Source organism: Nocardiopsis sp. iso_186 (genome assembly GCF_056173365.1).
The window spans coordinates 3,960,233-4,017,656 of record NZ_CM149670.1; the positions used below are offsets into that span (position 1 = coordinate 3,960,233).

General features: G+C 68.3%; 52 protein-coding genes and 1 pseudogene (1 of these 53 only partly in view). 25 read left to right on the plus strand and 28 right to left on the minus strand.

The window, feature by feature from the left end; translation table 11 throughout:
• Positions 1-542 precede the first annotated feature (542 nt).
• The gene (locus tag AC0VYP_RS17390) at positions 543-1,061 is read left to right on the plus strand and encodes a CGNR zinc finger domain-containing protein (protein ID WP_475470731.1); all 519 of its coding nucleotides are present in this window, start codon (positions 543-545) and stop codon (positions 1,059-1,061) included.
• Between the two features lie 96 nt (positions 1,062-1,157).
• Here the strand turns inward: AC0VYP_RS17390 and AC0VYP_RS17395 are convergent, their stop codons facing one another.
• The 3 genes from AC0VYP_RS17395 to AC0VYP_RS17405 are packed head-to-tail and all read right to left on the minus strand — an operon-like array spanning position 1,158 to position 4,393.
• On the minus strand, positions 1,158-2,711 hold the full coding sequence (locus AC0VYP_RS17395; protein ID WP_475470732.1) for a tripartite tricarboxylate transporter permease: 1,554 nt from the start codon (positions 2,709-2,711) through the stop codon (positions 1,158-1,160).
• Positions 2,712-3,395 carry a tripartite tricarboxylate transporter TctB family protein gene (locus AC0VYP_RS17400; protein ID WP_285757080.1) on the minus strand — a complete coding sequence of 228 codons (684 nt, stop codon included), beginning with the start codon at positions 3,393-3,395 and terminating at the stop codon, positions 2,712-2,714. It abuts the gene before it with no gap.
• Positions 3,396-3,397: 2 nt separating this feature from the next.
• The gene (locus AC0VYP_RS17405; RefSeq protein WP_475470734.1) at positions 3,398-4,393 is read right to left on the minus strand and encodes a Bug family tripartite tricarboxylate transporter substrate binding protein; all 996 of its coding nucleotides are present in this window, start codon (positions 4,391-4,393) and stop codon (positions 3,398-3,400) included.
• Positions 4,394-4,647: 254 nt separating this feature from the next.
• Between AC0VYP_RS17405 and AC0VYP_RS17410 the strand changes: the two genes are divergently transcribed.
• From AC0VYP_RS17410 to AC0VYP_RS17420, 3 genes are read left to right on the plus strand one after another with little or no spacing between them, the layout of a single operon-like run.
• Positions 4,648-6,321 carry a sensor histidine kinase gene (locus AC0VYP_RS17410; RefSeq protein ID WP_475470736.1) on the plus strand — a complete coding sequence of 558 codons (1,674 nt, stop codon included), beginning with the start codon at positions 4,648-4,650 and terminating at the stop codon, positions 6,319-6,321.
• Complete coding sequence (locus AC0VYP_RS17415) at positions 6,318-7,004, plus strand: response regulator (protein WP_285757084.1); 687 nt, start codon at positions 6,318-6,320, stop codon at positions 7,002-7,004. Before AC0VYP_RS17410 ends, AC0VYP_RS17415 begins: the two co-directional genes overlap by 4 nt.
• A gap of 46 nt (positions 7,005-7,050) precedes the next feature.
• Entirely contained in the window at positions 7,051-7,350 is a 300-nt protein-coding gene (locus tag AC0VYP_RS17420) for a DUF4031 domain-containing protein (protein WP_285757085.1), read from the plus strand.
• Between the two features lie 22 nt (positions 7,351-7,372).
• Here the strand turns inward: AC0VYP_RS17420 and AC0VYP_RS17425 are convergent, their stop codons facing one another.
• From AC0VYP_RS17425 to AC0VYP_RS17460, 8 genes are all read right to left on the minus strand, one after another.
• Entirely contained in the window at positions 7,373-8,056 is a 684-nt protein-coding gene (locus AC0VYP_RS17425) for an HD domain-containing protein (protein WP_475470738.1), read from the minus strand.
• A gap of 241 nt (positions 8,057-8,297) precedes the next feature.
• Positions 8,298-10,796, minus strand: coding sequence for a glycoside hydrolase family 2 protein (locus AC0VYP_RS17430; RefSeq protein ID WP_475470740.1), 2,499 nt, complete (start codon positions 10,794-10,796; stop codon positions 8,298-8,300).
• 349 nt (positions 10,797-11,145) lie between these two features.
• The gene (locus AC0VYP_RS17435; RefSeq protein ID WP_285757089.1) at positions 11,146-12,084 is read right to left on the minus strand and encodes an ABC transporter ATP-binding protein; all 939 of its coding nucleotides are present in this window, start codon (positions 12,082-12,084) and stop codon (positions 11,146-11,148) included.
• 6 nt (positions 12,085-12,090) lie between these two features.
• Complete coding sequence (locus tag AC0VYP_RS17440) at positions 12,091-13,041, minus strand: ABC transporter ATP-binding protein (RefSeq protein WP_475470742.1); 951 nt, start codon at positions 13,039-13,041, stop codon at positions 12,091-12,093.
• 2 nt (positions 13,042-13,043) lie between these two features.
• The gene (locus tag AC0VYP_RS17445; protein ID WP_475470743.1) at positions 13,044-13,958 is read right to left on the minus strand and encodes an ABC transporter permease; all 915 of its coding nucleotides are present in this window, start codon (positions 13,956-13,958) and stop codon (positions 13,044-13,046) included.
• Positions 13,955-14,950 carry an ABC transporter permease gene (locus AC0VYP_RS17450; protein WP_285757091.1) on the minus strand — a complete coding sequence of 332 codons (996 nt, stop codon included), beginning with the start codon at positions 14,948-14,950 and terminating at the stop codon, positions 13,955-13,957. The genes AC0VYP_RS17445 and AC0VYP_RS17450 overlap by 4 nt, the downstream gene beginning before the upstream one ends.
• 105 nt (positions 14,951-15,055) lie before the next feature.
• Positions 15,056-16,783, minus strand: coding sequence for an ABC transporter substrate-binding protein (locus tag AC0VYP_RS17455; protein WP_475470744.1), 1,728 nt, complete (start codon positions 16,781-16,783; stop codon positions 15,056-15,058).
• Between the two features lie 320 nt (positions 16,784-17,103).
• Positions 17,104-18,120, minus strand: a complete 1,017-nt coding sequence (locus AC0VYP_RS17460) for a LacI family DNA-binding transcriptional regulator (protein WP_475470746.1) — start codon at positions 18,118-18,120, stop codon at positions 17,104-17,106.
• A 330-nt stretch (positions 18,121-18,450) separates the two neighbouring features.
• Between AC0VYP_RS17460 and AC0VYP_RS17465 the strand changes: the two genes are divergently transcribed.
• The 9 genes from AC0VYP_RS17465 to AC0VYP_RS17505 all read left to right on the plus strand — a co-directional run bounded on the left by AC0VYP_RS17465 (position 18,451) and on the right by AC0VYP_RS17505 (position 28,017).
• A complete protein-coding gene (locus tag AC0VYP_RS17465) occupies positions 18,451-19,689 on the plus strand; it encodes an MFS transporter (protein ID WP_475470747.1) in 1,239 nt (412 codons plus the stop codon).
• Positions 19,690-20,103: 414 nt separating this feature from the next.
• Positions 20,104-21,255 carry an ROK family transcriptional regulator gene (locus AC0VYP_RS17470; protein WP_285757095.1) on the plus strand — a complete coding sequence of 384 codons (1,152 nt, stop codon included), beginning with the start codon at positions 20,104-20,106 and terminating at the stop codon, positions 21,253-21,255.
• A 62-nt stretch (positions 21,256-21,317) separates the two neighbouring features.
• Complete coding sequence (locus AC0VYP_RS17475; RefSeq protein WP_285757096.1) at positions 21,318-22,400, plus strand: ABC transporter substrate-binding protein; 1,083 nt, start codon at positions 21,318-21,320, stop codon at positions 22,398-22,400.
• A gap of 96 nt (positions 22,401-22,496) precedes the next feature.
• Positions 22,497-23,543: an ATP-binding cassette domain-containing protein gene (locus tag AC0VYP_RS17480; protein ID WP_475470748.1), complete on the plus strand. Its 1,047-nt coding sequence runs from the start codon at positions 22,497-22,499 to the stop codon at positions 23,541-23,543.
• A 48-nt stretch (positions 23,544-23,591) separates the two neighbouring features.
• Positions 23,592-24,068: a hypothetical protein gene (locus tag AC0VYP_RS17485; RefSeq protein ID WP_475470749.1), complete on the plus strand. Its 477-nt coding sequence runs from the start codon at positions 23,592-23,594 to the stop codon at positions 24,066-24,068.
• Positions 24,065-25,072, plus strand: coding sequence for an ABC transporter permease (locus tag AC0VYP_RS17490; RefSeq protein WP_285757098.1), 1,008 nt, complete (start codon positions 24,065-24,067; stop codon positions 25,070-25,072). Before AC0VYP_RS17485 ends, AC0VYP_RS17490 begins: the two co-directional genes overlap by 4 nt.
• Positions 25,069-26,079: an ABC transporter permease gene (locus AC0VYP_RS17495; protein WP_285757099.1), complete on the plus strand. Its 1,011-nt coding sequence runs from the start codon at positions 25,069-25,071 to the stop codon at positions 26,077-26,079. Before AC0VYP_RS17490 ends, AC0VYP_RS17495 begins: the two co-directional genes overlap by 4 nt.
• Before the next feature lie 32 nt (positions 26,080-26,111).
• A complete protein-coding gene (locus AC0VYP_RS17500) occupies positions 26,112-27,359 on the plus strand; it encodes a Gfo/Idh/MocA family protein (protein WP_285757100.1) in 1,248 nt (415 codons plus the stop codon).
• Between the two features lie 193 nt (positions 27,360-27,552).
• Positions 27,553-28,017, plus strand: coding sequence for a VOC family protein (locus tag AC0VYP_RS17505; protein WP_475470752.1), 465 nt, complete (start codon positions 27,553-27,555; stop codon positions 28,015-28,017).
• A 36-nt stretch (positions 28,018-28,053) separates the two neighbouring features.
• Here the strand turns inward: AC0VYP_RS17505 and AC0VYP_RS17510 are convergent, their stop codons facing one another.
• The gene (locus AC0VYP_RS17510; RefSeq protein WP_285757101.1) at positions 28,054-28,824 is read right to left on the minus strand and encodes a DeoR/GlpR family DNA-binding transcription regulator; all 771 of its coding nucleotides are present in this window, start codon (positions 28,822-28,824) and stop codon (positions 28,054-28,056) included.
• Between the two features lie 243 nt (positions 28,825-29,067).
• Here AC0VYP_RS17510 and AC0VYP_RS17515 point away from each other — a divergent pair, with 243 nt between their 5' ends.
• The gene (locus AC0VYP_RS17515; RefSeq protein ID WP_285757102.1) at positions 29,068-29,772 is read left to right on the plus strand and encodes a glycerophosphodiester phosphodiesterase; all 705 of its coding nucleotides are present in this window, start codon (positions 29,068-29,070) and stop codon (positions 29,770-29,772) included.
• Between the two features lie 394 nt (positions 29,773-30,166).
• Positions 30,167-30,682, plus strand: a complete 516-nt coding sequence (locus AC0VYP_RS17520) for a TetR-type transcription factor C-terminal domain-containing protein (RefSeq protein ID WP_475470753.1) — start codon at positions 30,167-30,169, stop codon at positions 30,680-30,682.
• On the opposite strand, the gene AC0VYP_RS17525 is transcribed toward AC0VYP_RS17520, so the two are convergent.
• Genes AC0VYP_RS17525 through AC0VYP_RS17535 form a run of 3 tightly spaced genes read right to left on the minus strand, consistent with a single transcriptional unit; the run spans position 30,648 to position 34,050 of the window.
• Positions 30,648-31,802: a cytochrome P450 family protein gene (locus tag AC0VYP_RS17525; protein WP_285757104.1), complete on the minus strand. Its 1,155-nt coding sequence runs from the start codon at positions 31,800-31,802 to the stop codon at positions 30,648-30,650. The two genes, AC0VYP_RS17520 and AC0VYP_RS17525, sit on opposite strands and share 35 nt — an antisense overlap.
• Positions 31,799-33,229, minus strand: coding sequence for a cytochrome P450 (locus AC0VYP_RS17530; protein WP_285757106.1), 1,431 nt, complete (start codon positions 33,227-33,229; stop codon positions 31,799-31,801). The genes AC0VYP_RS17525 and AC0VYP_RS17530 overlap by 4 nt, the downstream gene beginning before the upstream one ends.
• 59 nt (positions 33,230-33,288) lie before the next feature.
• Positions 33,289-34,050: a PIG-L deacetylase family protein gene (locus AC0VYP_RS17535; RefSeq protein WP_475470755.1), complete on the minus strand. Its 762-nt coding sequence runs from the start codon at positions 34,048-34,050 to the stop codon at positions 33,289-33,291.
• Between the two features lie 110 nt (positions 34,051-34,160).
• Here AC0VYP_RS17535 and AC0VYP_RS17540 point away from each other — a divergent pair, with 110 nt between their 5' ends.
• Positions 34,161-34,778: a P-loop nucleotide/nucleoside kinase family protein gene (locus tag AC0VYP_RS17540; protein ID WP_475470756.1), complete on the plus strand. Its 618-nt coding sequence runs from the start codon at positions 34,161-34,163 to the stop codon at positions 34,776-34,778.
• 65 nt (positions 34,779-34,843) lie between these two features.
• Positions 34,844-35,029: a hypothetical protein gene (locus AC0VYP_RS17545; protein WP_475470757.1), complete on the plus strand. Its 186-nt coding sequence runs from the start codon at positions 34,844-34,846 to the stop codon at positions 35,027-35,029.
• An 8-nt stretch (positions 35,030-35,037) separates the two neighbouring features.
• Here AC0VYP_RS17545 and AC0VYP_RS17550 read toward each other — a convergent pair whose 3' ends face one another.
• Complete coding sequence (locus tag AC0VYP_RS17550) at positions 35,038-36,414, minus strand: serine/threonine-protein kinase (protein WP_475470758.1); 1,377 nt, start codon at positions 36,412-36,414, stop codon at positions 35,038-35,040.
• A 231-nt stretch (positions 36,415-36,645) separates the two neighbouring features.
• On the opposite strand from AC0VYP_RS17550, the gene AC0VYP_RS17555 reads away from it, so the two are divergent.
• On the plus strand, positions 36,646-37,173 hold the full coding sequence (locus tag AC0VYP_RS17555) for a GNAT family N-acetyltransferase (RefSeq protein WP_285757111.1): 528 nt from the start codon (positions 36,646-36,648) through the stop codon (positions 37,171-37,173).
• Between the two features lie 133 nt (positions 37,174-37,306).
• Here the strand turns inward: AC0VYP_RS17555 and AC0VYP_RS17560 are convergent, their stop codons facing one another.
• Positions 37,307-37,603: a GNAT family N-acetyltransferase gene (locus tag AC0VYP_RS17560; protein WP_285757112.1), complete on the minus strand. Its 297-nt coding sequence runs from the start codon at positions 37,601-37,603 to the stop codon at positions 37,307-37,309.
• 223 nt (positions 37,604-37,826) lie between these two features.
• On the opposite strand from AC0VYP_RS17560, the gene AC0VYP_RS17565 reads away from it, so the two are divergent.
• On the plus strand, positions 37,827-38,606 hold the full coding sequence (locus AC0VYP_RS17565) for a siderophore-interacting protein (protein ID WP_285757113.1): 780 nt from the start codon (positions 37,827-37,829) through the stop codon (positions 38,604-38,606).
• 47 nt (positions 38,607-38,653) lie between these two features.
• On the opposite strand, the gene AC0VYP_RS17570 is transcribed toward AC0VYP_RS17565, so the two are convergent.
• Positions 38,654-39,649, minus strand: coding sequence for an exonuclease domain-containing protein (locus tag AC0VYP_RS17570; protein ID WP_475470759.1), 996 nt, complete (start codon positions 39,647-39,649; stop codon positions 38,654-38,656).
• Positions 39,650-40,354: 705 nt separating this feature from the next.
• Here AC0VYP_RS17570 and AC0VYP_RS17575 point away from each other — a divergent pair.
• Positions 40,355-40,621 (plus strand): annotated as a pseudogene (locus AC0VYP_RS17575) (cellulose binding domain-containing protein); the annotation flags it as partial.
• On the plus strand, positions 40,595-41,665 hold the full coding sequence (locus AC0VYP_RS17580) for a glycoside hydrolase family 5 protein (protein WP_475474280.1): 1,071 nt from the start codon (positions 40,595-40,597) through the stop codon (positions 41,663-41,665). The pseudogene AC0VYP_RS17575 and the gene AC0VYP_RS17580, both read left to right, overlap by 27 nt.
• A gap of 86 nt (positions 41,666-41,751) precedes the next feature.
• On the opposite strand, the gene AC0VYP_RS17585 is transcribed toward AC0VYP_RS17580, so the two are convergent.
• Together AC0VYP_RS17585 and sthA are read right to left on the minus strand one after the other, a co-directional pair.
• Positions 41,752-43,089, minus strand: a complete 1,338-nt coding sequence (locus tag AC0VYP_RS17585; RefSeq protein WP_285757118.1) for a cellulase family glycosylhydrolase — start codon at positions 43,087-43,089, stop codon at positions 41,752-41,754.
• A 241-nt stretch (positions 43,090-43,330) separates the two neighbouring features.
• Entirely contained in the window at positions 43,331-44,743 is a 1,413-nt protein-coding gene (sthA, locus tag AC0VYP_RS17590) for a Si-specific NAD(P)(+) transhydrogenase (protein ID WP_475470760.1), read from the minus strand.
• A gap of 184 nt (positions 44,744-44,927) precedes the next feature.
• Here sthA and AC0VYP_RS17595 point away from each other — a divergent pair, with 184 nt between their 5' ends.
• The gene (locus AC0VYP_RS17595) at positions 44,928-46,370 is read left to right on the plus strand and encodes a WGR domain-containing protein (RefSeq protein WP_475470761.1); all 1,443 of its coding nucleotides are present in this window, start codon (positions 44,928-44,930) and stop codon (positions 46,368-46,370) included.
• A 50-nt stretch (positions 46,371-46,420) separates the two neighbouring features.
• On the opposite strand, the gene paaE is transcribed toward AC0VYP_RS17595, so the two are convergent.
• The 5 genes from paaE to paaA are packed head-to-tail and all read right to left on the minus strand — an operon-like array spanning position 46,421 to position 50,194.
• Positions 46,421-47,518, minus strand: coding sequence for a 1,2-phenylacetyl-CoA epoxidase subunit PaaE (paaE, locus tag AC0VYP_RS17600; protein WP_475470762.1), 1,098 nt, complete (start codon positions 47,516-47,518; stop codon positions 46,421-46,423).
• A 3-nt stretch (positions 47,519-47,521) separates the two neighbouring features.
• A complete protein-coding gene (paaD, locus tag AC0VYP_RS17605; RefSeq protein ID WP_475470763.1) occupies positions 47,522-48,031 on the minus strand; it encodes a 1,2-phenylacetyl-CoA epoxidase subunit PaaD in 510 nt (169 codons plus the stop codon).
• On the minus strand, positions 48,025-48,909 hold the full coding sequence (gene paaC, locus AC0VYP_RS17610) for a 1,2-phenylacetyl-CoA epoxidase subunit PaaC (RefSeq protein ID WP_475470764.1): 885 nt from the start codon (positions 48,907-48,909) through the stop codon (positions 48,025-48,027). Before paaC ends, paaD begins: the two co-directional genes overlap by 7 nt.
• A 14-nt stretch (positions 48,910-48,923) precedes the next feature.
• The gene (gene paaB, locus AC0VYP_RS17615; RefSeq protein WP_285757124.1) at positions 48,924-49,223 is read right to left on the minus strand and encodes a 1,2-phenylacetyl-CoA epoxidase subunit PaaB; all 300 of its coding nucleotides are present in this window, start codon (positions 49,221-49,223) and stop codon (positions 48,924-48,926) included.
• Positions 49,220-50,194, minus strand: coding sequence for a 1,2-phenylacetyl-CoA epoxidase subunit PaaA (gene paaA, locus AC0VYP_RS17620; RefSeq protein ID WP_475474282.1), 975 nt, complete (start codon positions 50,192-50,194; stop codon positions 49,220-49,222). The genes paaB and paaA overlap by 4 nt, the downstream gene beginning before the upstream one ends.
• Positions 50,195-50,763: 569 nt before the next feature.
• Here paaA and AC0VYP_RS17625 point away from each other — a divergent pair.
• The 3 genes from AC0VYP_RS17625 (at position 50,764) to AC0VYP_RS17635 (ending at position 53,360) form a co-directional block, all read left to right on the plus strand.
• Positions 50,764-51,540 carry a TetR/AcrR family transcriptional regulator gene (locus tag AC0VYP_RS17625; protein WP_285757125.1) on the plus strand — a complete coding sequence of 259 codons (777 nt, stop codon included), beginning with the start codon at positions 50,764-50,766 and terminating at the stop codon, positions 51,538-51,540.
• A 324-nt stretch (positions 51,541-51,864) separates the two neighbouring features.
• Positions 51,865-52,503, plus strand: coding sequence for a hypothetical protein (locus tag AC0VYP_RS17630; RefSeq protein ID WP_285757127.1), 639 nt, complete (start codon positions 51,865-51,867; stop codon positions 52,501-52,503).
• A gap of 182 nt (positions 52,504-52,685) precedes the next feature.
• Positions 52,686-53,360 carry a class I SAM-dependent DNA methyltransferase gene (locus AC0VYP_RS17635; protein ID WP_475470766.1) on the plus strand — a complete coding sequence of 225 codons (675 nt, stop codon included), beginning with the start codon at positions 52,686-52,688 and terminating at the stop codon, positions 53,358-53,360.
• A gap of 22 nt (positions 53,361-53,382) precedes the next feature.
• Here AC0VYP_RS17635 and AC0VYP_RS17640 read toward each other — a convergent pair whose 3' ends face one another.
• The 3 genes from AC0VYP_RS17640 to AC0VYP_RS17650 all read right to left on the minus strand — a co-directional run.
• A complete protein-coding gene (locus tag AC0VYP_RS17640; protein WP_475470768.1) occupies positions 53,383-55,266 on the minus strand; it encodes an ABC transporter ATP-binding protein in 1,884 nt (627 codons plus the stop codon).
• A 138-nt stretch (positions 55,267-55,404) separates the two neighbouring features.
• Positions 55,405-56,424, minus strand: coding sequence for a helix-turn-helix transcriptional regulator (locus AC0VYP_RS17645; protein ID WP_475470770.1), 1,020 nt, complete (start codon positions 56,422-56,424; stop codon positions 55,405-55,407).
• Between the two features lie 55 nt (positions 56,425-56,479).
• Positions 56,480-57,424 carry the 3' portion of an LLM class flavin-dependent oxidoreductase gene (locus AC0VYP_RS17650; RefSeq protein WP_285757131.1) on the minus strand. It continues 156 nt past the right edge of the window, so the window shows 945 of its 1,101 coding nt (coding positions 157-1,101); its start codon lies off the right edge, out of view; it ends in the stop codon at positions 56,480-56,482.

Consider the following 57,424-nt stretch of genomic DNA (forward strand, 5'->3'; position numbering starts at 1 on the left):
TGGAGTGCGGGGCCTTGAGGGGGCCGGTGGAGCAAAGAAATGCTCCGCACCGCGCGAGACAGGTTGGGTGTCCCTGGATCGGGAACCACCCGGGGCTCGACATCGGCCGGTCTGTTCGTGGCCACGAGGCAGATCACGAACCGATCACGAAGGACTCTAACTCACGAAAAAGCAAAAACGGATTATAAATCGCTAAAACCACCGAGAGCATCCTTTGCATTACTCTTTGCGATAAGCCCAGCTAGCCGCATATGGCGATGATTTCCGCGCACTGACAGCCATACTGCGCCCCACGCACTCCCCAAGAGCACGCCAAATGGTGATGCAGGTCTCAGTTTGCAGTGCTCCACGGAACCGCCCCGACCCCGGCGACCGTGTCGAAACGCGCCATGTCCACCCAGCGCCGCCCACATGGGCAGCAGCGATAGCGGACGATCCCCTCGGATGTGTAGTGCGAGGACTCCACCCGGGCCGCCACAGCGGCACGGCCACAGGCCGAACATGACTCGTTGCTCATGCCTCCAGCCTGATGTAATGGCCTTATGCAGTTCAACACTTACGGTGGGGTCGGGGCGTTCCTCTCCGCGCAACTGCTCAACTCCACCGATCGCCGTGCCTCTGCGCTGAGTGTGATCCTGGCCGCCCACGGGATCAGCAACCCGGTGATCGACGACGAACAGGCCGAACGGCTGGCCCTCTGGATCGAACGCCTGCGCCCGGTCTTCGGCGAGCAGGACCTCCAACACCAGATCACCGTGGTCAACGAACTACTCGCCGATACCGCGACCGGGGTACGGGTCTCCACCCACGACGGCGGCACCACCCCGCACCTGCACTACGTGAGCCAGGAACTGGAGACCGTGCAGAGGGTCAGCGCAACCATGGCGGGCGCACTCGCGGTCGCTGTCTGCGGAGCGGGAGGCAACCGGCTCGGCTGCTGTGTCCGGGAAGGCTGCGAGCTGGTGTTCGTGGACACCTCACGCAATGGCCGGCGCCGTTTCTGCTCGGTGTCGTGTGCCAACCGGGTCAACGTGGCGGCGCACCGCGCGCGGCTGCGGTGAGCACCGCCCCGCGGCACGGCGGGACGGTGCGCCGATGCTTCGGGCCCGCGTCCGCCGTGGCGGGCGCGGGCCCGAAGCCGACAGGAAAAACCCTTCCTAGCCGTTCACCTGCTCATCGGTGCGGATCGGTGCGGCCTGCACGGCACGCCTCCCCCGCCAGATCCTGATCCCCAGGGGAACCACGACCGACAGCACGACCAGGGTGTACAGGGCGATCGAGATGCCGCTGCCCACGAGGATCGAGGGGTCCCCGGAGGAGGCGGCAAGCGCCCGGCGCAGCTCGGTCTCCGCGATCGGCCCCAGCACGACACCGATCAGTGCCGGCGCGACCGGCACCCCGAACTTGCGCATCGCGAAGCCCAATGCGCTGACCAGCAAAAGCAGCACCAGATGGAACACCGAGGCGTTGATCGCGTAGACCGCGAGCACCGAGCACATCGTGATGCCCGCGTAGAGGTAGGGCTTGGGCAGGCGCAGGAGCTTCGCCCACAGCGGCGCGAAGGGCAGGTTGATGACGAGCAGCAGGACGGTGCCGATCATCAGGCTGGCCAGCAGCGTCCAGACCAGGTCGGCATTGCGCTCGAAGAGCACCGGCCCCGGCTGCATTCCGTACTGCTGGAACGCCGCGAGCATGATGGCCGCGGTCGCGGAGGTGGGCAGACCCAGTCCCAGAAGCGGGACCAGCGTTCCGGCCGCGCTGCTGTTGTTGGCGGATTCCGGACCGGCGACACCCTCGATCGCACCCGAGCCGAACTCGTTGACCCCCTTGCCCCGCGCTGCCCTGCGCTTGGCGAGGCGTCGCTCCAACCCCAGCGAAAGGAAGGTGGGGATCTCCGCGCCGCTTCCGGGGATCGGGCCGAAGGCCGATCCCATGGCGGTCCCGCGCAACCACGGTTTCCAGGACCGGGCGAAGTCGCGCCTGCCCAGCCAGGGCGTACCGGAGCGGATCGCCGAGAGGTCCGGGCCGGAGCTGCGGCGCGAGGCGACGTAGAGGACCTCGCCCAGTGCGAGCAGCCCGACGGTGATGACGACGATGTCGATGCCGTCGAGCATGTTGGGGATGCCGAAGTCGAAGCGCTGTGCCCCGCTCTGGGAGTCGATTCCCACCAGGCCGATGGCCAGACCGATCAGCAGCGAGGAGATCCCGCGCAGCACCGAGTTGGATACGACCGCTGCGACGGCCACGAAGGAGAACACGGTGAGCGCGAAGTATTCGCCGGGTCCGAACTGCAGGGCCAGGCGCACCATCGCGGGAGCGAACATCGCCACCAGGAAGGTAGCGATGATGCCGCCCACGAACGAGCCGATGGCCGCGGTTCCCAATGCCTGCGGACCGCGTCCGTTGAGAGCCATCTTGTGGCCCTCATAGGTGGTGGCGATGGAGGACGCCTGACCCGGCGTGTTGAGCAGGATGGAGGTGGTCGAGCCACCGAACATCCCGCCGTAGTAGACACCCGCGAACAGAATGAACGCGCTGGTGGGGTCCATCCGGAAGGTGACGGGCAGCAGCAGCGCGACAGCCATTGCCGAGCCCATTCCGGGCAGGACGCCCACGGCGGTACCCAGCAGGACGCCCAGCAGCGCCCACATGAGGTTCTCGAAGGTCAGCGCACCGGCGAACCCGTCGAGAAGCAGCGACAGGGATTCCATCTAGAAGATCAACTCCACGAGTCCACCGGGCAGGGTCAGCCCGAGCCCCATCGAGAAGCCCACCTGGATCGCGCTGGCCATGGCCAGGGCGACGATCGCGTCGCGCAGGTAGTGGCGAGCTCCGAAGGCGTAGGCGACACCCCAGAACAGCATGCTCCCGGCCAGGATCCAGCCGAGGAAGTCCAGCAGCGCGATGTGCGCGGCCAGGGTGAGGGCGATGATGAGCACCGGCGACCACTCGGTGGCCGGGATTTTGGCGGACACGCCGGGACGCCCCTCCGCCAGGGCCTGCTTCTCGCGCCGGGCCGTGCGCACGTTGACGACGCCCATACCGACGGCGACCGCCACCAGCAGTCCGCCGATCACTCCGGGGAAGAACCCGGGACCGGGCGGGGTGGGGTCGGGGGCGGTGATGGTGGCCGCACCCCACAGGGCCACCAGGCCGAAAGCCAGAACGACCGCGGGGAAGACCCACGCGCCCGGACCGGTCCAGGGTGTGGTTTCGGGATCCGGCGCGGCAGCGGGCAGGACTGCCTCTTCCACCGGGGCGTCGGCGACTGCTCCGGACGCATCCTGTCCGGGCGCGGTCCCGGTGGCGACGGTGCCCTGCGCCTGGGAGTCCGGCTCCCGTTCGGGAGCGTCGTCGCCCACGAGCCAGGTGTTCAGCGGTTCTCGGGTGCTCATCTTTAGAACCCCAGCTCCTTAACGATCTCGCGGGTCAGGACGATCTCCTCGTCGAGGAAACTCTCGAACTCCGCACGCGGCTGGTAGGTGTCGGTCCAGCGGTTGCGCTCCAGGGTGTCGGCCCAGGAGGGCGACTCCACGATCTCGGCGACCAGGGCGCTCAGCTCGTCGATCTCCTCCTCGGCGAGGCCGGGCGGGGCGATGACGCCGCGCCAGTTGGCGAGCTCCACGTCGTAGCCCTGCTCCGTGAGAGTGGGGATGTCCTCGAAGCCCTCGATGCGCTCGGGGGCAGAGACGCCGAGCGCACGGATGGGCCCGCCGTCGAGCTGGTCCCGGAAGTCGCCCAGGGTGCCGAAACCGGCCTGGGAGGTGTTGGAGAGCAGCGAGGTCAGGACCTCACCGCCGCCCGAGTAGGGGAGGTAGTTCATGGACCCCGGATCGACGCCCGCCTCGGCTGCGGTGAGGCCGGCGAAGATCTGGTTGACGCCGCCCATCGACCCCCCGGCGACCGGGAGGGTTTCCTCCTGCTCGCGCCACGCCTGGACGAAGTCGTCCACCGTCTCGTAGGGGGAATCGGCCGGCACGACCACGACTCCGTACTCGGAGGCGAGCTGGGCGATGGGGGTGACGTCGTCCATGGTGGCGGTGGAGTTGGTGGTCTCAACCGCGCCGACCATGCCCAGGCCGGTCATCGTGAGGACGTTGGCCTGGCCCTCGCGGTTGGCGGTCTGACGCAGCCCGATCGTGCCACCGGCGCCGGCGACGTTCGTGACCTGCACGTTGTAGCGCAGCTCCTCGTCACGGAGGCCGTTTTGCAGCTCGCGGGCGAGCATGTCCCAGCCCCCGCCGGGCGCGGCGGGCGCGACCAGGATGACCTTGGCACCGGCGCCGGTTCCCGACGCGGCGCTCTCGCGCACGTCCACCACTGCGGTCGCCAGGAGTACGACGGCGACCGCTCCGCCCACCGCACCCAGCAAGCGACCGTTCGGCCCTGCCATACGCGCTCTTCCCTTCATGCCGTCCTACGGCTGTACAGAGGAGGAATCAGGGCACGAGAAACCGGGAGGAAAAGAGATGTTCACCCCGTTTTTTCACGTGCGTCCTGGATCACATTGTGCGGGCGGTCACACGGTGGCCCGAGACTTGTGGGCACTGTCGCCATACTGGTCATATTGGTCGCAGCCGCAGACCGATCGGTATGCGACAGTGGACTCCGCTCAGCACGCCTCTCCAAAGCCGAAGGTCACCCGCCGTGTCCGCCCCACGCAACCGCAGCCGGTTGTCACTCACCGGCTACCTGTTCTTCTCGCACCTGCTCCTGCTCGCCCTCGCGCTGGGGGCGACCGGCCTTTTGTGGTTCACGTTCCTGGATCGTGAGATCGACGAGCTCTACACCGAGCGCGTGCTCGGGATCGCCCGGATGACGGCGACCCTGCCCGAGATCCGGACGGCCTTCGACTCCGAGGACCCGGCCCGGGTGATCGCGCCGATCGCCGCCGGCCTGACCAGATCGGCCGAGGCACAGTACATCGTGGTCGCCGACCTCGACGGCACCCGTTACTCCCACGTGGACCCCTCGCTGATCGGGCAGAAGGTGTCCACTCCGCCAGGCTCGGTATTGGACGGCCAGGAGTGGACCGGCACGGAGGTCGGCACCCAAGGGCGCACCACCCGGGCCAAGGTGCCGGTGCGCGACGCAGCGGGGCCGGTGGTGGGATATGTGTCGGTGGGCATTCTGGAGTCCGACATCGACGAGGTCAGCGCCGGCGTGGTCCCGGCCATCGCCTCGACGGTCGCGGCGGCGCTGGCCCTTGGGGCGGTCGGGGCGTTCCTCATCTCCCGGCGGGTCCGGGCCAAGACGCACGGACTGGAGCCCAGTGAGATCACCGCCTTGCTGGAAGGCCGCGAGGCACTCCTGTACGCGGTGCGCGAGGGCGTCCTGGGCCTGGACGCCGCCAACCGGTTGACCCTGGTCAACACACCGGCGCGCGCGATGCTGGGCCTGGACACCGACTGCGAGGGCCGCTCCCTGGCAGAACTCGGGCTCAGCGGCCGGATCCACGACGTCCTGTCCGGGGCCGACCCCGGTGCCGACGGCATCGTGCTCGCGGGTTCGCGGGTCCTGGTGTGCAACAGGATGCCTGTGCGCGTGGGCGGCCAGGACGGCGGCGCGGTGGTGACCCTGCGCGACCGCACCGAGCTGGAACGCCTGACCGGCGAACTGGACGGTGCCCGCACCCTCACCCGGGGGCTGCGTGCCCAGAGCCACGAGTTCGCCAACCGCATCCACACCGTCGCCGGCATGCTGGAGTTGGGCGCCAACGAGGAGGCACGCTCCTTCCTCGCCGAACTCTCGGCGGCCCACGCCGAGGTCAGCGCTGAGGTCACCGAACGGGTCGGTGACACCGCACTGGCCGCGCTGGTACTGGCCAAGTCCGCCCAGGCCACCGAACGCGGAGCACGGCTGCGGTTGTCACCCCTGACCGCGGTACCGGGGCCATTGGCGCACTCCCTGCGCGCCGACCTGCTGTTGGTGGTGGGCAACCTGGTGGACAACGCACTGGACTCGGTGACCGCCGACGATCCCGACGGCTGGGTCGAACTACTGGTCCTGGCCCACCGACGCTCAGCGGACGGGGCACCGCGCGACCTGGTGGAGGTCCGGGTGCTGGACTCGGGCCCTGGGGTGGATCCGGCCCTGGCCGAGGAGATCTTCTCCCTCGGGTTCACCACGAAGGTCGCCCAGGACGGCGGCGCACGCGGCCTGGGCCTGGCCCTGGTGCACCAGGCATGCGCCGGCCGCGGGGGCGAGGTCACCGTGGACGCCCCCGGGGATGCGGGCGGGTCCGCTTTCACCGCCTATCTGCCGTTGGCCGACGGCGAGGCCCTTGACCACAACGAGGACGCGGAGACGGGGCGACGGTGATCAAAGTACTGATCGTGGACGACGACGTGCGGGTGGCGCACAATCACCGCGACCTGGTGGATTCCCTGGAGGGGTTCACCGTGGTGGAGATTGCGCACTCGGCTGCCGCGGCACTGTCGGCGGTGCAGCGCAAGCGTCCCGACCTGGTCCTGCTGGACCTGTACCTGCCAGACGGGTCGGGGATGTCGGTGTTGCGCACGCTGCGCGCTCCCGCTGTCCCTGCCGATGCCCACCCGGTAGATGTGCTGGTGGTCACCGCGGTACGCGACATGGAGCAGGTGCGCGCGGCACTGCATGGCGGGGCGGTGCACTACCTGCTCAAGCCCTTCTCGATGGCGGCGCTGCGCGACCAGCTCGAACGCTACTCCACCGCCCGGCGCCGGCTGAGCCGCAGCGAGGAGGCCACCCAGAGCGAGGTTGACCGGCTGTTCGGGCTGCTTCGCCCGGCGCCCCCGCAGGCGCTACCCAAGGGGTTGACCCCGGCCACCGCCGAACTGGTGGGCGGCGCGTTGCGCGAGGCGGGCACCGACCTGTCGGCCGCCGAGGTCGCCGAGCGGACAGGCGTCGCCCGGGTGACGGCTCGTCGCTACCTGGAACACCTGTGTGCCGATGGCAGAGCCGAACTGCGGATGCGCTACGGCTCCACCGGGCGTCCGGAGCACCGTTACCGCTGGGTGCGCTGAGCAGGCAGCGGAACCGCTGCCGGAGAAGCCCACTATTGTCGCAACGGTGAGCGTTTTCATCGACCCGCCCGCGTGGCCCGGTCCACGCGGGCTGCTGTGGTCCCACCTGATCAGCGACGCCTCCTACGCAGAACTGCACGCCTTCGCCAGGGCGCTGGGGGTTTCCGAGCGGGCGTTCGAGCGGGACCACTACGACGTACCCGAGACCCTGTACTCCCGCGCCCTGCACCTGGGCGCAGCACCGGTGCCGGCCCGCACGATCGTGGCCCGGCTGCACGCGGCCGGGCTGCGTCGGCGCAAGAACGCCCAGCCCCGAGTCGCGATCCCCGGCCCGGACGGGAACTGATCCACCCCGCACGCCGGCCTGTTCAGTCGCGGGGCGAACCCGCTGCGGTGGGCTCTTGGGCGGTCGGGGCCGGCCCGTCCCCGATCAGCCAGGCGATTTCGGCGGAGACGTTGGCCTGGGCCCGCTCCTCCCAGCGGTCCAGCGCGAGGGGGGTGTGGTAGAGGCGGGGCGACGCCAGGAGTGCACCCAGGACCCTGGCCCGCCCGGCCCGGAAATCGCTGTCGGCCACGTGTGCGTACTCTTCCCGTACAGCAGCGGCATACTCGGCGTATTCGGCGGGCTCGGCCGCCAGGATCGCAAGATCGGCATCGCACAGGACCTCGGCGTCGAGGTCGCCGGGGTCGGGGGCGTGGCCGGCGGTGACGCGGACCAACCGGGCCACCTCTCCAGCGCGTTCGGCGGTGAGGCCGCAGGTGGGGAGAAGGAGCTCGGCCAACCGGGCGCTGGCCTCCTCGTCCTTTCCGGGTTCGCCCTGGTAGACCGCATCGTGGAACCAGGCAGCGTAACGCACGGAGGCGGTGTCGTGCGCTTCCTCGGCCAACTCGTTGACGGCGGCCAGGACCGCGCACAGATGATCAAGGGTGTGATAGCTGCGATGGGGTTCGGCCCAGCGGGCGAGCAGTTCCGCGCCCACCGCGGCCGCCTCGCTGCCCGTTCCGGCGAGGGCACTCCAAGCGTCGGACAGGTCCGGCCAGTGTGGCGACATCTTCGATGTTCCTCCCTCTCCCCGTCAATAGTGCCTGCTCTGGGCGCTCCGCGTTGAGAAACCCCCGACCTCGCCAGCTCCTACCCGCAGGGCAGACGGTTTGTCCTTCCCGGAAGGGAACCGACCGTGGAAACATTGTTGCGAAACGCGAGTGGCGCGCGACCGGTACGGTCGCGCGCCACTCGCCTGCGGCCCCGGAGAGCCCGCTATTTCCCTCCGGGACCCGTCATGGGACCCCCTGTCAGGCTTCTCCCCCACCACCGGGGATCAGCGCGTCGTTGACCGTGCGCAGCACCGGAGCCCGCACCACCGCGTTGACGTCCAGGGCCGCGCCGTTTCGGACCGTGAAGGTGTGCGATTCCCCCGGAAGCAGCGTAACCAGCATCTCGTCGGCTTCGGCCGCAGGATCGAGACGGTCGGCGAACAGCGCGAGATCGCGCAGCAGGGTACGCGCCAGAACGGTCACCTTCAGGTCGGCGCCCTCGGGGGCCGCCTTGGCCTCGAACTCCGGCCGGGGATAGGCGATGTCGATGTCCTCGGCAAAGAACCACCAGGCCCGGCGGGCTCCGGTTTCAGCGGTGAGCAGTTCTGCGGCGGCTGACACCGGAGAGGCGACCTCGACCGGGACCGGCACTCGCACCAGGCCACGCGGCGGCACGGCGAAGGGCTCAGCTGCCTCGGCCAGGACGGTGCCGTCCAACGCCCTGCGAGCGAGCATCGCGGTTCCCGACCACTCCTGGTCGGTGTCGTTGGCCACCACCAGGACCAGACCGTCGCCCTCCGGCTGGACCGTGGCCAACCGGTCCGCGTAGACCGCGCGCAGCGCGTACCACAGCGGCTTGTGCCGCCCCTGGCCGTCTACTGCCGCCCACGAGGTGACCGGCCAGCAGTCGTTGAGCTGCCATACGACCGAGCCGGTGCAGTCGGGCCACTGGGCGCGGAAGTGCTCGATTCCCAGGGTGATCGCACGCGCCTGGTTGACCTGGGTGAGGTAGTGCCAGTCGTCGAAGCCTTCTGGCACGCCGAAGTGCGGGGCGAGGCCGCGGGCCAGCTTGCCGTTGCCGTCCTGGGCCTTCTGGCGGTGCAGCATCCCCGGTGAATCGGGGGCGAGCTCGGACTCCTCCAGAACCGCGCGCAGCGTGGCATAGGCGGGCGGCGCCTGGAACCCGAACTCCGCGACGAAGCGGGGCCGGTAGTCGCGGTAGACGGTGTAGTCGACCTGGTTCCAGACGTCCCAGATGTGGGAGGAGGCATGCCTGGGATCGTTGGGATGGAGGTCGGGCGTGCCCGAGTAGGGACTGCCCGGCCAATAGGGCCGGGTCGGGTCGAGTTCGGCGACCACGCGCGGCAGGAGTTCGAGGTAGTACTTCTCCCCCCAGGTGCGCCCGGCCAGCGGCTCCTTCCAGTCCCAGTCCCAGTAGCCCCAGATGTTCTCGTTGTTGCCGTTCCACAACACCAGGCTGGGATAGGGGGCGAGCCGGACCACCGCCTCGCGCGCCTCCGCCTCGACCTCTTCGGCCAACGGGGACTCCTCCGGGTAGGCGGCGCAGGCGAAGAGGAAGTCCTGCCAGACCAGGACGCCCCGCTCGTCGCACAGCTCGTAGAAGTCCTCGCTCTCGTAGCGGCCCCCGCCCCAGATCCGCAGCAGGTTCATCCCCGCCGCGGTGGCCTGGTCGATGCGCTCGGCGTAGCGGTCGCGTCCGACCCGCGTGACGAAACAGTCGTCAGGAATCCAGTTGGCTCCCTTGACCAGGATCGGCGTGCCGTTGACGAGAATGGCGAACCTCCGGCCCCCTTCGTCGGCAGCGGTGTCCAGCCCCACCGTGCGAAAGCCGATCCGGCGCCGCCACTGCTCCAGCAGCCCGCCCTGTCCACCGGCCGGGTCGAGTTCGACGACCAGGTCGTACAGCGGCTGTTCTCCGTAGCCGCGCGGCCACCACAACTGGGGGTCGGCCACGGTGACCTCGACCTCCGCGGAATCGGCGCCGGGTGCCACCTCCACGACGGCTTCCCGGCCGGCGACACGGGCGCGCACCAGCAGCGCGGTGTCGGCGCCGTTCTCGGTGCGCTCGATCTCCGCTCTGATCAGGACCTGTCCGCGGGTGGAACCGTCACGGTCGCGGACTACGGCGACCTGGGGGACCACCCGGGCCAGGCGCGCGGTGCTCCAGGCGTGCAGCCGGATGGGACGCCAGATCCCGGAGGTGACCAGGGTTGGCCCCCAGTCCCACCCGAAATTGCAGGCCATCTTGCGGATGAACTGGAAGGGCTCGGGATAGGCGTTGGGGCGGTCCCCGAGCGCCTCGCGCACCGCTTCGGCCTCCGCGTAGGGCGAGGCGAAGTTGACGGTGAGCTCGTTGTCGCCCGCGCGCAGGGCGGAGGTGACGTCGAACCGATAGGCGCGGTGCATGTTGCGGGTGCGCCCGAGTTCCGTGCCGTTGACCGTGAGGGTGGCGACGGTGTCCAGTCCCTCGCACTCCAGGTCCACGCGCTCGGCCCCAGTTGCCTCGACGGCGTCGAAGGCAGTGGTGTAGCGCCACGCGGCCCGCCCGATCCAGGCGAGCTCGTTCTCGTTGGTTCCGACATAGGGATCGGGGACGAGTCCTGCCGCGAGCAGGTCGGTGTGCACACAGCCGGGAACGACTGCCGGCACCTGCGCGGCTACCACCTCACCGGGAACGGCGGGGCCACCCAGGCTTCGCAGGGTCCAGTCGTCGCACAGGTCGATGCGCACTGCCATGTGATCTCCGCACGTGAGCCGGGGTGGAAATGGCGACGCGGACGAGTGCGACCCGAAAACCGGAGGGAGGAAGGGTGCGTGCTCCGGCGCCGGGCCGCACCCAGCTCCTTGTCGGCGTTCAACGGTGTCCGCCGCTTGTTCAAGCAAAACGCTAAACCGGTTCAGTGTCAAGGCTCATAAAGGAAAACGGATGTTCCGGGCTTTTCATTTCCGACGCTTTGAATAGCGCACTCCGGGCATGGGAAAGCGTCGGTGGATCTTTTGGGGCCCACCGACGGAATCGGCCTCGCCCAGGCGTCCTGACACCCGACCACCGGCTCCCGCAACAGGAGCCCGCGGCACCGACCGTTCAGGCCGACGCTCTCGCCCCGTGCGGAAACGGCTGTACGAAATGGCCTTCGTCCGCCTCGAACAACTGGGCGGGAGGTTCCTGTCCGACGGGGAGATGATAATCGCGGATCCTGGTGTCGGCGGCCTCGCGTGCCTTCAGCTCGGCTTCGACCTCCTCCCACTTCTTGTGGAACTGGGGCACCGAGGAGAGCAGCTTCTTGGTGTAGGGGTGCAGCGGATCGCCGAACACCTTCTCGGTGCGCCCCCGTTCCACGATCGACCCCTTGTGCACGATCACCGTCTCGTCGCTGATGTAGTTGCCCAGCGCCAGGTCGTGGGTGATGAAGAGGATCCCCAGGCCGCGCGCCTTGAGGTCGCCCAGCAGGTTGAGCACGTCAATACGGGTGGAGGCATCGAGCATACTGATAATCTCGTCGGCCACCAGGTAGTCGATGTCCAGCAGCAGTGCCCGGGCGATCAGCAGCCGCTGCAACTGACCGCCGCTGAGCTGATGGGGGTACTTGCCCAGAATCTGCTGGGGGTCCAGGCGAACCGTCTCGAGCGCGGCATGCACCTTGGCACGCCACTGGGCATCGGGGACGTCGCGGTAGTACTCACCGCGCACCATCGCGAAGACACGGTCAGCCTTGAACACCGGGTTGTAGCTGCTGAACGGGTCCTGGAACACTCCCTGGACCCGGCGGTAGTAATCCTTGAGCCGGCGGTTGCCGCGCAGGGTGGAGATGTCGGTGCCGTCGCAGGTGATCGTCCCCTGACTGACCGAGGCGATGCGCAGCGCCATCTTGCCCAGCGTGCTCTTGCCCGACCCGCTCTCCCCGATCAGGGCGACGACCTCACCGCGACGCACCTCGAAGTCGGCCTCGCGTACCGCGGTGAGGCGGTCGGAGCCGAAGGAACCGACGTTGTAGACCTTGGAAACCCGGTCGAATCTCAGCATTTGTGGTCACTCGGCCTTCCAGCAGGCGACGTGGTGGTCGGGGGCGACCTCCACGAAGGGGGGTTCGGTCGCGCACTCGTCGGAGGCCAGGGGGCAGCGTGCCCGGAACCGACATCCTTTCGGCGGGTCCAGCAGCCCGGGCGGACTGCCGGGGATGCCGGTCAGGCGCTGCTCGGCGTACGTGACCCCTACTTCGGGCAGTGCCGAGATCAGCATCCGGGTATAGGGGTGGCGGGGCGCCTCGATGATCGTGCGGGCCGGAGCCTTCTCGGCGAGACGTCCGGCGTACATCACCATGATGCTGTCGGCGATCTGGTAGACCAGCGAGATGTCGTGGGTGACCACGACCATGCTCTTGACGAACCGGCGGTCGCGGAACTCCACCAGCATCTCGGCGACCGCGCGCTGGGTGGACACGTCCAGTGCCGAGGTCACCTCGTCGGCGATCAACAGGGACGGGTCGAGGATCGTGGACAGCACCATCACGACGCGCTGTTTCATCCCGCCCGACAGCTCGATGGGGTAGCGCTTGAGCACCTCGGTGTCCAGCCCCACCAACTCCAGGCGGCGGTGCAGCTCCTCGCGCACCGTCTTGAAGCGCACCCCCCGGGACTCCAGCAGTTCGGCGATCATCACGCCGATCTTGCGGGTGGGGTTCATCGCGCTCATCGAGTACTGCGGGATGATCGAGATCTCCTTGAACCGGAAACGGTTCATGGCGGCGTCGTCCCAGATCGGAACCTCGGTCCCGTCGAGTTCGACGGAGCCGCCGACATATCTCATCCGGCCGTCGAGGCGGATCAGGCTCTTGCTGAGCGTGGACTTGCCGCTGCCCGACTCCCCCGCCAGACCCATGATCTCGCCGTCGGCCAGGGTGAAGGTGGGCCCGTCCAACGCGTGCACGTCGCCGCGCAGCGTCCGGTAGTAGACCCGCAGGTCCGAGACCTTGAGGCTCACCGTTACATCTCCCTCAGCTTGGGATTGAAGACCTCGTCCAGCCCGACGTTCATGATGTAGAGGGAACCCACGATCGCGGTGATCCCCAGGCCCGGCGGCACGAACCACCACCACACGCCCAATTGGAGGGCGCCCCACTTGACCGCCTGGTGCATCATCAGGCCCAGCGACATCCCGTCGGTGGGCCCGAGTCCCACGAAGTCCAGCCCGGCGGCGGCCAGGACCGAGCCGCCGAACAGCAGGATGAAGGTCATGAACAGGTAGGAGCTCATGTTGGGTGCGATGTCGCGCAGGATGATCTTGTGGGTGCGAAACCCGCTGAGCCGGGCGAGGTCCACGTAGTCGCGTGAACTCAGCGACAGTGCCTGGGAGCGGATCGCACGCGCGGCCCACGGCCAGGTGGTGAGACCGATGAACAGCGACTGCATGACCACGCCGCGCGACTCCAGGTAGGCGGCGATGATGAGCAGCACCGCCAGGGTCGGCAGCACGAGGACGACGTTGGTGATCATGTTGAGGATCTCGTCGATCCAGCCGCCCTTGTACCCGGCGACGAACCCGACGGTCATTCCGATCACCGCGCCGATGCCACCGCCGAGCACCCCGACCAGGAACGTGGAGCGGACACCGTGCGCGAACTGGACGAAGATGTCCTGACCGAACTGGGTGGTACCGAACCAGTACTGTGCCGAGGGCTCCAGGCCGGGCGGCGCGATGCGCTCGTTGGGGCCGTTCTGGAAGAAAAAAGGCGCGAGGATGCCGAGCAGAAGCAGGCTCCCGACGATCGCAGAACCGATGAGCAGTTTCTTGTTGCGCAGCGCGAAGTACAGCGCTTCGCGCCGGGGTGCCTCGGGGAGTGCGGCAGCGGTCCCCTCAGGGCCGGCCAAGGGATCGGGCAGCGGTTGCGCGGCGGTCACTTGACTCCCCCTTGCAGTTGGATCCGGGTCCGCGGATCGACCAGGACGTAGACGATGTCGATGATGAAGTTGGCGATCAGGACCCCCGCCACGATGAACAGGAACGCGCCCTGGAGCAGGAAGAAGTCCTGGTTCTGGATGGCCTGGAGGATCAGGAAGCCGAGACCCGGATAGGAGAAGACGATCTCGGTGAGCAGGGAGCCCGCCACAACGGTGCCCAACTGCACGGCGAGACCGGTGATCTGGGGCAGCATGGCGTTGCGGAAGGCGTACTTGCGGATCAACCTGCGCGGGGCCCCGAGCGCCTGGAGGTAGTTGGAGTACTCGGACTCCAACTCGTAGATGATCATGTTGCGCATACCGATCGCCCAACCGCCCAGCGCCACCAGGAACATGGACAGGAACGGCAGGAACCAGTGCTGGACGAGGCTGGAGACGAACATCCAGGAGAAGTCGGGACGCAGGGCGAAACTGTAGGCGCCGGCGACCGGGAACCACCCGGCGACGATCCCCAGCCCCCAGGCCAGCAGCAGGGCCAGCCACATGTAGGGAGTGGCCGTGAGCACGTAGCCCACCGGCAGTACCGTGTTGTCCAGCCATTTGCTGCGGGCGGCGTAGGCACCGAACCGGTTGCCCACCACCCAGCTGAGCAGGATGGCCGGCAGCAGGAGGCCGAGGCTGAAGGGGACGGCCCGCAGGATGACGTCGGTCACCGGGGTGGGGAACAACCAGACACTGATCCCCAGGTCCCCTTTGAACAGCGCCCCCCAGAAGTTGAGGTACTGCTGCCAGATGGGCAGGTCGAATCCGAAAACACTGGTGTAGTAGTCGCGCATGGCCTGGGACGCCTCGGGGTTGTTCAGTGAGGCGCGTGCGAGTCTGCTCTGGACGGGGTCGCCCGGCATGAAGCGCGGGATCATCCAGTTGATCGTCACGGCGACGAAGAACGTCAGCGCGTAGACGAAGATCTTTCTGGCGAAGTATTTACGCAACCGGCCCTCCTGGCCCTTGCGGCCGGTGGCCGGTCCCCGGACACCGGCCCGTACGGGAGGCGGCGGACGGGGACCGGGGCATTCACCGGGCGCTCGACTGGTTCCCTACTCTGCTTCTTCTTCGGCCACCGGTTCGAGTTCGGTCAGCGCCAGGATGGCGCCCAACTGGAAGTAGCCGCGCCAGGTCGAGGGCAGATAGTGGTTGTCGGTCTCGCTGGAGGGCCAGTTCGTCCAGACGGACTCGTTGGCCTGGGACCACAGGCCGTTGTACCAGAGGGGGATGATGGGCATCTCTTCCAGCTGGATCTGCTGGATCTTCCCGGTCACCTCGCTGATGGCCTCGGGGTCGTCAACCGGCACCTGGTCGAGCTGGTCGACCAGGTCCCAGGCATCTTCGTTCTCGTAGCGACCGAAGTTGACCGTGGACTGCGACTCCTGGACCGGCAGGCGGAAGATGTAGTCGTAGTAGGTCCAGGGGGTGTTGCTGATCTGGCGCTCATTGTTGATGAGCAGATCGAAGTCGCCGCTGCTGCGCTGGTTGACAAGCGCGTTGAACTCGGGGAAGTCCGCGGTGACGTTGATACCGGCGGCCTGGGCGCTCTCGCTGATCACCCGGGCGGCCTCCATCCAGTCGGTCCACCCGCTGGGCACGATCAGGGACAGCTCGATCGGGTCGCCATCGGGGGTCTCGACGAAGCCGTCGCCGTCGCCGTCGGTGTAGCCGGCATCCTCCAGGAGTTTCGCGGCCTCGGTGGAACTGAAGGGAGTGGCGTACTCGTCCACGACCTCGGTGTCGATGTACTGGTCCCAGGCCGGGAGAAGACCGGTGGGATCGGAAGGAGTGACGATTCCGCCGTAGACACCGTCCACGATCTCGTTGATGTCCACGGACGCGGCGAGCGCCTTGCGGAACTCGGCGTCGTCCATCGGCTCCCTGGTGGTGTTGGGCACCAGCCACGCGGTGTTGGCCGCGATCATGTAGGGCGCCTCGGGGTAGTAGGTCGTGACCCCGTAACCGCCCTCGACCAGTTGGGCGATCCCCGGTAGGAAGTTGTTGCTCAGGTCCACCCCGCCCTGCAGGACCTGCCCCAGCGCCGCCTCGTTGCTGGTGTTGACGATGTTGACGATGTAGGTGGGGGCGACCTCGTGCCCCAGGGCCTCGGTGGCCCACCAGGAGTCGCTCTTCTTCCAGACCTGACGGTCCTGGTCGTGGGTCTCGTAGACGTAGGCGCCGGTACCGACCGGCTCCTCGTTGGCTCCGGTGACGGTTTCCTCTTCGGAGCGATCAGCCCACAAATGCTCGGGCACGATGGCGTTGAAGTAGAGCCAGTTGGCCCACTGGGCGTAGTTGGCCTTGGAGAAGGTGAATTCGACCGTGTGCTCGTCGGTGGCCTCGACGCTCTCCAGCCACTCCCACAGGTTGCTGTAGGAGCTGGTCTCCAGCTTGCCCAGTTCGACGGTGAAGACCACGTCGTCGGCGGTGAACGCCTCGCCGTCGGACCACTCGACGCCCTGGCGCAGCTTCAGTTCGTAAGTGGCGTCGTCGGTCCAGTCGCCGCTCTGCGCCAGCCACGGAAGGTACTCGCCGGTCTCCGGCTCGAACAGGAACAGCGTCTCGTAGACCAGGCCGACGGTGCCGGTCGCGTAATTGCCAAGACTCAACGGGTTCCAGCTGATGGGCGGCCCCCACTGACTGCCGCCGGTGTAGAGCGTCTGCTCGCGCGGGTAGTTGCCGGCGGGGGCGTCCGCCGGATCACCTCCGCCGCCCGAGCAGGAGGTGGCCACCAGCGCGGCCAGCACGAGGGGGGTCAGAAACCTGAACCGGTTTCGCATCGTGTTAGTCTCCTTCATCCACCGCATCGGGGATGTCCCCGCGCGGCAGTCCTCAGAGCGCGCCCAGGCCGTGGTCCCCCCGTAGCCGACCGCCCGCTCACGCGTTCTTGGTCCTGATGCGGATGCCTCACCCCGGACCAGTGACCCAGGTCACGTGGAGGGGTGAACGAAAGAACATCACTAAACCGGTTCAGCGTCAAGATGCGTTATAGAAACTAAACCGGTTAATCGAGAAAAATTCTCTTATCTTCGGAAAGAGGCCGAAAGTACCGCATCCGCAATGGAGGGAAACCTCCGGCAACGGGTGCGGGCGGTGGAGTTCAGCGCCCGGCCGGGCCGGTACTGGCACGCGGAAGCAGCCTGCTGGGCAGCGTAGGCACCGCCTTGACCGCGGCCCCGGCGATCCGCTCCATGAGCAGGGAGACCGCCAATCGCCCGTGCTGGTTGACGTCGCGCCCCACCGCGGTCAGCGCGGGCCGGATGGCACCGCAGATCACAGAGTCGTCCCATGCCACGATCGACAGCTGCTCGGGCACAGAGACCCCCAGCTCCTGGGCGACACCCAGCGCGGCCACCGCCATGAGGTCGTTGTCGAAGATGAGCGCACTGGGCGGCGCCTCGGAGCCCAGCAGGGCACGCGTGACCTCGGCGGCCTTTGCACTGGTGTAGTCGGCGTACACCACCTCGGCGGCGTCGAGCCCGACCTCACGCGCGGTCCGGTCGAAGGCGATCGACCGGACCTCGGTGTGCACGAACTCAGCAGGGCCGGCCACCCGGGTGATCCGGCGGTGGCCGAGCGCCGCGAGATACTCGACGACCTCGTTCATCGCCTCGGCGTCATCGGTCCAGGCGCAGGAGAAACCGTCGGTGTACTCCGGCCCCCCGATGACGACGGCGGGCAGGCCCATCTCGGCCAGGACCGGCAGCCGGGAATCGTTGCGGCGCAGGTTGACCAGCAGGACCCCGTTGACCCTGCGCTCCGCGTGCCACCGCTGATAGGTCGCCAGCTCCAACTCGCGGTCGTCGGCGGCCTGGAGCATCAGCGCGGTACCGCCACCGGCGAGTTCCTCCTGGATACCGCCGATCAGCCGCATGAAGAAGGGCTCGGCCGAGAGCGCTCGCGCCGGACGGTTGACCACCAGGCCGATCACCCCGGCACGCCCGTCGGAAAGGGCGCGGGCCGCACTGCTGGGCGCCCACCCCAACTGCTCGGCGATGTCCAGGATCCGCTGACGAGTCGCGTCGGAGACGCCGGGGCGACCGTTGAGGGCATAGGAGACAGCCCCCTTGGAGACACCGGCCGCCTTGGCGATGTTGACGATCGTCGGGCGCCTCATACCATCTCCCCGCTCGTTCAGTGAACCGGTTCACCATCGACAACCGGAAATTGACGGACTTCTGCATTCGCTGCGCATCGTATTACTTCTCGGGCCGTCAATTCACCCCATCGACAATACGTGATGACCTGCCCGGCCGACGGAGTCTGCCAAGGGCCTACCCAGTCCGGAACTTGACGAACGATAGGTGGGATGTATTTTGGTGGCCTACCGCACCCCCGGGCTCGTCCAGCCACTCCCCAAAGCTGACAGCGCCCGCCGCGACCGGCATACGAGCCCCATGCTCCGGGAAGGCGCCGCCTGGAGAGTTGTAAGGAGCACTCTTCAGCCGTGTCCCCTCTCGCCGCGCTGCGTCGCATGCACGAAATCGCCGGTGCCCCCCTGCTCATCGCCTCGTTCCTGGCCCGACTCCCCATGTCCATGGCACTGATCGGCGTCCTCACGCTGGTCACCACCGAGACGGGCAGCGTCGCCGCCGGCGGACTCGCCTCAGGTGCGCTCGCTCTGGGCGAGGCACTCGGCGGGCCGGTCATCGCACGGTTCGCCGACCGACTCGGACAGCGGCCAGTGGTACTGCTGGCCTCGCTGGTGGAGGCCGTACTGCTGGGAGCCCTCGTCGCGGCGGTCACCGCCGGATGGGCGACGGCACCACTGATCGGACTGTGCGCCCTGGCCGGCCTGGCCATGCCACAGATCGGGCCGCTGGCCAGGGCCCGGTGGATCTCCATCGCCACCCGTTCCCCCGACCGGGACCGCTCGGTCTCTGCCGCGTTGAGCGTGGACGGCGTACTGGACGAGACCGGTTTCGTGGTGGGTCCGGCCGTGGTCGGCGTGCTCGCCGTCGTGGCGAGTCCCGCGGCCGGAGTCGTCGGTGCCGCCGTCCTGGTCGGAGTGTTCGGGACAGCCTTCGCCGTGCACCGCAGCGCACTGCCCGGGACGCGACCCGACCCGCACAGCGACCGGCTATGGCGCGTGGGGCTGCTGGTACTGGCCGTGCCGATGCTGTGCCAGGGCGCGTTCTTCGGTGGGGCGACAGCGGGGGTGACCGCTTTCAGTCAACAGCTCGGACGCCCCGACCTGGCCGGCCTGATGTACGCGGTGATGGGTGTGACCAGTGCCGTCGCCGGGCTCCTGATGGCATCGGTTCCGCCATCCGTGGGGCTCGCGAGCCGGCTGCGGATGGCCGCCGGCGCACTGACCCTGCTTTCGGCTGGACTGATCGTCGCGTCGGGAACTTGGGGCCTCCTCGCGGCGATGCTGCTGCTGGGGTGCGCCATCGGACCACACGTGGTCACGATCTTCTCGTTGATCGAACGCGCCGCCCCGGCCGCACGACTGGCCCAGGCGATGACCGTCATGCTGAGTTTCCTGATTCTCGGCCAGTCCGCGGGGGCCTCGGTGGCCGGGACTCTGGCCGAACGATTCGGCCCTCAGGGTGCGTTCGCGCTGACCACCGCCGCAGCGGCAATCGCCCTGATCGGGTCGGTGGCGCTCGTGCGCTCACGCTGGTACGCCCCGCGCCCTGTTCCCGGGCCTCCCGCTCCCGTCGAACCGGTTCACACGTCCTGACCACCGCTCGGCCGGCCCGGACGGGCCGTCCGCTTAAGGCCGCCCGCCCCTCCGGGGCAGGGCGGTCCTCTTGGCCGCCTCTGCCGTCGCGCCGCACAACAGCAGCATCATCGCGGTCACACCCTGCGCGTGAACACGCCGGGCGCCACGGCCGCACCACATGGTGGCCCGAAACGGTGACCCGAAACACCGCGACTCTGTCTTGACCTGCGCTCCCCTTGCGCCAGGGCCACTCATTCCGCCCCGACGAACAGGCAAAAGAGGGGCTTTTGCCGACCCTTCGGCAGAACTCGTTTCGATAACTTCGTTCGATGATCGACGTAAGTAGTGTTGACGATCAGTCCTAAGTCATCTTAATTTGTGTCGCACACCACACATGGGAATCCGGAGACCGTGTTGAACTCACCAGGAGACGTGCTAGACCTCATCAGCCGCGGGGCCGCCGAGACCCGGACGGACCTCGCCCGGCAGACCGGAATGGCACGTTCCACCGTGGCCCAGCGAGTTGACGCGCTGATCGGTTTCGGCCTGGTGGAAGAGACCGAACCCGGGGAATCCACCGGGGGCAGGCCGCCCCGCCTGCTCCGCCTCAACACGGCCCACAACTGCGTACTCGGAGTCGACCTCGGCGCAACCCACTGCCGCGTCGCTCTGCTGGACATCGGCGGAAAGCCGTTGGCCAGCTGCGAGACCCCTATCCAGATCACCCAGGGCCCGCACGAAGTCCTGGCACACGTTGACGCCCGCATGCACGAGCTCCTGACCCGGGCCAACCGGCCGCTGGAATCGGTCAAGGCCATCGGCATCGGCGTCCCCGGCCCGGTGGAGTTCGCGACCGGGCGCCCCGTCAACCCACCGATCATGCCCGGCTGGCACGAATACCCGATCCCCGACTTCTTCACCAGCCGATACAACGTCGAAGTCCTCGTGGACAACGACGTGAACGTCCTCGCACTGGGCGAACGACGCTTCGCCTACCCGGGCTCAGCCCACTTGCTCTTCGTCAAGATCGGCACCGGAATCGGCTGCGGCATCGTCGCCGACGGCCGACTCCACCGAGGCGCACAGGGCAGCGCCGGCGACATAGGGCACATCCGGGTCCCCGACGCCCCCCACGCGGTGTGCCGGTGCGGCAACACCGGCTGCCTGGAGGCGGTCGCCGGCGGTGCGGCACTGGCTGCCCGGCTCAGCGCGGCGGGCACGCCCGCGCGGACCGGACACGACGTCGTCACCCTGGTGAACCAGGGAGACGCCGCCGCACTGCGACTGGTCCGCGAGGGCGGCCGGGTCATCGGCGACGTGCTCGCCGGCCTCGTCAACTTCTTCAATCCCGAGGCCATCGTCGTGGGAGGCGTGATGGCCCAGGTCCACGAACCGCTGCTGGCCGGAATGCGCGAAGTGATCTACCAGCGCTCCCTGCCACTGGCGACCCACCGCCTCACCGTTGTTCCCAGCAGGTCGGGGGAAGAGGGCGGTTCGCTCGGCGCGGGGCGTCTGGCGATCGACCACATCCTCGCCCCCGACTACATCAACCGTGCGCTGTCCACCGGACAGGGCGCGGCCTGACCACAATCCCCTGGGTCGCCTCCCCCGCGACCCGGACAGTATCGGCACCCCTGGAGGCCACGATGAGTTCACGACCGCGATGGCACGACTTCTCCGCCCTGGCCGCGGGCGCGCTCCTGATCGGCGCGACCGCCTGTAGCACTCCCGACTCCGGCGGCGGCGACGGCGCCGACGGTGCGGCCGAGGGCCCCTTCACCATCGGCCTGAGCAACGGCTTCATCGGCAGCGAATGGCGCGAGCAGATGCTCGCCACCTTGGAAGAGGCGGTCGGGGAGTACCAGGCCCAGGACATCGTGGACGAACTCGTCGTCGAGAGCGCCGACGTGGATGTCAACGGCCAGATCCAGCAGATCCGCAACCTGATCAACTCGGGGGTGGACGCCATCATCGTCAACCCCAACTCCCCCACTGCCTTGGACCAGGTCTTCGCAGAGGCCGACGACCAGGGAATCCTCGTCCTGGCGATCGACCAGGCAGTCACCTCCGAGAGCGTCACCAACGTCGTGATCGACCAGGGCGAGTGGGCAGCGGCAAACGCCCAGTGGCTGGCCGACGAGGTCGGTGAGGGCGGCACGATCATCGCGGTGAACGGCATCGACGGTCACCCCGCCAACGAGGCCCGTTGGGCCGGTGCGACCGAGGTCTTCGACTCCGCCGGCGTCGAGGTCGTGGCCAACGACTTCGCCCAGTGGGACCAGGCCACCGGCCAGCAGGTGACCCAGAACCTCCTGGCCAGCCACCCGGACGTGGACGGCATCTTCGTCCAGGACGGTATGGCGCTGGGCGCGTTCCAGGCACTGGAGTCCGAAGGCAAGGTCGGCGACGTCGCCATCACCGGCGAGGCTCGTGTCGGCTTCATGAAGCGCTGGGCCGAGCAGCGCGAGGAGGACGCCGAGTACTCCAGCATCGGCGTGCCCAACCCGCCCGCCGGCTCGGTCTCCGCGCTGCACGTGGCGGTCCGGATGTTGCAGGGCCAGGAGTTCACCTCCGACGCCCTCGACGGCAACACCCTCTACCTGCCGATCCCCGAGACCGTCACCGACGACAACTTCGACGAGCAGTTCGGCGCCGTTGAAGGCGAGCCCGACACCTATGCGGTGGACGGCAGCCTCACCCCCGAAGAGGCCGACGCCTACTTCCAGTAGCCGTCCCACCTTGCGTACGGCGGGCCCGTCCCGGGTCCGCCGTACGCAAGGGCCCGCGGTGACCCAATGACGACTCGACCCGAAGGAGCGAGCCCGGTGGCATCGACCGCCTTCCTGGAAATGACCGGGGTGCGCAAGCGCTACGGCGGCGTGACCGCACTGGACGGAGCCGACTTCGCAGCCGAGGCCGGTACGGTGCACGCCGTGCTGGGCCCCAACGGTTCCGGTAAGAGCACGCTGCTCAAAGTCCTCACCGGGGTCGTGGCCCCCGATGAGGGGGAGGTACGGCTGAACGGGCGGGCTCTGCGCCCGCGCGGCCCCCGCGACACCGCCGAGGCGGGCATCAGCGCCGTCTACCAGGAGCTGTCGCTGATCGACGACTTCAGCGTCCTGGACAACCTGGTCCTCGGTGTGGAGCCGCGCAAACGGGGGGTGCGCGATCGTGCCGCCGCGCGGCGCCTGGCCCTTCCCTGGCTGGAGCGCTTCGCCGAGGCATTCGGCGGCCGGGTTCCCGTGGACGAGCGAGTGGCCGACCTCGACCCGGGCGAGCGCCAGGTGGTGGAGGTGTGCAAGGCACTGGTTCGCCAACCGCGGGTGCTCGTTCTGGACGAAGCGACCGCCTCCCTGCGTCGGAGGCAGGTGGAGGTCCTGTTCGACGTGGTCCGCGAACTGCGGGAGTCGGGTGTCCTCGTCCTGTTCATCACGCACCGGCTCGCCGAGATCCTCGCGGTGTGCGACCGCGCCACGATCATGCGCAACGGCTCCGATATCCGCACCGTGACGATCGCGGAAGTCCCTGAGCGCGACCTGGTCGAGTTGATGGTGGGTGAGCTCGCCGCTGCGGAAAGCACCGAGTCCAGCGCCACCGACGAGGTTCGCCTGGACGTGGACGGACTGTCCGCGGGCCGTCTGCACGACGCCACCTTCCAGGTTCGCGCCGGAGAGGTCCTGGGCCTGGGCGGCCTTCAGGGCCAGGGCCAGTCCCACCTGCTCTCTGCACTGTTCGGTGCGCTCAAGCCCCGCGCCGGAACGATCACGCTGGACGGCGAAACCGTGCAGTCGCGCTCGCCGAAGCAGGCCGTTCGGGCCAAAATTGCCTATGTCCCGGGTGACCGGGGCTCGCAAGGGCTCGCGTTGGGTTGACCGATCCTGGAGAACTTCGCACTGCCCTCAGCGGGGCGGCGCGCGTGGTTGGGGATCGGGCTGTCCCGCAAGCGCGAACTGGCCGCCGCCCGGGCCGTCGCCGAGCGCATCTCCACCCGTTACGGCTCTTTGGACGACCCGGTCTCGACCCTCTCGGGCGGCAACCAGCAGAAGATCGTGGTCGGCAAGTGGTTCCCCACCGAACCACGGGTGGTGCTGATGGACGACCCGGCCAAGGGCATCGACGTCCGCGCCAAGGCCGAACTCTTCCACGTGGTCAGGGAACTGGCCGCGTCGGGGGCCGCGGTGCTGATATCGGCCAGCGACGACCGGGAACTGGTGGAGCTGTGCGACCGGGTCCTGGTCCTGTTCGAGGGACGGATCGTGGACGAGGTCGAGGGCGACCGGCTCACCGAGGAGACCCTGGTCTCCAGCGCCATGCACATCACCGAGGCCGACCGGGCCGTCGCAACCACGGCGACCGCGGACACCGACCCGGCCGCCCCTGAGCGGGAGGACTCGTGAACACGCTCACCGCCCGGGCCGGCACCAGCGTCTCGAACCTGACGCGGGCTCGAATGCCGATGGTCGCCACCACGGTGCTGCTCATCGTCACCGTCACCGCCGCGGCGACCCTTCAGGGCAACTTCTTCACGCCCTATGGGATGACCGCCAACTTCGCGACGATCCTGCCCATCGCCACGGTCGCCGTCGCCCAGACGATCATCGTGCTGTCGGGCGGTATCGACCTGTCCATCGGCACCATCGTCACACTGTCCTCGGTGGTGACCGTGCGGCTGATGGACGGCGGCGACCCCTCCCAAGTACCGCTGGCCCTGGCCGCGGGACTGGCCACCGGGGCCGCGTGCGGACTCTTCAACGGCCTGCTCGTCGCGGTACTGCGGCTGCAGCCGATCGTGGCAACTTTCGCCACGAGCTTCGTGTTCGGCGGCGTCGCGCTGTTGGTGCTGTCCTCCCCCGGAGGAACGGTGCCGGCCGTGCTCACCGGTGGCTACCGGCAGGTGTTCGCCTACCTCGTTCCGGTTCCGGCCCTGCTGCTGCTCGTTCTTTGGCTGGCGTGGCGGCTGCTGCGTGCGCAGCGCATCGGCCAGTACCTCTACGCCGTGGGCGGTAACGCGGGGGCCTCCTACGCCTCGGCGGTTCCCGTCACCTGGGTCCGCGTCTTCGCCTACACGGCGGGCGGCACCGTGGCGGCACTGGCGGGCGTGGCCCTGTTGGCCAACTCCGGCTCGGGCGACCCCTTCATCGGCAACGAACTGACCCTCGGATCGATCGCCGCCCTGGTGATCGGTGGCACCCGGCTGCGCGGAGGCGCGGGCGGGGCCGGCGGTTCCATCCTGGGCGCGATCATCCTGACCCTGATCCAGAACCTGGTGTTCTTCGCGGGTGTGCCCACCAACGCCCGCGAACTCGTCAACGGCGCGATCATCATCATCGCGATCGCGCTGGCCGGCCTGCTCACCGCCCGGAGCGAACGCGCCGGGCGCAGCGAAGGGAGGACCGCGTGAGCGCTCCGCAGACATCCACTCCGACCTCCAGTCCGATCGCTGACCGCCTGCGACGCGCCGCACGCGATCCGGTGGTGGTCTCCGGGATCGCCGCCCTGGCCCTATGGGTGGTGGCCGCGATCGTCTCACCGGCGTTCGCGTCATGGAGCCAGATCCTGACCCTGTTGATGCTCGCCTCCTTCCTCGGTGTGATCGCCATCGGGCAGACCCTGGTGATCATCGCCGGCGGAGAGGGCATCGACCTGTCCGTGGGGGCGGTTGCCACCTTGGCGGCCATCATCGGCTCGCGCTACATGGACGGCTCCAACGAGAACCTCCTGCTCGCGGTCGTCCTGGCCCTCGGGGCCGCGGCGATCGTGGGAGTGATCAACGGCGTGGGGATCCTGATGTTCAGGGTCCCGCCCCTGGTCATGACATTGGGCATGATCGCGGTGGTGTACGGGTTCATCCGGCTCTACACGGGCGGTCGTCCGGCTGGGTCGGCCGCGCCGGCCCTTCGGACCCTGGTCACGGGCGACACCGTGGCCGGCATCCCGGGTGTGCTGTGGCTGTGGCTGGCCCTGTCGGTCCTGGTGATCTGGTTGCTGCGGCGCACCTCCTACGGCTGGCGTCTCTACGCGGTGGGAGGCAACCCCAACGCGGCCTACCTGTCGGGGGTGAACACCAAGGCGGTCAAGCTCAGCGCCTACGTGCTGTCCTCGGTATTCGCGGGCGTGGGCGGCCTCCTGCTCCTGGGCTACACCCAGACCGTGTTCCTGCGGCTGGCGGATCCCTACATGCTGCCCAGCGTGGCGGCCACCGTGGTCGGCGGCACCGCGCTGATCGGAGGCGTCGGGGGCTACCTGGGCACCATCATCGGCGCGATCCTGCTGACCGTCCTGGACTCCTTCCTGCGCATCCTGCAACTGGGCGGCGGAGCCGGCGACGCGCCCCGGCAGATCATCTACGGCCTGGTGCTGCTGGTGGTGCTCTCGGCGTACGGGCGGCAAAGACGCCTGCGGCAATGAGTCGTAGGACCTCGAACGATTGGAGATGACACATGAGTGAGCGTCTGGGCGTCGGCATCGTCGGCAGCGGGTTCATCGCGGAGTTTCACACCCGGTCCTTCCGGGGCGTGCGCGATGCCGACGTCGTCGCGGTAAGCGGACGCAACGCCGAGACCGTGCGCGGCGTGTGCGACCTGGCCCGCAAGATCCAGGTGGGCGACCCCACCGGCTACTCCGATGTCCGGGACATGGTGCGTGATCCGGCCGTGGACGCGGTGTGGCTCACCACCCCCAACCACGTCCGGTTGGAGACCGTGCGCGCGATCGTGGAGGAGGTCGGTTCGGGCCGGGCCTCCCTGCGCGGTATCGCCATCGAGAAGCCCCTCGGGCGCACGGTCGCCGAGGCTGCCGAGGTTCTGGCACTGGTGGAGAGTGTGGGTCTGTCCCACGGCTACCTGGAGAACCAGGTGTTCGCCCCCGGCGTGACCCGTGCCCACGAGCTGGTGTGGGCACGTGGGGCATCCGCAGCGGGGGCCCCCTACCTGGCCAGGTGCGCCGAGGAGCACAGCGGCCCGCACAGTGCCTGGTTCTGGCAGGGCGACAAGCAGGGCGGCGGCGTCCTCAACGACATGATGTGCCACAGCGTGGAGGCGGGCCGGTTCCTGCTCACTCCGCCCGGGGTGCGCAAGTCCGAGTGGCTGACGCCGGTCAGCGTGGACGCCACCATCGCCTGCTTGAAGTGGGCGCGTCCCGCCTATTCCGAGCAGCTGCGGGAGCGTTTCGGCCCGGAGGTGGACTACCAGCGTGCGCCTTCGGAGGACTACGCGCGCTCCACGGTCGTCTACCGAAACGGCGACGGCGACGAGGTGGTCTCGGAGGGCACGACGTCGTGGAGCTACGTGGGCGCCGGTCTACGGCTGACCTTCGAGCTGCTGGGCCCGGAGTACGCGATGGCGGTGAACTCCCTGGACACCGAGGCCAAGGTGTTCCTCAGCCGGGAGATCTCGGGCAAGCCCGGCGAGGACCTGGTGGAGAAGCAGAACGCCGAGGGCGGGTTGATGCCGATCCTGTCCGATGAGGCGGGCGCGTACGGCTACACCGAAGAGAACCGGCACATGGTGACGAGTTTCCTTCAGGGCACCCCGCCCGCCGAGGACCTGCACGACGGTCTGCTGGTGACCAAGGTGCTGATGGCCTCCTACCTGTCCGCGCAGGAAGGCCGCCGTATCGACCTGGACTCCACGGACCTGACCGATTTCGTGCCGGATGTCGCCACCGGCAACTGGCGCTCGGGGCGCTAGGAACGCATTTGGCGCCGGCCGGTCGGGCAATGGGCCGGCCGGCGCCGCCCATTTTCCGCCCCCCCGACATCGTCGCTGGTCAGAGCACTGAAAATCGTGTTCAAGAATACCGTTCAACGGCATGGCCGAACATTTCTTAACAGTGAACTAAAACGTCTTGAAACCTGTTGGCAGCGGCGTAAGCTGGGCAATCGTGCCCACGTTGTTCACCCACCGCAGGCTTCGGTTGCACCGTCGCCACCGAGAGGTCTCCGTGCCCCAACTGACCGGGATCTCACACATCACCCTGTCCGTTCGCGATCGCAACGACAGCGTCGAGTTCTACCGTGACGTGCTCGGTTTCCGCGAGTTCGAGACCAAGGACGAGGCCCGCTGGCTCCGCACCACGTGCCGCCACTCCTCCGGCCTGCTGCTGTGCCTGACCCAGCACCGGGACCATTTCAACGCGCGCTTCGACTACCGGCACGCCGGGGTGGACCACATCGGGTTCGAGGTTGTCAACCTGGTCGCCCTGGAGAGTTGGGAAGAGCGCCTGACCTCGTTCGACGTGGAACACTCCCCCATCGTGCACTGCTCCTCGGGTTCCCTGTTGTCCTTCGAGGACCCCGACGGTTTCCAACTGGAACTGCACTGCCCCACCGAAGCGGACGACGACTAGGCCGCCCCGGCTGACCGGGGCGGCCGGGGGCATCGACTACTCCGCGGCCACGAGGTCCAGACGGATCTCGCGTTCGCGCACCTCCTGCACCGCGGTCTGGGGCAACCTGTCGTCGGTGATGATGAGGTCGAAGTCGTCCAGGCTGGCCACCCGGAATGTGCCGAACTTGCCGTACTTGGTGCTGTCCACGGCCAGGACGCGCTTGGAGGCGATCCGCATGAGCTGCTGTTTGGCCACCACCTTGGCCTCGGAGGGAGTCGTGGTCCCGCGTTCGACGTCCCAGGAACTGCTGGCGATGAACGCGATGTCCACGTTCACCTTGCCGAGGAAATCGGCGGTGAACTGCCCCACCGACGAGTGGTCGGCATGCGAGACCACACCACCGGTGTGGATCAGCTCGATGTTGGGATACTCCATGAGGTGGCCGACGACGTTGAAGTCGTTGGTGACCACCGTCAGGCCCACCTTGTCGGTGAGCATCGGGACCATCTGGAGCATGGTGGTGCCCGCGTCCAGGAAGATCGTGAAGTTCTCCCTGACCAACTCGGCGGCAGCGCGCGCGACGGCGCGCTTTGCGGGAACCTCCAACTGGGCTTTGGCCAGGTAGGAGGGCTCGCTCTTGAGCCGGGCTGCCAGGCGCACCCCTCCGGTGACCGAGAGCACCTTGCCCTCGTTCTCCAGTGCCTGGATGTCGCGCCGCACCGTCATGTGGGATACGGACAGCATCGACGTCAGCTCGTTGATGCTGAGAACGTGACGTTCCTGCAAGAGCTTGAGGATGTGTTCGCGGCGCTGGTCGGGGATCATCTCTGGCCTTCGCGATCGGTCGTCGTGGTGGGCGTGCGTCACTGTGATCGACGCATCTGGTTCTCTAGAAGTTTCCCAGTTCGCGGCAGGCCACGCGTTGCGCCCCTGGGGTGATGCGTCTCGCACGATGCGCAAACTGTCTTCTTCGGGGTTTTTGGCCGCGTCACGTGCGGTCCGGCGTGGTTTTTGGCACTCTGGTCACCAAGCCGTCCGGCTCCACGTCGCGCGCACTGGAGAACCCATATGACGCTGACGATCGCTCACCGGGGGGATCCCGCTCGGTTTCGGGAGAATACCCTGCCTGCCCTACGTGCTGCCGCCCGCGACGGCGTGGACCTGGTCGGCATCGACCTCAGGTTGACGCAGGACGGGCACGTGGTGCTCATGCACGACGAGACGCTGGAGCGCTTCTGGCGGATGCCGTACACGGGTTCGGAGCTGACCCTGGCGGAACTAGCGGGCCTGGGCGACGGGAGGGACCGGCGCATCCCCACCCTGATGGAGGTTCTCGCCGAGTTCGTCTGGCCGCAGATGCCCCAGCTGGTACTGAACGTTCCTTCGATCCAGGTGGCCTTGACCGCCGACGACGTGGTCCGGACGCACGGCATGCTCGACCAGGTCCTCTACAACGGTTCCATCGACGCGATGCGCGCGCTGCGAGCACGCCGGCCGCACGCGCGACTCATGCTGACCTGGGCCGAGCAGGGACTCCCGCCGGCCGCACTGTGGCAGGCCGTCCAACCGACCTTCTACGACGCCTACTGGCCGCTGCTGGACCCCGACGTCGTCGCACGGGTCCACCGATACGGGTGCGCGGTCTCGGCTTGGACGGTCAACGACGTGTCGCAGATGGTCCGGCTGATCGAGATGGGAGTGGACGCGATCAGCACGGATCAGCCCGCCGACCTGACCCGGTTGCTGGCGTCTCGCCCCCCGCGCCGCGGTTGAATCGGGCCGCGCCCCTCCCACCGCCCGCCCGACACTCGCGGCAAATATTTTACTGAATCAATTTTATTTCGTAATTCCCCTACGGCTGGCCGTCCGCGCCGAAAGCGTCGGCATTTCATTTCGATGCCTGAAGCCGTTTTCCGGCCAATCCCGGCTAGAACGCCGCTATCCTCGAAATCGCTTCGTATTCCTGAGCCACCCCCGATCCCCTCATATGGAACTTTCCAGATACCAATAGCGCGAAATACCCCAGAGCACGTACGGACTCCAACGACGGTGCAGGCTAGAAATGACCATGACGGCCAACTCCTCTCCTTTGGGCAGCATCCATACGAACCGCGCACTCGACGCCGCAACCCGGCTTTTCTCGGCACACGGCTCAGAGAACGTTGACATGCACACGGTCGCACTGGCAGCAGATATCGACGCGATTGATTTTCGGCGCGCTTTCCCCACGAAACTCGATCTCAGCTACGCCGTCGCCCTGCGCTGCACCCGACGGCTGGTGAGCACGGAGGACGACGCCGTCTCCGCAGCGCACTCCCCCCTGGATCGGCTGTGCACCATGATCCGCCGCCACATCACATTCAGTTGGGAGCACCGCACGGAGCAGGAGTTGCGTCGTGCGCTTCTACCGGTCCTGCGCACCATCTACCCCGACCGGCACCGGGAGCTGTCCGGACTGCTGCGCGGTTACCGCGCACGGATACAGGGACTGATCGAACAAGGGCGCGATCTGCAGCTGTTCGCCCGGACCAGTCGCGAGCCCGTCACGGGAGCCACCGTCCTCGAAACCCTGGAAGGGATACTGAACTGGTACGACCCCGACGGAGAGCTGACGATCGACCAGCTCAGCGACGTCTACGTCAACCTGGTCATTCACCACCTCCTCGGCGCGCAGCGGACGTAGCGCCACGCACCGAGGAGGGCACCAGCCGGTCCTCGTCCGGATTCCAACGCACCGGCAGTCGCTCCGGTGCGTTGGTGAAGATCGAGGGCACGGGGGTGAGCTCGGCAGGGTCCACGGCGAGGTCGAGATCGCCGAAACGGCGGAACAGAGCGGGAAGTGCCACCCCCAGCTCCAACCGGGCCAGCGGGGCGCCCAGGCAGAAGTGCGGACCGTGCCCGAAGGCCACGTGCCGCTTCTGCTCGCGGGTGATGTCGAAAACGTGTGCTTGCGCACCATGCTGGGCGCAATCACGGTTGGCCGAGGCGAAGGAGACGAGAACGGGGTCGCCGCGCTTGAGCAACCGGCCGCCCAGTTCGACGTCGCGGACGGGGTAGCGGAAGGGCAGGATGGCGACGCTGGTGTCCCAGCGCAAGGTCTCCTCCACCGCGGCGCTCCAGGGCACCGCGCCGTCTCGGAGCAGGCCGAGCTGGTCGGGGTGGGTGAGCAACGCCTTGACGGCGTTTGTGAAGACGCCGACCGTTGTCTCGAAGCCGGCCGCCATGAACAGCCAGAGAGAGTCGATCAGCTCCCGGTCGGACAACTGGTCGCCTTCGTCGCGAGCCTGGATGAGGGCGCTGGTGAGGTCCTCCCCGGGGGTGGCGCGGCGTCGCTGGACGAGGTCGGTGAAGTACTCGGTGACCGTCGCCTGAGTGGCCAGCACCTCTTCGACCGGAGCGACGGTACTGAAGACGCTGGAGACGAGCCGTTGGATGGTGGGTCGATCCTCGTCGGGGATACCGAACAATCGGCAGATCACCCCCATCGGAAGCGGGACGGCGAGTGCCGAGCGGAGGTCGGCCGCGCCGTTCCCGCGTTCCATCTGGTCGAGCAGGTTCTCGGTGAGCTCCTCGATGGCCGGCCGGAGCAACTCGACCCGACGCGGGGTGAACGCCTTGGCCACCAACCCTCGGATGCGCGTGTGGGCGTCACCGTCGGAGTGCAGCATGTTGTCCAGGTGGATCATGCCGATCAGTGGCCAGTCCTCGGCGATCTCACCGTCCTGCCACGCCTTCCAGTTCCGGTAGTTCTTCACGAAGTCCTTGCCCGCCATGACCTCCTGGGCCTCGGCGTGACGGGTCACCGCCCAAACAACGACCGGACCAGGGAGCTCAACCTGGACCACGGGCCCGAGTTCTCTGAGTCGTGCGGCCTGGGCCTGGGTGTCTCTGGCGTAGGGGTCGAGGACGACTGGTTCACGCATGTCTGGTCTCCGCTCTGGGCAGTGGACACCTCCTGTGGCGTGAACACGACGGGAAGGCGCTCAAGCCCCCGGATGAATAGGGACGGACGCCAGCGAAGGTCACGCTCAGGTACCGAGAGTTGCATATCCGACAAGCGGAAGACCAGGGTCTGAATGCTGGAGGCTGCCATGTGCTGGCCGATCTTCTGCGCAGGGCAGCGGTGCGGCCCGGCACCCCATGCCAGGTGAGAGCGGTTACCGGAGCTCCGGGCCGACGCATGGACCCCATCGGCGTCGTAAAGAATCGGGTCATTATTGGCTGCGGCATAACCTGAGATCAGGCAGTCCCCTTCAGCGATCCGGTAACCGGCGACCTCGGTGTCGCGTCGCGCGTAGCGCCCGGCCAAGGTCTGAAACGGGGGCTCTCGCCAGAGAACCTGCTCGATAGCGTCGTGGATGAGCAACTGGGAGCCCGAAACCGCCACTCGCATCTCCTGTTCGAGGAGGAGCAACCGCAGTGCATTTCCGATCAGGTTGGTGGTCGGATCATGCGCGGCCGCGATCGTGAGCATGATCTGCTGGGCGATCTCCTCATCGGTCAGCTGCGCCTCGTGCGCCAAGAGCCGCGAGGTGATGTCGTCGCCGGGCTTGACGCGCTTGCGCGCCACCAGGTCCATCAGGAACCCCACCATCTTGACGTTGGCGGCGTTGGCGGCCTCGGCGTCGCCGTCCCACAGGTCCATCATGAGGTCGCAGAGGAAATAGCCGTGGTCGTCGTTCTGGCCCAGCATCCGGTTGATCACCAGCAGCGGGATCCGGTAGGCGAAGTCGTCGATCAGGTCGGCCTCGCCGTAAGGGGCGAAACTGTCGATCAGCGCTCCGGCGACCTCTTCGATGTCGGTGCGCAGCCTGTTGGTGGTGAAGGCCTCGTAGGCGTCCACCAGGGCCCCGCGCAGGCGCTGATGCTCGACGCCGTCGGTGTGCAGGGCGTTGGGGCGGTACTCGAACACCGGATAGGTGCCGTGGTTCGGTGTCATGCGTCCCTCACGCAGTTCCCGCCAATTCCGGGCGTCATGGGGGAAGAGGTGGGGGTCGCGCAGAACTTCGAGGTGCTCGCTGTAGCCGAGCATCAGCCATGCGCGTACACCGGGTTCCACCTCAACGGGAGCGATCCCGCCGAACCGTTTGCGCATCAGCTCCCACAGCTCGCGCGTATCGCCCTGAAGGGTGTCGCCGTGCAGCGGGACGGCCTCGGGCTGGCTGCTCAACGGGCAGCCGTTGGCGGGTGAGGAGGGAGGCGTGGGTGTACCGAAGCGCGAGTCAGTCATAGCGCCCGACGATAGTTCGCACCCTCTCCCCTCGCCGGAAAACCCGGGAAAAAGCTGGGTCAGGCGTCCGGGAACACCAGCTCGGCCTCGCGGGCGAAGTGCGCGATCTGCTCGGGCGGCAGAAGCGCCGCCCCGGACGGCGTCCGCCCATAGATACCGATACGTGTAGCAAAACAGGATATGGCGGCGGTTTTACGGCGCCGAATCTGCTCGGATAGAACGATTCGGTAGGCACTTGCCCATGGCACCCGATCGTCCCCGGGACTGGCCCAATGCCACATCCACACCGGATAACTCAGCAGGGACGCTCCGACCTTTCGGGCGGCGATATCTGCGGCGTGGGCGGTCGCCTCGTGGTCGGAGTGCGGGTCGCCCTCCCACGGCGCCACGCACAGTTCAAACCCGGAACAGGCGTCTGCCAACGCGCCGGCCAGCTCCGAGTCCCCGCCGGAGCGCACCGCGCCCCCGAGCAGTCCCAGACGGAGCACATGGGCATCCAGCGCACCCAGGGTGCGCAGCGCCTCGATCTCCTCGTCAAGACGGCACCGCGCGGAACGGGTCGTCACCGGTCCCGGGAGGTCCTCGTCGGTCACCACGATCACCCGCAGCCGCACACCCGCCGCAGCCAACATCGCGATCGTCCCGCCGACAGCGAGCACCTCGTCACCGGGATGCGGGGTGACGACGACCGCGCTGGTGATGCCGGCCAGGTGCAGCGCGGGGAACTCGCGCAGCGCACGCCACCCACGCCAGGTCGTCTCGGAGGTTCCGGCCTCGTCCATCGGATGCCGGTGCCTCATCGACCAGCGCGTGCTGCTCATGCCTCTGCCTTTCCCCGGGATGGCGCCCAGCTGCCCAGAATGCCTGATGGCATGCGTCGGACCGCGGCACAGGTGAAGCCGTACCGGCTCGGGGCTGCCAGGCTGGGGGGATGAGTGGATTCGAGGGGCCGGCACCCGTGTGGATCGTGTCGGGCGCGCCGGGCGCGGGCAAGTTGACGGTGGGCGCACTGCTACTGGAGAGACTCCGTCCGGTGCCCGCCCTACTGGACAAGGACACCCTTTACGGAGGTTTCGCCGCGGCGGTACTGCACGCCCATGGCCGGCCCTACGGAGAACGAGAGGGGCCCTGGTACGACGAACATGTGAAAGTCCATGAGTACGGAGGTCTGACGGCAGCGACCCGCCAGGTCCGCGGGGCCGGGTGCCCGGTACTGCTGGACGCACCCTTCACCGGTCAGATCCGCGATCGTGCACGGTGGCGTTCCTGGGTCGCCGAGCTGGGCGGGGAACCGGTGCGGCTGCTCTGGGTGCGCTGCGCACCGGCCACCCTCAGGCAGCGACTGACCGCACGCGGCCGGCACAACGATGCCGGCAAGCTCGCGGAATTCGATGCCTTCGTCGCGCGGATCCGCCCGGACGAGCCGCCAGCCGCCCCGCACTGGGAGGTGGACAACAGCGAAGGAGCAGTACCGCTGGGCCGACAGTTGGACGCACTGCTGGCTGCCGACCGGCAGCAGCCTGGTGAACATGGACTTCACCCCCGCTGACGCCATGCCGGCCTGCGACATCGTCATCGACATGGCCTGTGAAAACCATCGCGGCTGGGAGGGCGTTGGACCAGGAACAGGAGGAGTCCGCCGGCCGGCGCTCCCGTTTCCAGAACGAGTTGCTGCCCGAGCTCGCCCCGGAGCTCCGAGCCGTGTCCCACGCCATGATCAACGCCGTTCTCCGCGAGTGGTTCGCCAAGAGACTGGTGGTCGCCCTCGACGGGATCACGGTACGTCTGGCACCACGCTGAACCGCGGCTCAGCCGGTCGCACCGCCCCGGCCCGAAAACGCCAGCCCGATGCCGTACATGCCGGGGTCGAGGGTACTGCGCGGAGCACTCTGACCGCCCTGCTGGGAGAGGTAGAACGCCACTCCCGCCGCCACCACCGTGCCCACCAGCAGCAGGATTCCCAGGAACAGCAGCACACCTGAGGAGCGGCCGGCTCCTGCCTGCCGCGGCCGCGCGAACCCCGTGGAGGGCGGATGGTTCGTCTGCCCCGCCGGAGGCACGGTGGGCGGCCCCGACCTCAGCGGTGCAAAGCGCGGCGGATATGCGACCGGGCCGCCGGGCGGATAGGTCCCCGGCCCGCCGGGCGGTGCACCGTTCCCTCCGGTGGCCGGGTGGGCCACCGGAGCGTACGCACCTGGCGGGAACGGCGTCGAGGGGCCGGCGGTCGCGGGACGGGACGGCTCCGGCCGGCGGGCGACCGCCGGCGGCCGGTTGCCCGCCGCGACCATCGCCCCCGCCTGAAGGGTGGGGGTGGGAAGCTCTGCCTGCACGGGGACCGGGCGTGCCGTTCCCTCTGCCGGGCTTTCGGGGGACGGCGGGGTTCCACCGCTGAGCACGCTCATGAGGACCGCCGCAGCGGTGGGCCTGGCCGCGGGATCCTTGGCGAGGCACTGTTCGACGAGGGCGCGCAGTGGACCGGTGAGCCCGCCCAGATCGGGGGGCAGAGTGGTGACCCGGTGGATGACGCTGGGCAGCGAGTCCTGGCCGTGGGGCGGGGTGGCCGTCGCCGCGAACACGATGGTCGCCCCCCAGGCGAAGACGTCGGCTTCGGGGCCCAGCGTCCCACCCGCGACCTGCTCGGGGGCCATGTAGGAAGGGGTGCCCGCGATGGTGTCGGTGTGGATGGAACGGTCCAGCGCGCGGGCGATGCCGAAATCGATGACGCGCGGGCCGTCCGGCCCCAACAGTACGTTGCCCGGCTTGAAGTCGCGGTGCACGATACCGGCGCGGTGGATCGCGGCCAGCGCGGTGATGGTGCCCACCGCCAAACGCTCCAGGCGGGAGCCGGTCAGTGGTCCCTCGTCGCGGATGACGGCGTGCAGGGAGGGACCGTCGATGAACTCGCTGACCACGTACGGCGGATCGCCGGTGACGTCGGCGTCCAGGACCTGGGCGGTGCAGAACCGGGCTACCCGGCGCGCGGTCTCGACCTCCTTGACCAATTGGGCGCGTAGCGCAAAATCGTGCAGGAGGTCGGTGTGCAGCAGCTTGACCGCGGCCAGTCCGCCCCGGGCGTCGGTCCCCAGGTAGACAACGCCCTGCCCGCCTTCTCCCAGCCGGGCGGTCAACGTATAGGCGCCCACCCGCTGGGGGTCGCTGTCGAGCAGCGGTGCGGTGGCGGTCATCAGTCCTCCGTCGTCGGCGGCGCGCTCCACACCTCGAGGAGAGGCAGGACCTGCTCTGTTGAGCGCTCGGATACTCGGTTTCGTTGGGTACGGCGTCCGGAGCGACGCACAGGTTCCTTGATTTACCGGAAAGATATAGCTCGCGCAAAAATGCGCGACTACGTCGCTAAAAATGAGAAAACCTTACGAGGTGATCAGATCGCACCGCTTTACGGCGACTACGATCGTCATATGACGGCACCCTTGCGCACCGAGCGACTACTGATCCGGGACTGGGGCACTGACGACGCCGAGGCCGCCTTCGCGGTCTACGGCTCTCCCGAGGTGGCACGCTGGCTGACGCCGGTGATGCGCACCGTGGACGACGTATCGGCGATGCGCTCGGTCCTGGAGGCATGGGTGGAGGCTCAACCCAACCTGATTCCGCCGGCCGGGCGGTGGGCGGTGGTCCGCGAGACCGACGGCCAGGTGATCGGTGGGCTGTCCCTGCGGTTGCTGCCTCCGTTCGAGGAGGACTTCGAGCTCAACTGGCAGCTGCGCCCCGACGCATGGGGCCAGGGCTACGCCACCGAGGCGAGCCGCGCACTCATCAGCTGGGCGTTCAGCCAGGGCCTGGAGGAGCTGTTCGCGGTGGCCCGGCCGAGTAACCAGCGCGCGATCCAGACCGCACGCCGGCTGGGAATGGAGTGGGTCGGCGAGACCGACAAGTACTACGAACTGCGCTTGCAGGCGTTCCGTCTCCGCCCGGGCGACATGTGACCTGACCGCACCCGGTCGGCTTCCTGCCGTGTGCCCCTACGCTCGGGCACCGGTACTCGGGACCCGGTTCTTCAGTTGATCCGTCGGCGCGAATCCCCCGCGCCGACGGATCAACTGCGAGCAATCGCGCGGGCTAGTCGGCCGTGGTGCCGTAGAGGACGTCGGCATACTCCCGATGCCGGGCGATCCATCCCTGGTAGAACGGGCACACCGGGAGCACCGGCAGCCCTTCCGCGCGGGCCGCGTCCAGCGAGGCCCGGACCAGCGCGCTGCCTACCCCCTTGCCCTCGAAGGCCGGATCCACCTCGGTATGGGTGAAGGTGATCAGTTCGGCGGTGCGGATGTAGTCGGCGAAACCGGCGAGCGCACCGTCCTGGTGCGCCTCGAACCGCTTGCTCTCGGGCACATCGACTACGGTCAGTTCACTCATCGAACGCTCCTGGTCAAAAGTGCGGGTCTCTCGGTCGAGAGCTCCCGTGGGCGGGGCGTCTCGCCCTTTTCATCTTCTACCCATCACAGGGCCTCGGGCGGAACGGTCCTCCCCGCCGAGCAGGCGAAGCACAAATCAGGTTAGGCTTACCTGAAATTGTGGTGCGTTCTCGCGTTCCGCGATCCCTGTTCTCCGCCGCGATCTCCACCAGGGAGTTGGTCTCGTGCCTGCACGCCCCAGTGCCCGCGCCGCGCTCGTCGAAGTGTCGGCTGTCCGCCGGGTCAGCCCCCAGATGGCCCGTGTCACCTTCACCGGCCCCGGCGTCACCGGGCTTCCCGCACGCGGCTACGACCACTGGTTCCGGTTTTTCCTGCCCCTCAACGACCAGCAGGACCCGGTACTCCCGGCCACCGAGGACTGGTGGAACGAGTGGAAGGCGATGCCGGAGAACGTGCGTCCGGTGATTCGCAACTACACCGTCCGGCAGCACCGGCCCCGGGCCGGTGAGATCGACGTGGACTTCGTCCTGCACGGCGACACCGGACCTGCGACGCGCTGGGCGAGCCGGGCGCAACCGGGCGACCGTGCCGGCCTGCTGGAACAAGGGATCATGTTCGATCGCGCCGCGCACCCCGGCCGACCACTCATCGCCGGTGACGAGACCGCGCTGCCCGCGATCGCCGGAATCATGGCGAGCCTGGAACACGACGACCGGGCCGAGGTCTACATCGAGGTTGCCGACGCCGCCGAGGAGCAGGAACTGGCAGCGCCGCCGGGCGTACGAGTCCACTGGATCCACCGGTCCGAAGGACCCGAGAACGGTGTGCTGGACGCCATCCGCCGCGCCGAACTCCCCGCCGACCTCGGGCATACCTGGCTCGCGGGCGAGTCCTCCGTCGTGACCTCGGTCCGTCGCCACCTGGTCAACGACCGGGGCGTCGCCAAGAAGGACATCTCCTTCTGCGGCTACTGGCGCCGCGACAAGAGCGTGGACGAGGCGTAGCACCGTACCTTGGGCCCGGGGCGCACCGCGCACCACCGGGCCCTCGGCTACCCCAGCCTGCGGGTGAACTCCGCCTCGGAGACGACCTCGATGCGCTGCCCCTTGGCCGCGTACGCCTCGGCCTGACGATGCTTGGCCGTCTTGGCCCCATCGACCGCGCCGGTCACCAGCACGTTGGTCTTCTTGGTGACGTTCTTGGCGGGGACACCGCCGGCTGCCGCGATGCGCTTCCACGCCTCGATCTTGGACATCCCCGCCAGGTCACCGCTGACACACACGACCCGACCGAACAGCGCCCCTGCCGGGTCGGCGTTCGGGTCGGGTTCGGGCAGCGGCTCTCTGGCGATGTCCTGCCACTGCTGGTAACGGGCGCTCATGGGCGGTCGGGCACGTGACGGCTCGGCGTCCCAGAGCGTCGGCGCCGGTTCCTGGACGGGCGCGGGCAGCGGAGCCGGGTTGACCCGGGCTGCGAGCCCGCTCGTGCGCAGCAGCGGGCGGCGGGTTTTCAGGCACAGGTCGAAGAGCGTGTGCACGCCGTGCACACGCAGTGCGGCGATCATGATGTGGGCCGCTGCCTCGGCATCGGCATCGGCTGCGTGGTGGCGCAGCAGGTCGTGGCCGATCTCGGCGCAGACCGTCGGCAATTTGTGGTTGTCCAGCGCAGGCCAGGTGCGCCGTGCGGTATACAGCGAACACGCGTAATCGGTGGCCTCCCAGGCCAGGCCCGTGTGCGCGCAGGCCGCGTGGATCACGCCCATGTCGAAGGCGGCGTTGTGCGCGACGAGGGGGCCGCCGTCGGCGAAGTCCACAATGGCCCGAAACGCCTCGGGCCACTCGGGGGCGTCGGCCACCTGCTCGGGCCCGATCCCGTGGAAGTCGATGTTGAAGCGCGCGAACCGTCCCGCTTGCGGAGGGGGCTTGATCAGGGTGGTGTAGCGCTCCGCGATACGCCCTTCCTCGACCCGGACCAACCCCACCGAGCAGACACTGCCCCGGTCGTGATTGGCCGTCTCGAAGTCGATCGCGGTCCAGCGGTCGCCCATGGCCGTCCCCGTCTTTCGTTGATGTGCACCACCGCGCGACCACTATGGCGCACCGACGCGGAATGCGGCGGGCGAACCGGAGAAATCGGGCAGTGGGTCCGGTGTCCGGTGGGCTCGCACATCGGCGGCGAAGGCCCACTGGGGAAGAGGTTCCACCTGCTGCACCCGGCTCCGGGGCAGGCCGGTGTCCGGGACCCGGATGCCGAGAATACCGCCGACGAGGGCGCACGTGGTGTCAACGTCTCCCCCACTGCGACTGCGCCCCCACGGTCCCGAAGCGAAATCACGCAGGTGGCGGGCTGCTCCCCACGACGCGAAGAAGGCAACGGTGCCGGGGCACTCGCCCGACGGCCGTTATCCAACCGCAGCACTGCGGCCCTCAGTTCGGTGATGGTCCGCGTGCAGGGCACAGGCGGATACCGGAATGTCAACCGTTGACTTTGCGCGGCTGTTTGATTACGTTCCGGTTGCGTTTGGAAACCTCTTCACCAATCGCCCCCTCCCCTGTCCCATCGCGCGGGGAGGGCCGGCGCCCAGCGCGCCTGGGAACGCTCCCAGGTCGAGGCCGCCCGCTCCAGCGCCTGACCCGACCACCCCCCACGGAGGCATCCAGTGGCGCAGTCCCCCAATACGTTTCCCCTCCGCTCCAGAACCACGGCCCTGGTGGCCGCAGCACTCGCCGGGCTCCTCGTCCTGGCCGGCATAATGATCTCCCCAGGTACCGCGCACGCGGCCAGCGTCACCGCAACGGTGGCCAAGGACTCCACCTGGGACAGCGGCTACACCGCGTCCGTCACCGTCAAAAACGCCACCGGCAGCACGGTCAACGGCTGGAAGGTCGAGCTGACCCTGCCCGCGGGCTCCAGCGTCGGCAGTCACTGGAACGCCGAACGCTCCGCCAACGGCGCCAAGCAGACCTTCACCAACGTCGGCTGGAACGCCGCCCTGACCCCCGGGGCGAGCACCAGTTTCGGCTTCACCGTCAACGGCACCGGTGAACCGACCGCGTGCACGGTCAACGGATCCGCCTGCTCCGGCGGCGATCTTGGCCCCGGTCCGGATCCGACCGTTCCGCCCACCAACCCCAACGCCTCCCCCGTCCAGGAGCACGGCAAGGTCTACGTCTGCGGCGTGAACCTGTGCGACGAGGACGGCAGACCGGTCCAGCTGCGCGGCATGAGCACGCACGGCATCCAGTGGTTCGACCACTGCCTCACCGGCGGCTCCCTCAGCGCCCTCGCCGACGACTGGAAGGCCGACATCGTCCGGCTGTCGATGTACATCCAGGAGGGCGGCTACGAGACCAACCCGCGTAGGTTCACCGACCGGATGCACGACCTGATCGAGGAGTCCACGGCGCGCGGCATGTACGTCATCGTCAACTGGCACATGCTGAGCCCCGGCGACCCCAACCACAACACCGAGCGCGCCAAGACCTTCTTCGCCGAGATCGCGGAACGGCACGCCGACAAGGACAACGTGATCTACGAGATCGCCAACGAGCCCAACGGCGTCTCCTGGAACTCCATCAAGAGCTACTCCGAGCAGGTCATCCCGGTCATCCGGGCCGAGGACCCCGACTCCGTCATCCTGGTGGGCACTCGCGCCTGGTCCTCGCTGGGCGTCTCCGAAGGTTCGTCGCACACCGAGATCACCGCCAACCCGGTGAACGCCGACAACATCATGTACACCTTCCACTTCTACGCGGCCTCGCACGGCAACAGCTACCTGAGCGAACTGGAGCGCGCCTCCAACGTCCTGCCGATCTTCGTGACCGAGTTCGGCACCCAGGACTACTCGGGAGAGGGCGCCAACGACTTCGTCGCGGCCAAGCGCTACCTGGACCTGCTGGAACGACAGAAGATCAGCTGGGTCAACTGGAACTTCTCCGACGACCACCGTTCTGGCGCGGTGTTCACCGAAGGCACCTGCACGGCGGGCGGGCCCTGGGCCGGGACCTCCCGGCTGAAGGAGTCCGGCGTGTGGATCCGCGACCAGATCCGAGCCGGGGCGTAACCCCCTGACCACCGGCTTGGTCCCATGAAGGCGGGGCGGGTGCGAACCGATCGGTTCGCACCCGCCCCGCCCCTGTTGGACCGGTGTCAGAGCGCGGTACAGGTCAGCGCGAGGGAGGACGGAGTCGCCCCCGAACCGAGAAACCCGAAGGTCGTGGAACCGCTTGCGGCAAGCGTGCCGTTGTAGGAGGCGTTGGCGGCCGTGACAGCGGCCCCGCTGGTGCTGAGCGAGGTGCTCCACGACTGGCTCACGCTCTGCCCGCCGCCGAAGGTCCACTTGACCTGCCAACCGGCGAGCGCAGCTGCACCGGCGGTCACCGTTACCTGGCCCTGGAAGCCGCCCTGCCACTGTCCGACGGTGGTGTAGACCGCCGTGCAACCGGTGTTGCCGCCGGGGTCGGGAGACGGGCCGGGACCGGGACCGGGGTTGCTTCCACCGAATACGGAGGCCTCCTCCGCAGTGGCGTCGATGCCGTTGGAACCGTAGAAGATCCGCTCACCCCAGGAGGTGAGGTTGTCGGCGTCGAACCCCTCGGTCATATCGAGATAGTCCACCCCGCCGCTGTTTCCGCTCCAGGACCAGCCGATATAGCCCAGGCCGAGCCGTTCCGCCTCGGCCATGATGGTGTCCTCGTCGGGATTGCCGTCGGAGTGGTCGTGACCGAACTCGCCGACCACCAGGGGAAGGCCCGCGTCCACGAAGTGCTCCAGGTAGGCGGTGACCGTGGCCGCCTGTGCGTACACGCCGTACATGTGGATGGAGAAGAGGGTGTTACCGGTCGGGTCGGCCGCGTAGACGTCCGGGGCGTTGTCGCGCATGATGTGCGCCCAGTCCTGGCCCCAGTTGGGTGCGTCCACCACCAGCGTGTGGTCGAAACCCGCGTCCCGCAACCGGGTGATGGCCCCGGAGGTAGCGGAGGCCCAACCCGCGTTGACGGAGGCGTTGTTGCCGTAGGGCTCGTTGCCGATGTTGATGAGGATGTAGTCCTCCTCACCACTCAGCACGCTCTGGATACTGATCCAGTAGTCCACCGCCTCGTCGAGCGTGACGGCCGCGCCGGCCTCCCCGTAGCCGGTGGTGTCGTGGACCTCCAGCATGCAGATGAGCCGGTTGGCCTTGCAGATGCTGATGACGTTGGCGACGTCGGAGGCGTCGTTACGGGTCCACTGTCCGCCGTTGCTCAGCACGACCCGCACGGTGTTGGCTCCGTGCGACTTGATCCCGGCGAAGGAGTCGGTTTCCTGGGCGTACCAGGTGTGGGCGTGGCTGACGCCGCGCATGACGAAGTCGTTGCCGTTGGCGTCGAGGAGACGGCCCTCCTCGACGGTGAAACCGGTCTGGGCGTGAGCGGGTTGGGCGAGCACGAACAGTGAGGCCAACAGGGCGAGTACCGCGGTTGCAGCCAATGCGAGACGTTTTCTCATGACCTTCCTCAAAGGAGGCCCCCTCGGGCAAGGGGAATCGGGTGGCTGGGAACGCCCCCCACGCGAGTTCTCCTGAGGCGCCGACGCCACCATAGGCATAGTGATGAAGGCCACACAACCGGTTAAGTAAAGTTAAGTGTGCACACTCCGCAATCCCTCCGGACACAGCGAAAAACCACACTGAACTGCGAAGACATCCTTTGACATCGCAAGAAGGCAGGTCAGGGACGCTCACTGGCGGTCAATCGCCGAAGCGCTCCAAGGCACGGATCTTGTTGGTGGCGTCCAGTGCCGCGATCTTGTACACCTCCGACAGCGTCGGATGGTTGAACACCGCGTCCACCAGGTAGTCCACGGACCCGCCGCAGCCCATCACGGCCTGGCCGATGTGCACGAGGTCGGTCGCCCCGGTTCCGAACAGGTGGACCCCCAGGAGCCTCCGGTCAACGGTGGACACCAGCAGTTTGAGCATTCCGTGGGAGTCGCCGGCGATCTGGCCGCGGGCCAGTTCCCGGTACCGGGCCGTGCCCACCTCGTAGGGGACTGCTGCGGAGGTCAGCTCCGCCTCGGTCGCCCCGCAGTAGGAGATCTCGGGAATGGTGTAGATGCCGATGGGCCGTAGTTCCGCCAGTTCTCTGACCGGTTCGCCGAACGCGTGATAGGCGGCGAGGCGCCCCTGATCCATCGAGGTCGCGGCGAGTGCGGGGAAACCGATCACGTCGCCCACCGCGTAGATGTGGTCCACGTCGGTCCGGTAGTGCTCGTCCACCTGGAGCCGGCCCCGCTCATCAGCGGCGAGTCCGGCGTTCTCCAACCCGAGATCGTCGGTGAGGCCCTGGCGTCCGGCCGAGTACATGACGGCGTCGGCCAGGATGCGCTTACCGCTGACCAGCGTGGTCACCGTGGCGCGATCGGAGACTGCGACATCCACGACCTTTTCCCCGAACCGGAAGGTCACCGCGAGATCACGCAGGTGGAACTTGAGCGACTCCACGATCTCGGGATCGCAGAACTCCAGCATCCGGTCCCTCTGCTCCACCACCGTCACCCGGGTGCCCAATGCAGCGAACACCGAGGCGTACTCGATGCCGATGACCCCGGCACCGACGACGACCAGTGAGGAGGGGATTTCCTCCAACTGCAGGATCTCGTCGGAGTCCAGTACCCGGGCCTCGTCGAAGTCCACCTGGGCCGGACGCGCCGGACGGCTGCCGGTGGCGACCACGACGGCACCCGCGCTCACCCGGGCCTGCTCGCTCTGGCCGCTGCCTTTCACCGCAATGACGTGCGGCTCGACGAAGCGGGCGGTGCCCGCGATCAACGTGACGTGGTTGCGTTGCAGCTGAGCGCGTACGACCTGGACCTCGCGGTCGATCACGTGCCGGGTCCGGGACAGCAGGTCCGCGACCGTGATCTCCTGCTTGACCCGGTAACTGGCGCCGTACAGCTCGCGCTGGCTCATCCCGGTGAGGTAGAGGACGGCCTCTCGCAGCGTCTTGGAGGGGATCGTCCCGGTATGCAGGCAGGATCCGCCCACCATCTCCAGGCGGTTGACGATGGCGACGCGCTTGCCGAGTTTGGCGGCGGCTATCGCAGCCTTCTGCCCGCCGGGGCCGCTGCCGATCACCACGAGGTCGTAGTCGTAGTCGCTCACGTATCCCAGAGTGGGTGCCGCACACACTGCGGCACAAGAGATCCGGCTCACCGTTACCCGATGGTGGTGCGGTCTACGGGACCGCGGGGCGCCCGATTGTCACAGCACTGTTCTAAATTGTGGGGCATTGGATGGGACCGCACGCCGACCGGGCTGCGCGTCACCTGCGGTGAAGGGCGGATTCGTGGCACAGCAGTCGGGCGACCAGATCACCTACCTCGAACTCTCCGAGGACAGCGGCAGCGCGCACAAGTTCTATGAGGTGAAGGTCGAGGGGACCGAGGTCACCATCCGCTACGGGCGCATCGGTGACGCCGGACAGGTCCGGTCCTCCACCCACCCGACCCGGGAGAAGGCCGGCGCGGTGGCCGCGAAGAAGATCGGCGAGAAGATCCGCAAGGGGTACGCCCCGGCGGTGGCCGGCGGTCGCCAGCGCCGCCCCGTAACCCGGCGGGTCATCAACAGCACCCGCTCCACCGCGCGCCAGGCCCCGGTGCTGTGGCGGTTCAGGTCCGGTGGTCCGGCGTTCGGGATCTTCGTCGACGACGAGCGCTGCTGGGTCGGCAACGAGCGCGGCGACGTCTACACCCTTTCCCACGACGGAACGGTGACGGCACGCTACGCGCTCCCCGACGGCGTCAAGTGCATCGTCGCCGACGACTTCTGGATCTACGCGGGCTGCGACGACGGCAAGGTCTACGACCTGGGCGCCAAGATCCCGCACGTGGCCTACGAGATCTCCAGTGACGTCAACATCTTCTGGCTGGACATCCACGAAGGGGTGCTGGGGGTCTCCGACGAGGCCGGCCAGATCACCAGCATCGACCACGAGGACGAGTTCCAGTGGTCGCGCAAGAGCGGGGGCCGCTCCGGTTGGATGGTGCGCTGCGACTCCGAGGGCGTCTACCACGGTCACTCCGGCGGAGTGACCAAGTACGACCCGCGGTCGGGCGACTCCCTGTGGAACGTGCGAACCAACGGCGCGGTGCTGTTCGGCTGGCAGGAAGGCGACGAGGTGTTCGCGGGCACCACCCAGAACCGGGTCAACCGGATCGGCAAAGACGGCACGCTGCGCTCCTCCTACCGTTGCGACGGCCCGGTGTTCTCCTGCGCCACCTCCCTGGACGGCCGTTATGTGTTCGCCGGCGACAGCAACTCCTCGATCTACTGCTTCACCCGCGAGGGCGAGCGACTGTGGAAGCTGGGAAGCGGGTGCGGTTCGGCCTACTCCATGCAGTTCCTCGACGACCGTCTCTACATCGTCACCACCGACGGCTCACTGGCCTGCATCGACGCGAGCGAGACGGCGGTTCGGGCAGCCGAGCAGGGGAACGTGCCCGAGGCCGTGGACATCAAAGCCACGCATGTGGCGGCGGTCGCCCCCTCCCGGAGCGTGGAGAGCCTGCCCATGGTCGCCGCGGCTGGAAGCGGTGGCGTGGTCGTGGAGTGCGTGCAGGAGGGCTCTCGCCTGCGAGTCCGGGTGGACTCCCCCGGTTTCGACCCGACCTGGCGGGTGCAGTTCCCCAAGGAGATCCGCAGCCCCGGCGTGCGCTACGTGGTGGACGAGGTCATCGAGTCCAACGGTGGCTTCTACCGAACCCGAGGCGAGATCCGTCGTCTGGGCTAGCAAGGCGTCCGCGGACGACGGGCCCGGCCGCCGCCCCCTCGTGGCGGCGGTCAGGCGTCGAAGTTGACGGTCACGGAGTCGGTGACGGGAAGGGACTGGCACGACAGCGCGTAGCCGGCGGCCACCTCGGTCTCGTCCAAGGCATAGTTGCGCAGCATCCGCACCGCACCGTCGCCGACCCGGACCCGGCAGGTTCCGCACACCCCGCCCTTGCAGGCGAACGGCAGGTCCGCGCGCACGCGCTGGGCGGAGTCAAGCACAGGGACGTCGCGCGGCAGGAAGAGCGTGGTGGCACGGCCGTCCAAAACGACGGTGACCTCGCTGGTCCCCGCTTCGGGCTCCGGTTGGGCCCCGCGTACCGGTTCGGGCGGGGCCTCGTTGACGAAGAACAGCTCCTGGTGCACCCTCTGGGGGGCGACACCGCGTTTTTGCAGCACGCGCTGGGCGTCGCGCACCATTCCCAGCGGGCCGCACAGCCACCAGTCCCCGACGCGGTCGGTTGGGACCAGGGCATCCAGCAGCCGGTCGAGCCGATCGGCGTCCAACCGGCCGGTCAGCAGCTCCGCGGCCCGCTGCTCGCGGGAGAGCACGTGCACCAGGTGCAGGCGTGCCCCGTGGACGTCCTTGAGGTCGGCCAGATCGTCGGTGAACATGACCGTGTCGCTGCGCCGGTTGCCGTAGAGCAGGGTGACCCGCGCATCGGTGCTCTCCAGTAGGGAGGCGGCGATGGAGAGCACCGGGGTGATTCCCGAGCCGGCCGCGATCAGGACGTGGTGGGGCCTGTTCTGCGGACCGGGGGTGAAGCGGCCGCTGGGTAGGGCGACCTCGATGCGGTCTCCGGGGCGGACCTCGTGGACGAGCCAGGAAGAGAACACCCCTCCGGGGACCAGTCGCACGCCGATGCGCGGCGCCTGCCCGGCCGGTGCGCAGATGGAGTAGCTGCGCCGTTCCTCGCGCCCCTGGACGGTCCGCCGCAGCGTCAGGAACTGGCCGGGAAGGAAATCGTACGCCCGGGCCAGGTGCTCGGGCACGTCGAAGGTGACAGCGACGGCGTCGGCGCAGAGGTGTTCGACGGCCGCCACGTGCAAGGGATGGAAGGCAGCGCGGCCTCCTTCGGACGCGGTGGGCTCGAGGGCGGAAGCGGTCACGGCTCAGATCTCCTTGACGTGCTCGAAGGGTTCGCGGCAGACGCGGCAGCGCCACAGCGCCCTGCAGGAGGTGGCCCCGAACCTCGACAGTTCCTCGGTGTCGGAGGCTGCGCACCGGGGGCAGCGCACGGCCCTGCGCGGGGGTGCCAGGTCCAGCGGAACCGGACCGGACACCCGCGCGGGGGCGGGGCCGGGTGGGGAGATGCCGTGTTCGGTGAGCTTGCGCCGCCCCTCCTCGGTGATCCAGTCGGTGCTCCAGGGCGGGGCGAGCACGGTGCGCACCTGGACCCGGGGATATCCCGCGTTGTGCAGGGCCCTGCGCACATCGGCGCGCATCTCCACCAGCGCGGGACAGCCGGAGTAGGTGGGGGTGATGGCCACGGTGACGGTCCCGTCCTCCTCGGTCGCCACCTCGCGCAGGATTCCGAGGTCGGCGAGGGTGAGCATGGGGAGTTCGGGGTCGGTCACCGTCTCTGCCGCGCGGCGCGCCCGGTCCAGGCCGTCGGTCACCATGTCGCCTCCGGGTGGGCGCGGGCCACCGACTGCATTTCGTGCAGCATGGCGGCGAGTTCGGGCCCGTGCAGTCCTGCACGGCCGGTCGGCTCCGGCACCGGCACCGCAGGTGGGACCTCCAGAGTGGCTGCGACGAGCACCCGGGCCACGACTTCACCGACTTCGGCGCGCACGCCCGCCGGATCGACGGCGGCCCCCTGATCGGCCAGGCGGGCCTCGACCGGGTGGGTGGCGAACAGCTCGCCGGTCAGCGGCCAGACCTGCTCCAGTGCCGCGGTCATCCGATCTCTGGATTCGGGGGTCCCGTCGCCCAGGCGCAGCGTCCACCGCACGGCATACTCGCGGTGGTAGGCGAGTTCCTTGCTCCCCTTTGCGGCGACGGCGGCCAGTACCGGGTCGGCCGTGTCGGCGAGCCGGGTGAAGAGCTCCAGCCGCCAGGCGGACAGCACGAGCAGGCGGACCACAGCATGGGCGAAGTCGCCGTTGGGGGTCTCGGCCAGGCACACGTTGCGAAACTCCCGGGCGTCGCGCAGGTAGGCGAACGCGTCCTCGTCGCGCCCCGAACCGTCAACCTGGCCTGCGCGGGCCAGCAGCAGCCGGGCCTGTCCGAGCAGGTCGAGGGCGATGTTGGCCAGCGCCATCTCCTCTTCCAGCTCGGGCGCCGCGGTGGACCACTGGATCAGCCGTTGTGCGGCCACGAGGGCGTCGTCGCCCAACATCTGGCAGTACAGCGCCAGATCGTCCTGGTCGATCCCGACCGGTAGCGCGGTGTTGACCCCGGCCAGCGCCGCGGTGAACCCGGTACCGAAGGCCCACTGGTCGCCTGCGTGCGCGTCGTCCTCGGCGAGTCCGCCGTAGGGGTTGTCGGTGTTCGTCATCGCGCGGCCTCCTGTCAGATGTGCGGGACGTCGTCGGGGATCGGGTAGAAGGTGGGGTGGCGATAGACCTTGTCCCCGCTGGGCGCGAAGAACGGGTCCTTCTCGTCGGGACTGGAGGCGGTGATCGCCGAGGCGCGCACCACCCAGATACTCACTCCCTCGTTGCGTCGGGTGTAGAGGTTGCGGGCGCTGTGCAGGGCCATCTCCTCGTCCGGAGCATGCAGCGAACCCACGTGCACATGGTTGAGGCCGCGCTTGCCGCGCACGAAGACCTCGAACAACGGCCACTCATCAGCGGGTGCGGAGTCACTCATCGATCGTCCCCTTGTCCGGTCCCCTGGTGTTTGGCCGCGTAGGCGGCGGCCGCTTCCCGCACCCACGCCCCTTCCTCGTGGGCGGCGCGGCGCCGGCTGACACGCTCGGCGTTGCACTGGCCGCCCCCGGAGACGACCCGCTTGAACTCCGCCCAGTCCACCGCGCCGAAGTCGTGGTGTCCGCGCTCGGCGTTCCACGCCAGGTCGGGGTCGGGCAGGGTCACCCCCAGTGCGACTGCCTGGGGCACGCTCATGTCCACGAACTTCTGCCGCAGCTCGTCGTTGGTGTCGCGCTTGATCCCCCAGGCCATGGACTGACGTGTATTGGGCGAGTCCGCGTCGGGCGGTCCGAACATCATGAGCGAGGGCCACCACCACCGGTTGACCGCGTCCTGGACCATGGTGCGCTGGGCGGGGGTGCCCGCCATCATCTGGAGCAGGAGCTCGTAGCCCTGGCGCTGATGGAACGACTCCTCCTTGCAGACGCGCACCATGGCACGGGCGTAGGGGCCGAAGGAGCTGCGGCACAGGGGCACCTGGTTGCAGATGGCCGCGCCGTCAACCAACCACCCGATCACTCCGACGTCGGCGAAGGTCAGGGTGGGGTAGTTGAAGATCGAGGAGTACTTCTGGCGGCCTTCGATGAGCCGCTGGGTGAGGTCGGCGCGATCCACTCCCAAGGTCTCGGCCGCGGCGTACAGGTACAGCCCGTGGCCGGCCTCGTCCTGGACCTTGGCCAACAGGATGGCCTTGCGCCGCAGCGAGGGCGCGCGGGTGAGCCAGTCGCCTTCGGGCTGCATGCCGATGATCTCCGAATGCGCGTGCTGGGCGATCTGGCGCACCAGGGTGCTGCGATAGCCCTCGGGCATCCAGTCCCGCGGCTCGATCCGCTGGTGTGCGGCAATGCGCGCGTCGAAGTCCGCTGTCAGCTCCTGACCGGTGGGGCGGTCACGTACCGCCGCCGGTTCCATAGCCATCGCCACCACCCTTTCTTACCGAACATTCGGTCAGTAATTAGCTAATCGCAAACCGGCCCCCAGAACAACCCCGGACGGCGAACCGCTTGCCGGCGGCGGATGACCGACCGCACGCCCCAGGATCCGATCGGCGCGGCCGACCCCGACCTCGGCGGCGTCCACGAAGCCGCGGTCCGCACAGGCGCCGGCAAGATCGGGGCGTCCGATCAGCAGCCCACACAAGGAAGCCGTTCCGTCGAACGCCGGGACGACGGCGACTCGCCCGGTCGCGCGCTCTCCCGGCCGCGACGACAGCGAGGCGGAGCAGACCCCGGACCGGCACGACAAGCACCCGGCCGCACCGCTGGACGAAACCCAGGGCACAGCCACCGGTGCCACCGGCGCCACCCAAGGACAGGGCGCTCTCCCACCCGACCATGGGCCGACGAAAAGACCCGGTCACGCCATCGGCGGCAATGGCAGCCCCAACGTCCGCCGGCTCCAAAATGTATATTCTATATATTTACCGTCTATGCTATATACAGTCGCACGACGGCCGTTGACCACAAAGCCGGGAACGCAAGATGACGATGCACGACGAGGCCCAGAACAGCGCACTGCCCACCGTCATCGAGCTCTTGTGGGGGAATCGACCGCCCTCGCGCCGAGGACCGAGACCGGGGTTGAGCCTGGAACGGATCGTGGGCGCCGCGATCGAGTTGGCCGACGCCCACGGCCTGGCAGCGGTATCCATGAACCGCGTGGCCGAACGGGTCGGCGTCACGCCGATGGCGCTCTACCGCTATGTCCGGAGCAAGGACGACCTGCTGCTGCTGATGTCGGACGCCGTGTCCGGCAACGCCCCCGAACCAGCCGATCCGGCCAAGGGCTGGCGTATCGGCCTGGAGACTTGGTCACGGCGCTACCTGGCCGTGCTGACCGCCCACCCGTGGATGCTGGAGATCGCGGTCGAAGGACCGCCCCTCGGCCCCAACCAGTTGGACTGGATGGACAGCCTGCTGCGCGCACTGTCGCCCACGACGCTGCCCGAGGAGACCAAGGTCGGCATCCTGATGCTGCTCAACAACTTCGTGTGCGGAGAGGCGAAAACCGCCGCCGGACTGAGCCAGGCGTCGGCCGATCCCGAAGAACAGGCCCGCTTCAGCTACGGACAGCTCTTGCGGCGGTTCGTCACCCCTCAGCGCTACCCGGCGCTGCACGCAGCGGTCACCGCGGGCGTGTTCACCGACAACGGCACGGCGACCGGCTACACCGACGCCGACTTCTCGTTCGGCCTCGGCTGCGTTCTGGACGGCGTGGAACAGCTCATCCGCGACCACGATGGCGAGCCTTCGCCCTGACGACACGGGCCGCCCTGGCCGCGGGTCCGCGACGGACCGTACGCGAAACCATCCCCCGCACCCGTCCCGGGGCCTCCGCGAGCCGCTCGCGCCACGTGCCGCGCCCGGCCCCAGGGACCGCGAAGCCGGTAGCGGCCTCCGACGGCTGCACCCCGTCCACTGCACTCTCGGCCACTCGGGCGCGCAACCGGTCCCGGATCTCCTCCGGCGTGTAGGCACGCCTGCGACGCTCCGCCCGAGCGATCACCACTCCGGTCGCTGCGACGCCCGCAATACCGGCCAGCCCGACTACCTTCCACCAACGCATGTGCCTAGGCTAGCGCCGTGACTGGTACGCGCATCACCCTCGATCAGGCCGTAGAACTCACCCGCACCGGCGACATCTGGTTGTTTCGCGGGAGGAGTGTCCCCGACCGGGCCATCCAGATGACCACGAACAGCCCGATCAACCACGTGGGCATGTCCGTTGTCATCGACGACCTTCCCCCGCTCATGTGGCACGCCGAACTCGGCCGCTCCCTGCCCGACATGTGGTCGGGGACGCACCAGCGCGGAGTGCAGTTGCACGACCTGCGTGACGCGGTCACCGTCTGGGGCCGGCGCTACGGTCAGCGGGGCTGGCTGCGCCAGCTCGACCCCGCCGGCGGCCGGGAGGTCGAAGACGCCGTGCTGCGCACCGTGGCCCGTCTGGACGGCACCCCCTTCCCCTCCACCAGCCGAATGGCCGGCCGCTGGCTGCGCGGACGCCTCCCCCGACTGCGAAAGGCCCCCCGGGAACAAGAGAGCGCGCTGGAAACCGCCTACTGCGCGGAGGTCGTGGCCCTGACCTACGAGGCGATGGGACTGCTGCCCGACGACCGGCGCCCCAACTGGTACGACCCCGGCCGCTTCTGGAGCGGTGACGACCTGCCGCTGGCCGACGGCTACCGCCTCGGTGGCGAAATCCAGGTGGACCTGCCCTAGACACCGCGGACCGCGTACCGCGACCGCCGATCCCACCGCCCGCCGCACCACTCCTCTGACCGCCGGACCCGGTCACGGATTCGTGAAGTTTTCGCCGCGCCGGCACACGGCGCTCACGTAGGATCGCTGCCACGCGCGCACGGCCGCGGGGCCGGGCTGACGGCGACGAGGACAGGTCAACCATGAGTGACACCGACGCGGCGGGACACGACCTCAACGACGCAGCGTGGTCGGCGCGCCAGGAGGAGCAGGCCCTGGCCTTCGACCGCATCGGGCACCGCTACGACGAAGCCTTCCCCCACAAGTCCGGGCAGATCGAGTGCGTCGAGGCCCTGCTGACCACATTGGCGTCCGGCGCGAACGTCCTGGACCTCGGCTGCGGAACCGGCCTGCCCACCACCCGCCGACTGGTCGAGGCGGGCTGCCGGGTCACCGGCGTGGAACTGTCGCCCGTCATGCTCGACCTCGCACGCGCCAATGCCCCCCGCGCGCACCTCGTACAGGCCGACATGACCGCCTTCTCCCCCGAACCCGGCAGCTACGACGCCGTCGTGGCCTTCTTCTCCCTGCTCCAGCTGACCAGGGCGCGCATTCCCCGCATGTTGACCACCGTCCGACACGCCCTGGTGCCCGGAGGACGGCTGTGCCTGTCGATGGTGGAGGCCGACCTCGACGACGTCGCGATCCCCTTTCTCGGCAACCGGATCAGGGTCACCGGCTACCCCCGGGAGGAACTCCGGGTCGTGCTGGGCACGGCCGGCTTCCACATCGAGAAGGAGACCGTACTGACCTATGCCCCCGTCACCGCCGAGGCTCCGTCCGAGACCCAACTGTTCCTGACCTGCCGCCGCGCCTGAACGTCCCCGCCGAACCGCACGCTCACCCGACAGGGCGCTCCACAAAATCCTGGTCGAACTGGGTGCGGTGGAGCTCTTCGTAGCGGCCGCCCGCGGCCAGCAGGTCGGCGTGGGTCCCGCGTTCCACGACCCGCCCCTCCTCCACCACGAGGATCAGATCGGCGGCGCGCACCGTGGAGAGCCGATGGGCGATCACCAGGGCGGTGCGACCGACCAGTGCCTCGCCCAACGCCTCCTGCACCGCGGCTTCCGACGTGGAATCGAGATGGGCGGTCGCCTCGTCCAGGATCACCACCCGCGGTTGTGCCAGGAGAAGCCGAGCGATGGTGAGCCGCTGACGCTCACCGCCGGAAAGCCGGTAGCCGCGCTCCCCGACGATGGTGTCCAACCCCTCGGGCAGTGACGCGATGAGGTCGGACAACCTGGCCCGCCCCAGCACATCCCACAACTCCTTCTCCCCCGCTTCCGGACGTACCAGCAACAGGTTCGCGCGGATCGACTCGTGGAAGAGGTGCCCGTCCTGCGTCACCATCCCCAGCGTCTGGCGGATCGAGTCGGCCGAGAGGTCGCGCACGTCCACCCCGGCCAGGCGCACCGCGCCGGAGTCGGCGTCGTAGAGACGCGACACGAGCTGCGCGATCGTGGACTTTCCGGCCCCGGACGATCCCACGAGCGCCACCATCTGCCCCGGCTCGGCGCGGAACGAGACGTCGTGCAGGACCTCGACACTCTCCCGGGAGTCCAGGACCGCGACCTCCTCCAGGGACGCCAACGAGACCCGGTCCGCCGAGGGGTACCCGAAGCTCACCCGATCGAACTCGACGTCCACCGGCCCGTCGGGAACCGTCCTGGCATCGGGACGATCGGTGATCAAGGGCTTGAGGTCGAGGATCTCGAACACCCGCTCGAAGCTCACCAACGCACTCATCACCTCCACCCGCGCACTGGCCAGAGCGGTCAACGGGGCGTAGAGGCGGGTGATCAACAGGGCAAGCGCCACCACGGCTCCGGCCTCCAACCGGCCGGTGAGCGCATAGAACCCGCCGAGACCATAGACAACGGCCAGGGCCAGCGCCGACATGAGGGTAAGCGCGGTGACGAACACCGACTGGACCATCGCGGTGCGTACGCCGATGTCACGGACGCGCCGGGCCCGGGTGGCGAACGCGGCGGACTCCTCCGCGGGCCGCCCGAACAACTTCACCAGTGTGGCCCCGGGCGCGGAGAACCGCTCGGTCATCTGCGTACTCATCACGGCGTCGTGATTGGCGGCCTCGCGCTCCAACCGGGCCAACCGCACGCCCAGGCGCCGCGCCGGCAGCACGAAGAACGGGAGCAGCACCAGGGCGACCAGCGTGATCTGCCAGGAGAGGCCGACCATCACGGCGAGGGTGAGCGCCAGTGTGACGACGTTGCCGACGACACCGGAGAGCGTGTCGCTGAACGCCCGCTGCGCGCCGATGACGTCGTTGTTCAGCCGGCTGACCAGCGCACCGGTCCGGGTGCGGGTGAAGAACGCCACCGGCATGCGCTGGACGTGGTCGAAGACGGCGGTGCGCAGATCCAGGATGAGGCCCTCGCCGATCGTCGCCGACAGCCACCGGGTGACCAGTCCGAGACCGGCCTCGGCCAGCGCGATGACCGCTATGAGAAGGGCGATCCACAGGACGACGTCCATTCGGGAGGCCGCGATGATCTCATCGACGACCCGGCCCGCGAGCAGGGGTGTGGCCACCGCCAACACCGCTCCCAGGACGCTGAGGAGGAGGAACCACGCGAGGCGGCGACGATGCGGACCCGCGAACCGGCCGATGCGCCGCAGCACGGCCCGGGAGAAGGGCCGCCGGTCCTCCCGTGCATGCATCGCGTTGTAAAGGGAGTTCCACGCGGTCACTTCCATGCTCATCGCACATCACCGGTTCCTGGGGGCGGGCTCGTCTGCTGGCTCGGTACCGCCATCATGTGCGGGCGGTACGACAAGCACGACGGTAAAACCTCAAGGAAGGTTGAGGTCAAGGCCCCGGTGCGGAATGCGTGGCATCGGTCAGCTCGCGATGGGCGTGGCCTCCATCGTCTGGGAGGGCATCTCGCCGAACCTGCGCCGGTAGAGCGCGGCGAAGCGGCCCAAATGGGTGAACCCTGCCTGGTGGGCGATGGCAGCGACCGAGGCATGCGTGGGCTCGGCATGACGCAGGGCCCGACGCGCATGGTCGAGACGGACCTGGCGCAGCAGTGCCATGGGAGTGGTGCCGTAGGTGCGGCGGCATGCTCCCTGGAGGCCGCGAATGCTCATTCCCATCGCCCGGGCGAGGTCGGCGACCCCGATGGGTCTGCGGTGGTTGGCCTCCAACCAGTCCAGCAACCCGGCCATGCCGTCGGCCCGGCCACGGCTCTCACCCCGTCCGGCGAGCAGAACATCGGTGGAGGTGTGGGGCAGTCCCAGCAGAACCGTGGTCAGCAGCGACTGTTCAAGGGCGCGTACCGCCATCGGATGCATGGCCCCGGTGGAGACCTCGTCGAGCATCCGGACCACGTAACGCCAGGTCTGGTCGATGACCTCCGCACCGTGCACCGTGGGATCGCCCGCCCCCAGAAAACGAAGCGACGTGGACGAGGGCTCGCCGGTCATCAGTTCCAGGTGGTCCTCGAGCGTGCCCATGGACGACGCGAGGACCATGCACCCGGCCACGGGGTCGGGGCTCATCCACATCTTCTCGTCCTGGGACAGCACCAGGCTGCCGGCGGTACTGCCGGCCGACCCTGCGCGCTGGTAGCGGACCCCCATGGGGGCCTGCGGCGCACACATCGCGAAGTGTCCCTCGGTGGGCGGCGTCTCCACCACGACGCCGGACCCGCCGTAGCGCACCCACACGAGACTGAGCAGACCCAATTGCGCCCCGTTGACCACCCCGTCGAGGGGGTGCCCGGGGCTGAGTGCCCTGAGGTCATGGCCGACCGCAAGCGGTTCGACCGCGGCGTGCAGGTCTTCGATCCTCGTGCTGCTGGCCCGGTGGTAATTCGTCAGCAGCGGCGGTTCGGACAGGGTTGATTTCTCCGCGCTCACGAGAAGTAATACTAGAGCCCGATCCCGCCGCTGCAAGGGAATCCTTACCTCATGGTTACTCCTGCGGGGGGTGCACAGCGCGAACACCTGCGCGTTCGAGCCGGGGCAGCACTTCCTGAGCGAAGTAGGGAAGCTCACCGGCGTAGTCGAGGAACGACAGCGTCATCCCGGTGAACCCGGCCTCGGCGAACGCGACGATCTGACTCGCGACCCGGTCGGGGTCCCCGACCAGAGGGTATCCGCCGTGGCCTGCGGCGAAGCGATCGCGGAAGGTGCTCAACATCTCGGGGGTGAAGGACTTCGCGTGCAGGCCCTGCATGCGCATGACCTCCTCGACCGCCGGCCAGTCGGCGTTCTCGTCGGCGTAGTAACGCAACTGCTCCTCCGCTTCGGCCTGGGTGGGCCGGCAGGTCACGTGCCCGAAGGTGAACACCCCGACGTCCCTGCCGTTGTCCCCAGCCTGCGCGCGGATCGCCTCGACCACTCCCGCCCCGTCCTCCGGTCCCCCCACCGAAGTGAAGGCGTGGTTGGCGTTGCGGGCAGCAAAAGCGCGCCCCTGGGTGGAGGACCCGGCATTGATCACCGGGATGGCCGAACCGTTGAACGGCTTGGGGCGCCCCACGACCCGCTTGAGATCGAAGAACCGTCCTTCATGGTCGAAGGGCTTGTCCTCGGACCAGATCCGGTGGACGACCTCCCACCACTCCTGGGCCAGGGCATAGCGGTCGTCGTGTTCGGTGGGCAGCGCCAGCCCGAACATCTCGTACTCGGGGGCGTGCCAGCCGGCGACGATGTTGAGCCCGACCCTGCCCCGGCTGATGTGGTCGATGGTGGCCAGCTGCTTGGCCGCGACGACCGGATGGTGGAAGGCCGTGTGGACGGTCGCGAAGACCCTGATCCGCTCCGTTGCGGCCAGCAGTCCCGTCGCCCAGGTCAGGGTCTCCAGGGCGCTCTCGTGAAAACCGGTATCAGGACCCCAGTCCGTCCAGCGGGCGACAGG

What these genes read in the sequence shown, in the direction of transcription:
- paaA (WP_475474282.1), bottom strand. Translation starts at nt 50,194, where the DNA reads ATGGAACCGGCGGCGGTACGTGACCGCCCCACCGGTCAGGAGCTGACA.
- AC0VYP_RS17395 (WP_475470732.1), bottom strand. Translation starts at nt 2,711, where the DNA reads ATGGAATCCCTGTCGCTGCTTCTCGACGGGTTCGCCGGTGCGCTGACC.
- AC0VYP_RS17435 (WP_285757089.1), bottom strand. Translation starts at nt 12,084, where the DNA reads ATGCTGAGATTCGACCGGGTTTCCAAGGTCTACAACGTCGGTTCCTTC.
- AC0VYP_RS17560 (WP_285757112.1), bottom strand. Translation starts at nt 37,603, where the DNA reads ATGAGTGAACTGACCGTAGTCGATGTGCCCGAGAGCAAGCGGTTCGAG.
- AC0VYP_RS17530 (WP_285757106.1), bottom strand. Translation starts at nt 33,229, where the DNA reads ATGACTGACTCGCGCTTCGGTACACCCACGCCTCCCTCCTCACCCGCC.
- AC0VYP_RS17550 (WP_475470758.1), bottom strand. Translation starts at nt 36,414, where the DNA reads ATGACCGCCACCGCACCGCTGCTCGACAGCGACCCCCAGCGGGTGGGC.
- paaD (WP_475470763.1), bottom strand. Translation starts at nt 48,031, where the DNA reads ATGGTGACCGACGGCCTGGACCGGGCGCGCCGCGCGGCAGAGACGGTG.
- AC0VYP_RS17520 (WP_475470753.1), top strand. Translation starts at nt 30,167, where the DNA reads ATGCACACGGTCGCACTGGCAGCAGATATCGACGCGATTGATTTTCGG.
- AC0VYP_RS17510 (WP_285757101.1), bottom strand. Translation starts at nt 28,824, where the DNA reads ATGATCCCCGACCAGCGCCGCGAACACATCCTCAAGCTCTTGCAGGAA.
- AC0VYP_RS17460 (WP_475470746.1), bottom strand. Translation starts at nt 18,120, where the DNA reads ATGAGGCGCCCGACGATCGTCAACATCGCCAAGGCGGCCGGTGTCTCC.
- AC0VYP_RS17455 (WP_475470744.1), bottom strand. Translation starts at nt 16,783, where the DNA reads ATGCGAAACCGGTTCAGGTTTCTGACCCCCCTCGTGCTGGCCGCGCTG.
- AC0VYP_RS17475 (WP_285757096.1), top strand. Translation starts at nt 21,318, where the DNA reads ATGAGTTCACGACCGCGATGGCACGACTTCTCCGCCCTGGCCGCGGGC.
- AC0VYP_RS17400 (WP_285757080.1), bottom strand. Translation starts at nt 3,395, where the DNA reads ATGAGCACCCGAGAACCGCTGAACACCTGGCTCGTGGGCGACGACGCT.
- AC0VYP_RS17515 (WP_285757102.1), top strand. Translation starts at nt 29,068, where the DNA reads ATGACGCTGACGATCGCTCACCGGGGGGATCCCGCTCGGTTTCGGGAG.
- AC0VYP_RS17640 (WP_475470768.1), bottom strand. Translation starts at nt 55,266, where the DNA reads ATGAGCATGGAAGTGACCGCGTGGAACTCCCTTTACAACGCGATGCAT.
- AC0VYP_RS17535 (WP_475470755.1), bottom strand. Translation starts at nt 34,050, where the DNA reads ATGAGCAGCACGCGCTGGTCGATGAGGCACCGGCATCCGATGGACGAG.
- AC0VYP_RS17405 (WP_475470734.1), bottom strand. Translation starts at nt 4,393, where the DNA reads ATGGCAGGGCCGAACGGTCGCTTGCTGGGTGCGGTGGGCGGAGCGGTC.
- AC0VYP_RS17585 (WP_285757118.1), bottom strand. Translation starts at nt 43,089, where the DNA reads ATGAGAAAACGTCTCGCATTGGCTGCAACCGCGGTACTCGCCCTGTTG.
- paaB (WP_285757124.1), bottom strand. Translation starts at nt 49,223, where the DNA reads ATGAGTGACTCCGCACCCGCTGATGAGTGGCCGTTGTTCGAGGTCTTC.
- AC0VYP_RS17625 (WP_285757125.1), top strand. Translation starts at nt 50,764, where the DNA reads ATGACGATGCACGACGAGGCCCAGAACAGCGCACTGCCCACCGTCATC.
- AC0VYP_RS17540 (WP_475470756.1), top strand. Translation starts at nt 34,161, where the DNA reads ATGAGTGGATTCGAGGGGCCGGCACCCGTGTGGATCGTGTCGGGCGCG.
- AC0VYP_RS17555 (WP_285757111.1), top strand. Translation starts at nt 36,646, where the DNA reads ATGACGGCACCCTTGCGCACCGAGCGACTACTGATCCGGGACTGGGGC.
- AC0VYP_RS17500 (WP_285757100.1), top strand. Translation starts at nt 26,112, where the DNA reads ATGAGTGAGCGTCTGGGCGTCGGCATCGTCGGCAGCGGGTTCATCGCG.
- AC0VYP_RS17425 (WP_475470738.1), bottom strand. Translation starts at nt 8,056, where the DNA reads ATGTCGCCACACTGGCCGGACCTGTCCGACGCTTGGAGTGCCCTCGCC.
- AC0VYP_RS17430 (WP_475470740.1), bottom strand. Translation starts at nt 10,796, where the DNA reads ATGGCAGTGCGCATCGACCTGTGCGACGACTGGACCCTGCGAAGCCTG.
- paaC (WP_475470764.1), bottom strand. Translation starts at nt 48,909, where the DNA reads ATGACGAACACCGACAACCCCTACGGCGGACTCGCCGAGGACGACGCG.
- AC0VYP_RS17635 (WP_475470766.1), top strand. Translation starts at nt 52,686, where the DNA reads ATGAGTGACACCGACGCGGCGGGACACGACCTCAACGACGCAGCGTGG.
- AC0VYP_RS17570 (WP_475470759.1), bottom strand. Translation starts at nt 39,649, where the DNA reads ATGGGCGACCGCTGGACCGCGATCGACTTCGAGACGGCCAATCACGAC.
- AC0VYP_RS17390 (WP_475470731.1), top strand. Translation starts at nt 543, where the DNA reads ATGCAGTTCAACACTTACGGTGGGGTCGGGGCGTTCCTCTCCGCGCAA.